Annotated in this window: 36 protein-coding genes; 17 read left to right on the forward strand and 19 right to left on the reverse strand. The window is 54.7% G+C overall.

The window, feature by feature from the left end; genetic code table 11:
* From KK078_RS24895 to KK078_RS24910, 4 genes are all read left to right on the forward strand, one after another.
* A partial coding sequence (locus KK078_RS24895) for a hybrid sensor histidine kinase/response regulator transcription factor (protein ID WP_254093045.1) occupies positions 1-2,324 on the forward strand: 2,324 nt, incomplete at its 5' end.
* Positions 2,325-2,464: 140 nt separating this feature from the next.
* Complete coding sequence (locus tag KK078_RS24900; RefSeq protein ID WP_254093046.1) at positions 2,465-5,653, forward strand: SusC/RagA family TonB-linked outer membrane protein; 3,189 nt, start codon at positions 2,465-2,467, stop codon at positions 5,651-5,653.
* A gap of 12 nt (positions 5,654-5,665) precedes the next feature.
* Complete coding sequence (locus tag KK078_RS24905; RefSeq protein WP_254093047.1) at positions 5,666-7,276, forward strand: SusD/RagB family nutrient-binding outer membrane lipoprotein; 1,611 nt, start codon at positions 5,666-5,668, stop codon at positions 7,274-7,276.
* Positions 7,277-7,353: 77 nt separating this feature from the next.
* Positions 7,354-8,676: an arylsulfotransferase family protein gene (locus KK078_RS24910; protein WP_254093048.1), complete on the forward strand. Its 1,323-nt coding sequence runs from the start codon at positions 7,354-7,356 to the stop codon at positions 8,674-8,676.
* 94 nt (positions 8,677-8,770) lie between these two features.
* Here the strand turns inward: KK078_RS24910 and KK078_RS24915 are convergent, their stop codons facing one another.
* Complete coding sequence (locus tag KK078_RS24915) at positions 8,771-11,107, reverse strand: ABC transporter permease (RefSeq protein ID WP_254093049.1); 2,337 nt, start codon at positions 11,105-11,107, stop codon at positions 8,771-8,773.
* Positions 11,108-11,526: 419 nt separating this feature from the next.
* On the opposite strand from KK078_RS24915, the gene KK078_RS24920 reads away from it, so the two are divergent.
* The 3 genes from KK078_RS24920 (at position 11,527) to KK078_RS24930 (ending at position 14,912) form a co-directional block, all read left to right on the forward strand.
* Positions 11,527-11,970 (forward strand): SRPBCC family protein, encoded by a 444-nt coding sequence (locus KK078_RS24920; RefSeq protein WP_254093050.1) that lies wholly within the window; start codon positions 11,527-11,529, stop codon positions 11,968-11,970.
* A 162-nt stretch (positions 11,971-12,132) separates the two neighbouring features.
* Entirely contained in the window at positions 12,133-12,516 is a 384-nt protein-coding gene (locus tag KK078_RS24925) for a hypothetical protein (RefSeq protein ID WP_254093051.1), read from the forward strand.
* A 110-nt stretch (positions 12,517-12,626) separates the two neighbouring features.
* Positions 12,627-14,912 (forward strand): preprotein translocase subunit SecA, encoded by a 2,286-nt coding sequence (locus tag KK078_RS24930; RefSeq protein WP_254093052.1) that lies wholly within the window; start codon positions 12,627-12,629, stop codon positions 14,910-14,912.
* Here the strand turns inward: KK078_RS24930 and KK078_RS24935 are convergent.
* The 6 genes from KK078_RS24935 to KK078_RS24960 form a co-directional block, all read right to left on the reverse strand.
* Positions 14,868-16,430 (reverse strand): hypothetical protein, encoded by a 1,563-nt coding sequence (locus KK078_RS24935; RefSeq protein ID WP_254093053.1) that lies wholly within the window; start codon positions 16,428-16,430, stop codon positions 14,868-14,870. The genes KK078_RS24930 and KK078_RS24935 overlap by 45 nt on opposite strands.
* Positions 16,431-16,464: 34 nt before the next feature.
* Positions 16,465-17,409: a signal peptidase I gene (gene lepB, locus KK078_RS24940; protein WP_254093054.1), complete on the reverse strand. Its 945-nt coding sequence runs from the start codon at positions 17,407-17,409 to the stop codon at positions 16,465-16,467.
* Positions 17,410-17,423: 14 nt separating this feature from the next.
* Entirely contained in the window at positions 17,424-19,268 is a 1,845-nt protein-coding gene (locus tag KK078_RS24945) for an O-antigen ligase family protein (protein WP_254093055.1), read from the reverse strand.
* Between the two features lie 26 nt (positions 19,269-19,294).
* On the reverse strand, positions 19,295-19,717 hold the full coding sequence (locus tag KK078_RS24950; protein WP_254093056.1) for a hypothetical protein: 423 nt from the start codon (positions 19,715-19,717) through the stop codon (positions 19,295-19,297).
* A gap of 47 nt (positions 19,718-19,764) precedes the next feature.
* Complete coding sequence (locus KK078_RS24955) at positions 19,765-20,934, reverse strand: DUF4221 family protein (protein WP_254093057.1); 1,170 nt, start codon at positions 20,932-20,934, stop codon at positions 19,765-19,767.
* Between the two features lie 229 nt (positions 20,935-21,163).
* Positions 21,164-21,430 (reverse strand): hypothetical protein, encoded by a 267-nt coding sequence (locus KK078_RS24960; RefSeq protein ID WP_254093058.1) that lies wholly within the window; start codon positions 21,428-21,430, stop codon positions 21,164-21,166.
* 256 nt (positions 21,431-21,686) lie between these two features.
* Here KK078_RS24960 and KK078_RS24965 point away from each other — a divergent pair, with 256 nt between their 5' ends.
* The 5 genes from KK078_RS24965 (at position 21,687) to KK078_RS24985 (ending at position 28,010) form a co-directional block, all read left to right on the forward strand.
* On the forward strand, positions 21,687-24,041 hold the full coding sequence (locus KK078_RS24965) for an ABC transporter permease (RefSeq protein ID WP_254093059.1): 2,355 nt from the start codon (positions 21,687-21,689) through the stop codon (positions 24,039-24,041).
* 39 nt (positions 24,042-24,080) lie between these two features.
* Entirely contained in the window at positions 24,081-26,045 is a 1,965-nt protein-coding gene (locus tag KK078_RS24970; RefSeq protein WP_254093060.1) for a transglutaminase-like domain-containing protein, read from the forward strand.
* Positions 26,046-26,248: 203 nt separating this feature from the next.
* Positions 26,249-26,869 carry a hypothetical protein gene (locus KK078_RS24975; RefSeq protein ID WP_254093061.1) on the forward strand — a complete coding sequence of 207 codons (621 nt, stop codon included), beginning with the start codon at positions 26,249-26,251 and terminating at the stop codon, positions 26,867-26,869.
* 54 nt (positions 26,870-26,923) lie between these two features.
* The gene (locus tag KK078_RS24980) at positions 26,924-27,085 is read left to right on the forward strand and encodes a hypothetical protein (protein WP_254093062.1); all 162 of its coding nucleotides are present in this window, start codon (positions 26,924-26,926) and stop codon (positions 27,083-27,085) included.
* A gap of 301 nt (positions 27,086-27,386) precedes the next feature.
* Positions 27,387-28,010, forward strand: a complete 624-nt coding sequence (locus tag KK078_RS24985) for an RNA polymerase sigma factor (RefSeq protein ID WP_254093063.1) — start codon at positions 27,387-27,389, stop codon at positions 28,008-28,010.
* An 85-nt stretch (positions 28,011-28,095) separates the two neighbouring features.
* On the opposite strand, the gene KK078_RS24990 is transcribed toward KK078_RS24985, so the two are convergent.
* The 6 genes from KK078_RS24990 to KK078_RS25015 form a co-directional block, all read right to left on the reverse strand.
* Positions 28,096-31,065, reverse strand: coding sequence for a PA14 domain-containing protein (locus KK078_RS24990; RefSeq protein WP_254093064.1), 2,970 nt, complete (start codon positions 31,063-31,065; stop codon positions 28,096-28,098).
* Between the two features lie 2 nt (positions 31,066-31,067).
* Positions 31,068-31,769, reverse strand: coding sequence for a DUF3823 domain-containing protein (locus KK078_RS24995; RefSeq protein WP_254093065.1), 702 nt, complete (start codon positions 31,767-31,769; stop codon positions 31,068-31,070).
* A 5-nt stretch (positions 31,770-31,774) separates the two neighbouring features.
* Positions 31,775-33,646, reverse strand: coding sequence for a RagB/SusD family nutrient uptake outer membrane protein (locus KK078_RS25000; protein WP_254093066.1), 1,872 nt, complete (start codon positions 33,644-33,646; stop codon positions 31,775-31,777).
* A 13-nt stretch (positions 33,647-33,659) separates the two neighbouring features.
* Positions 33,660-37,241 (reverse strand): TonB-dependent receptor, encoded by a 3,582-nt coding sequence (locus tag KK078_RS25005; RefSeq protein ID WP_254093067.1) that lies wholly within the window; start codon positions 37,239-37,241, stop codon positions 33,660-33,662.
* Between the two features lie 174 nt (positions 37,242-37,415).
* The gene (locus tag KK078_RS25010) at positions 37,416-38,471 is read right to left on the reverse strand and encodes a FecR family protein (protein WP_254093068.1); all 1,056 of its coding nucleotides are present in this window, start codon (positions 38,469-38,471) and stop codon (positions 37,416-37,418) included.
* Positions 38,472-38,635: 164 nt separating this feature from the next.
* Positions 38,636-39,643 (reverse strand): bestrophin family protein, encoded by a 1,008-nt coding sequence (locus tag KK078_RS25015; protein WP_254093069.1) that lies wholly within the window; start codon positions 39,641-39,643, stop codon positions 38,636-38,638.
* Between the two features lie 116 nt (positions 39,644-39,759).
* On the opposite strand from KK078_RS25015, the gene KK078_RS25020 reads away from it, so the two are divergent.
* On the forward strand, positions 39,760-40,989 hold the full coding sequence (locus tag KK078_RS25020) for a site-2 protease family protein (protein ID WP_254093070.1): 1,230 nt from the start codon (positions 39,760-39,762) through the stop codon (positions 40,987-40,989).
* Positions 40,990-41,045: 56 nt separating this feature from the next.
* Here KK078_RS25020 and KK078_RS25025 read toward each other — a convergent pair whose 3' ends face one another.
* The 4 genes from KK078_RS25025 to KK078_RS25040 all read right to left on the reverse strand — a co-directional run bounded on the left by KK078_RS25025 (position 41,046) and on the right by KK078_RS25040 (position 48,703).
* On the reverse strand, positions 41,046-42,746 hold the full coding sequence (locus tag KK078_RS25025; RefSeq protein WP_254093071.1) for an arylsulfatase: 1,701 nt from the start codon (positions 42,744-42,746) through the stop codon (positions 41,046-41,048).
* 210 nt (positions 42,747-42,956) lie between these two features.
* Positions 42,957-44,027, reverse strand: a complete 1,071-nt coding sequence (locus KK078_RS25030; RefSeq protein WP_254093072.1) for a cellulase family glycosylhydrolase — start codon at positions 44,025-44,027, stop codon at positions 42,957-42,959.
* A 74-nt stretch (positions 44,028-44,101) separates the two neighbouring features.
* Positions 44,102-45,586, reverse strand: a complete 1,485-nt coding sequence (locus KK078_RS25035) for a RagB/SusD family nutrient uptake outer membrane protein (RefSeq protein WP_254093073.1) — start codon at positions 45,584-45,586, stop codon at positions 44,102-44,104.
* A gap of 12 nt (positions 45,587-45,598) precedes the next feature.
* The gene (locus KK078_RS25040) at positions 45,599-48,703 is read right to left on the reverse strand and encodes a SusC/RagA family TonB-linked outer membrane protein (protein ID WP_254093074.1); all 3,105 of its coding nucleotides are present in this window, start codon (positions 48,701-48,703) and stop codon (positions 45,599-45,601) included.
* A gap of 211 nt (positions 48,704-48,914) precedes the next feature.
* Here KK078_RS25040 and KK078_RS25045 point away from each other — a divergent pair, with 211 nt between their 5' ends.
* Complete coding sequence (locus KK078_RS25045; RefSeq protein WP_254093075.1) at positions 48,915-52,895, forward strand: two-component regulator propeller domain-containing protein; 3,981 nt, start codon at positions 48,915-48,917, stop codon at positions 52,893-52,895.
* 217 nt (positions 52,896-53,112) lie between these two features.
* On the opposite strand, the gene KK078_RS25050 is transcribed toward KK078_RS25045, so the two are convergent.
* Positions 53,113-53,463: a hypothetical protein gene (locus KK078_RS25050; protein WP_254093076.1), complete on the reverse strand. Its 351-nt coding sequence runs from the start codon at positions 53,461-53,463 to the stop codon at positions 53,113-53,115.
* Between the two features lie 110 nt (positions 53,464-53,573).
* Between KK078_RS25050 and KK078_RS25055 the strand changes: the two genes are divergently transcribed.
* Complete coding sequence (locus tag KK078_RS25055; RefSeq protein ID WP_254093077.1) at positions 53,574-53,852, forward strand: hypothetical protein; 279 nt, start codon at positions 53,574-53,576, stop codon at positions 53,850-53,852.
* Between the two features lie 4 nt (positions 53,853-53,856).
* On the opposite strand, the gene KK078_RS25060 is transcribed toward KK078_RS25055, so the two are convergent.
* Positions 53,857-54,465 (reverse strand): hypothetical protein, encoded by a 609-nt coding sequence (locus KK078_RS25060; RefSeq protein ID WP_254093078.1) that lies wholly within the window; start codon positions 54,463-54,465, stop codon positions 53,857-53,859.
* A 220-nt stretch (positions 54,466-54,685) separates the two neighbouring features.
* Here KK078_RS25060 and KK078_RS25065 point away from each other — a divergent pair, with 220 nt between their 5' ends.
* A complete protein-coding gene (locus tag KK078_RS25065; RefSeq protein WP_254093079.1) occupies positions 54,686-55,798 on the forward strand; it encodes an SPFH domain-containing protein in 1,113 nt (370 codons plus the stop codon).
* Positions 55,799-55,848: 50 nt separating this feature from the next.
* Positions 55,849-56,946, forward strand: a complete 1,098-nt coding sequence (locus tag KK078_RS25070; RefSeq protein ID WP_254093080.1) for a zinc finger domain-containing protein — start codon at positions 55,849-55,851, stop codon at positions 56,944-56,946.
* The last annotated feature ends 199 nt before the right edge of the window (positions 56,947-57,145 follow it).

A 57,145-nucleotide genomic window follows, 5' to 3' on the forward strand; every position in this document is an offset into this window, starting at 1 on the left:
TGAGTACACCGAACGGACTGGCACGCGCCACCGTGACGGGCACCGCCATACCCGACCTGCGCGTACAGGTAGCGCGGTACGACGAGTCGGACGGACTGCAGGGTGCGCACTTCAACGAAAACGCCGGCGCCCGGCTACGCAGCGGCGAGCTGGTGTTCGGCGGCCTGAACGGGTTCAACATTTTTAACCCCGACAAGATCACGCCGAACGCCTATATCCCACCCGTGGTGATCAACGGCTTCGAGCTGTTCAACAAACGCATCGGCGTGGGCGAGCCGGTACACGACGGCGACCCCGTGCTGCCGCAGTCGATCACCGAAACCGCCACCATCACCCTACAACACCACCACGACTTTTTTGCGTTGCAGTTCGTGGCGCTGAACTACCTGCACCCGGAGAAGAATCAATATCAATACCGGCTGGAAGGATTCAACAAAGACTGGATCACGGCCGACCCGCACACGCGCAAAGCCACCTATACCAACCTCGACCCGGGCCGCTATACATTCCGCGTACGCGCCTCCAACAACGATGCCGCCTGGAACGATGTGGGCGCAGCGGTGGACATTGTGGTGGAGCCACCGTTCTGGAAAAGCGAGCTGGCCTTTGTGCTCTACGTCATCTTCCTGGCAGCAATCCTGCTTGCCGCGCGCAAACTCCTGCTGCTGCGCGAGCGGGCCAACGTGCGGCTGCAACAGGAGCGTGCCGAAGCACAGCGCATGCACGAGCTCGACCTGATGAAGATCCGCTTCTTCACCAACGTGAGCCATGAATTCCGCACGCCGCTGGCATTGATCCTGGCTCCCCTGGAGAAACTCACCCAGCAGGCGGACGACGGCCACGCGCGCCAGTTTCAGCTGATCCAGCGTAATGCACGCCGCCTGCTGAACCTGGTCAACCAGCTGCTCGACTTCCGCAAACTCGAAACACAGGGAATCCCCTATTACCCCGCCGCCGGCGACCTGGTGCAGTTTGTGCGCGAAACGACCTACAGCTTTTCCGATCTGTCGGAAAAGAAAGACATCCACCTGAGTTTCTATACCGCCCTCGAGCGGCTCGACACGTTGTTCGACCAGGATAAACTCGAAAAGATCTTATTCAACCTGCTGTCCAACGCCTTTAAGTTCACACCCGAGCACGGCCGCATCAGTGTGCGCCTCGATCACGCGCCGGGTGCAGACGATGCAACACCCGGTGTACGCATTTGTGTGGAAGACACCGGCATCGGCATTCCGGTGGAAAAGCAGGGCCGCATCTTCGAACGCTTTTTTCAGCACGACCTGCCCACAGGCATGATCAACCAGGGCAGCGGCATCGGGCTGGCCATCACGCGGGAGTTTGTGAAAGTACACGGCGGTACCATCAGCGTGGAAAGCGAACCCGAAAAAGGCAGCCGGTTTACCATTCTCCTGCCCCTGCAACCCATCCCCCAGGCAGGCACCGCCGCGCCGGTACCCGTTCCGTTGGCGGCCACGGCACCCGTCGCGATACCTATACCACAGCCGCCACGCGACGGCCGCAAACCCATACTCTTATTAGTAGAAGACAATCACGACTTCCGTTTTTACCTGCAGGACAACCTGCGCGAAGAATATACCGTGCTGGAAGCGTCTACCGGCACGGAAGGCTGGCATGTGGCCCTGGAAAGTATACCCGACCTGGTCGTGAGCGACGTGATGATGCCGGGCCTGAGCGGCACCGACCTGTGCCGCCGCCTCAAAAGCGACGAACGCACATCGCACATTCCCGTAGTGCTGTTAACGGCGCGCAGCTCGGAAGAGCAAAAGCGCGAAGGATACGCCACGGGCGCGAACGACTATGTGGTCAAACCCTTCAGCGTGGAAATATTGCAGTCGCGGTTGCGCAACATGGTGCGCCAGCAGGAAGCCACCCGGAAATCGTTTCAGCACTACCTGGCGGTGAAGGGCAGCGCGGTAAACATCACGCCGCTGGACGAAAAACTTGTGAGCAAGGCCGTGGCAATTGTGGAAGCCAACCTCGAAGACGCCGATTTTTCCGTCGAGGCCCTCAGCCACGAGCTGGGCATGAGCCGCATTCATCTCTACCGCAAGATCAGCAGCCTGACCGGCAAGACGCCCGTGGAGTTTATCCGGTCCGTGCGCCTGCAGCATGCTGCGCAGCTGCTGGAAAAGAGCCAGCTCACGATCGCTGAGATTGCCTACCGCGTGGGCTTCAATAACCCGAAGTATTTTACGCGGCAATTCAAAGACATGTACCACGTCGTGCCGTCCGAATATGCCATGCGCGGTGTTAAAAAAGACACACCCTTTTCCGGTGGCGGCTTCGCGCACGGCGTCTCCTGAAAATCTTCGATGTTACACGGTGTTTCCGGGCACATGTAACGACAGATCCCCTAAGATGTAACAATACGGTACCCCCTCCGCGCCGTGTGTGCCCTAGCTTTGGATACTCCGCACGAAGTATCCACCTTAACCTATATCCTATGAAGTATGTTTTACTAATCGTGTTCAGCATGGTGGCGGTCCTGCACGTCCGGGGCCAGTCCCAAACGGTCTCCGGCGTGGTCCGCGAAACCGAAGGCAACACGCCCCTGCCCGGCGTATCCATTCTATTAAAGGGCACCACCATCGGTACCTTTAGCGACGCAGAAGGCCGGTACGCCATCGATGTGCCGGCAAATGCCACCCTGGTTTTCTCTTTTATCGGCTACACCACGCAGGAAGTTGCGGTCGGTACACAAACGAGCCTCGACCTGTCGATGCAGCCTAACCTCGAGCTGTTATCGGAGGTGACGGTCACCGCCCTCGGCATCAAGCGCGAGAAAAAGACGCTGGGCTATGCCGTAGCCGACATCGGCAACGAAAACATCGCCGGCAACGGCGAGACGAACCCCCTGGCATCCATTGCCGGTAAAGTAGCGGGCGTCAACATCGCGCAGACAACCGCCGGCCCGACCGGCTCTACGCGTGTGGTCATCCGCGGCATCCGCGGGCTGAAGGACAACAGCCAGCCGCTGTACGTCATCGACGGCGTACCCGCGGTAAACTCCAACATCGGCAGCGCCAGTCAGTGGGGCGGCTTCGACCTGGGCGATGGTCTTTCCGACGTCAATCCCAACGACATCGAATCCATCAGCGTATTGAAAGGCTCTGCAGCCTCTGCCCTCTACGGCAGCCGCGCCCTCAACGGCGTGATCCTCATCACCACCAAAACAGGCAACCGTGGCAAGGGCATCGGCGTGGAATTCAACAGCGCCTTTACCCTCGACCAGATCTCCACCCGCCTCGACGAACGCCAAAAACGCTACGGCCAGGGCAACGACGGTGTATTTCCGACGGACCCGTTGCAGTCGCAAAACATCACGTCCAACTGGGGACCTTCGTTCGACGAAGAAACGGAGATCACCCAGATGGACGGCACCGTACGTCCCTACCGGTATCTCGACAACAACATCCAGGACTTCTTCCGCACCGGTAAAACCTGGATGAACACCGTCGCCGTGACCGGGGGCACCGAAAACACGAGCATGCGGTTGTCGTACTCCAGCATCACCAACGACGACATCATTCCCACCAGCGGTTTCGACAAAGACATCTTCGCGCTGCGGACCACCTCGAAGATCACCAAAAAGCTGACGGCCGATGCCAAGATCAGCTTCGCCGACGAGCGCGTAAAGAACCGGCCGGCCCTGACCGATGATGTCAACAACATCGGTAACGGCCTGCTGGGCCTGGCGGCTAACTTCGACCAGGAATGGCTGAAGAAATATCAGACGGAAGACGGCAAGTATATCAACTACACCGGCAATATATACCGAGCCAACCCGTACTGGACGATCAACAAAACGTTTAACGAAAGTCGGAAGCAACGCGTGGGCGGGCTCATCAACCTGAACTACGAGCTCAACGACATGTTCAGCATCAGCCTGCAGGGCGGCACCGACTTCTTTACATTCAAGCATGCCAATTTCTACGACAAGAACACACCGGCGATTGCCGGCGGCGCCCTGAATACGCTCGACCAGACAACCCAGGAAACCAACTTCCAGGGCATGCTGAACTTCAAAAAAGATCTGGGCACCAGTTTCAAAATCGGTGCCATGGCGGGCGCCAACCTGATGCAGCAGCGCAGCTATGGCGAAAACATCCAGGCGACGCAGATCATCCAACCCGGCACGGCCAACCTCATCAATTTCTCGGAGAAAAGGATTGTACCCTTTGATGCGCGCAAGGAAATTCAGTCCGTGTTCGGTTCGGTGAACCTGAGCTATAAGGAGTATCTCTTCCTGAACCTGCAGGGCCGCAACGATTGGGCCTCTACATTGCCGCGCGACAACTGGTCGTTCTTCTACCCCGCCGCCGACGTGAGTTATGTGCTGACCGACGCCTTCGACCTGCAGTCCAACGTGTTGTCGTTCGTAAAGATCCGCACCGCCTGGGGACAGGTAGGCCGCGAGCCCGATCCCTATAAAACCGGCTTTGCCTACGACCTGACGGGCCGGTCCATCAACGGTCAGCCCATGGGCAACATTCAGGGTGACATCATTCCCAACCCCAACCTGACGGCCGAGATCAAAACCTCCTTCGAGATCGGTGCCGACGTCCGGCTCTTCGGCGATAAGGTAGGCCTCGACTTCACGTACTACAACGAAGTGACAGACGACGTGCTGCTCGACCTCACGATTCCCCAAACCACCGGGTATAGCTTTGCCGCGCTCAATGCCGGTAAGCTCAGAAACCGCGGCGTGGAATTACTCATCAGCACCACGCCGGTCAACTTCAGCAATGGTTTCCGGTGGGACCTGAGCTTCAACTTCGCCCGCAACGTCAATGAAGTGATGGAACTGCACCCGCTGCTGGCCACGTTTACCGTGGCCGAAGCACGCTGGGCAGGTGCCACGGTGGTAGCCGAAAAAGGTAAACCCTTCGGCACGATCCTCGGCGCAGGCTTTTTGCGCGATGAAAACGGCAACCGCGTGTTCAACAGCAGCAACGGCGAGCCGATGCCTACCGCTACCCCCATTGCATTAGGCAACATCCTGCCCGACTGGACCGGCGGGATCATCAACACCATCTCCTACAAAGGCTTCCAGCTGAAGGCGGCATTTGATATCCGCGTGGGCGGCGACATCTTCTCGATGACCAACATGACCATGCACATGAACGGCTCACACGCCAACACCGAGGCGGGTCGCGAGTCGTGGAACGAATACCAGCAGGAACGTCGCGCCGCGCAACTGGAGGCTGAAGCCAACGGTGAAGTAGCGGAAGTGGACAACCCCGACAACGCGTACTATGTACCGCGCAACAACCGCGGCTACATCGGCGAAGGGGTGAACCAGGAAGGCACCCCGAACACCATTCCCATCAGTCCCGCCGCCTACTGGCAGAGCATCGGCAACAACATTCCCGAGCCGTTCATCTACGATGCCAGCTACGTCAAGCTCCGCGACCTGACCTTTACCTATACTTTACCGTCGTCCCTGCTGAAGGGTACGCCGTTCCGTTCGGTATCGCTCAGCGCCATTGGCCGTAACCTGTGGATCATCCACAAGAACACGCCCAACATCGACCCCGAGTCCACCTATAACATCAGCAACGGCCAGGGCCTGGAGTACGGCTCGCTGCCCACACGCCGCCGCTATGGTTTTAACCTGGTTGTAAAATTCTAACGCACCACCGACATGAAGAAACTATTGTATATACTGTTCATCGCCGTCGTCGCCCTGCAGGGGTGTACGGACGATTTCGAAAAACTCAACACCAACCCGGCCGGGTTCCCGGAGATTTTCCCGGGCATTCAACTCGCAAAAGTGCAGACGGACCTTTCGGGCCTGCGGGAAGACGTATGGCGCTATGACCTGGCCATCACATCGCCGCTGGTACAGCACCTGGCCGGATCGTGGTGGACGCAGCACGGCGGCCAGTACCGCGTGGTAGACAAAACACAGTGGTATACCTTGTGGGAAACCTCCTACCCGCGCGACCTGAAAAACATCCAGGACCTGGTAGACCGCACCGCGACCGACACCGCGCTGGTGAACATGCACGCCGCCGCTCGCATCATGCGTGTCTATATTTACGCGCGGATCACAGACCTGTACGGAGACATTCCGTATTCGGAAGCGATTAAAGGGTATACCGAAAAGATCTACCTCCCTGCCTACGACACACAGGAAAAGATCTATACCGACTTTTTTAAAGAACTCGAAGAAGCCGTGGGCGCGTTAGACGCGACGAAGGGCGCCATCGAAGGCGACCAGTTCCTGGGCGGCAACATCGACAACTGGAAACGCTTCGGCAACTCGCTGCGGATGCGCCTCGGCTTCCGCCTCACCAAGGTGGCGCCCGACGTGGCACGCACCCAGGTAGAGGCCGCCATTGCCGGCGGGGTGATGACCAGCAACAGCCACACCTGCCAGATGCGGCACGAAGCCATTGCCTACGTAGACGGCGAAAACCGTGGCAACGGCCGCTCGCAGGTATTCCAGTCGGAAGTAACGTCCGCGGGCTTCCGCCTCACCAACACCCTGGTGGATTATATGAAGGCAACCCGCGACCCGCGCCTGTATATCTACGGCGGCACCTATATGGCCAAACCCACCGAAGAAGAAGAGATCGACAACAGCGAAAACCTCGACCTGACGAAATACCTGCAGGAAGGCCTGGCGTATGGCGCCATGTCGTGGAACCTGTGGTTGCCGGTACAGGACATTACACAGGACGACGGCACCACGGTAGGCCTCGACGTAGGCCATCGCCGCATGCAGCCCAGCAAATACGTGGCCGCGCTGGACGCACCGTACTTTCACTTCACCTATGCCGAAGTAGAGTTCCTGCTGGCAGAAGCCGCCCTGCGCGGCTGGGGCGGCCAGACCGGCGTGCAAGAACACTTCGAAAAAGGCATCCAGGCAGCCTGTGAGCTGACATCCACATACCCCGATGCTCCGACCATTGTCCAGGATAGCATTGACGTACTGAAAGCACAATTCCTGCCCTTCCCGGCCGACGAAGACGAGCAGATGCGCGTGATCCACGAACAAATGTGGGTGAACTTCTTCCTCAACGGCCCCGAAGCATACGCCAACTACCGCCGCACCGGCTACCCGGAACTGGTGCCCTTCACATCGGTCGAGTGGTATACCAGCGGCACCAACGGCGTCATGCCCCGTCGCTTCTTCTATCCCGAATCAGAATCCGTGCAGAACCCCGAGCACTACCAGGATGCCGTCCGCCGCATCGGCGGCACCGACGACTGGCTGAAACGCGTATGGTGGGATTCCGAAAACGAATAGTACCAGGCCCTCTATAAAAATCGGGAAGCTCGTCGTTCCGCTGCGAACAGGGCTTCCCTTTTTATCTTACTATCCCTATGTATACCTTATACCGAACCTTGCCCCTCCTGCTTTTTGTGTTGCTGTTGACAGCCTGCCAGGATGACGACAACACGTCGGGTGTATCCGTCGCCCTGCACTCGGTCGCGACCGACGCAACGTCTGCCATGCAGGCGCGCGTACACGTAACGCTGACCATGCCGGGCGACGTGACGGTACATTACTGGCCGGCCGGAAACACCGGCGGTACCCGTACGGTGCAGTCCACCGCCAGGCGCGGCCATTCCATTCCGTTGCTCGGCCTGCAGGCAAACACCGCCTACGAATTCCGGATTATACCCGGCGGCACCGAGTCCGCTGCTGAAGAAGGCACTTTCACCACGCCATCGATTCCCCAACACGTAACCGACTTCTACAAAGAATCAGAAAACACGGTATCGCCGGCCGCCGGCGGCTGCTACCTCTTCGCCAGCATGACAAAGCCAGGCTGTCTGTACCTGGTGGACGGCAGCGGCAGGATCGTATGGTACCGCACCACACCCAACGTGATCAAAGCAGCGCGCATCGTGCAAAACAACACCATCATTACCCTCGAAGACAACACTGACAACGCCATGGGTGATGGCAACATCATTTTGCAGACGACGTTTGCCAACGACACGCTGTTCTACCAGGTAAGCGGCCGCAACGGCTTCGACCGCATCGCCCACCACGACGTGCAAGTGGCCGCCAACGGCGACGTGGTGATGATCACGAACGAAATGAAAGACGGGTACCCCGGCGACGGTCTGCTTGTGCTGGACTACCTGGGCAACAAAAAATGGAGCTGGTCCACCTTCGACGCCATGCCCCACATCAACCCCGAAAACTACCGGCAGCCCTGGGGCAACTCGCTCTTCATCGACACCGACGGCCACTACATCGTTTCCTTCCGCTCGCTTTGCCAGGTATGGAAGATCCACAACACCACCGGCGCCGTCCTCTGGACACTCGGCAAGAACGGCACGATCGCCTTGCCGGAAGGCGGCGAATTTTTGTACCAGCACTACGCCCACCGCAACGCCGACGGCGACATCATGCTCTTCGACAACGGCGACGCCAGCCGCCCGATGTCGCGCGTCCTCGCCTTCAGACTGAACGAGCTACAAACAGCAGCCACCCTTACACTGAACACACCACTCCCTACCGCGTTGTATACCAACATCATGGGCAGCGCCCTGCTCTTGCCGGATAAAAATATACTGGCCGCCAGCGCCGTGAACGGTCGGTTGGTGAGTTTGTCGCAGGCGGGCGACGTACAATGGCAGCTGAAAACGGCATCGCGGGTGTATCGGGTGGAGCATGTAGCGAAGCCGTGGTGACAGAAGCCCGGTATAAAAAAAAGCACACGTGATAGATCCACGTGTGCTTTTTTATGGAGCGTGACATCGAAAAGCAGAAGTTCCCGGTCTGTAACTATTCTGCGCGTAGCGCCTTCACCGGGTTCGTCCATGCTGCTTTGAGCGACTGGTACGCCATCGTTATCAACGCAATGCCTACTGATGTGACCCCGGCGATCGCGAATGTTGTCCAGTGGATATCAACATGGTACGCAAAACCCGACAACCATCGATTCATGGCATACAGGCTGACGGGTATTGTAATAATGTTTGCCATCAGGACGAGTTTAATAAAGTCTACTGAAATCAGCGTAACAACACTGCTAACCGATGCACCGAGAACTTTACGCACGCCGATCTCCTTTGTTCGTTGTTCCGTGGCAAACATGACAAGACCGAACAGGCCGAGACATGAAACGAAAATGGCAATACACGCGAAGTAGTTGAAGAGCCTGCCGGTACGTTGTTCGGCTGTATATAAATGATCAAAATCGTCGTCGAGAAAGGAATATTCGAACGGATGATCGGGAGCAAATTTGCTGAATGTGCGTTCAATCGCGGCGATGCTTTCCTGCGCATTGGGACCGTTGAGTCTTGCGTAAATTTTCCCGTAGCCTATATCGTTGAAGATCACCAGCGGCTCAATTTTTTCGTGGACGGATTTAAAATGAAAATCCTTGATTACGCCGATAATCTTGCCCTTCTCACCCCAGCGCTTGTTCACCGGATCTTCAATTCCCATTTGGCGGATGGCTTCTTCGTTCAGGATAACCGCAGAACCGTCGGACGCAATGTCACTGGAAAAATCGCGACCTTCCACCATCTTGATTTGAAACGTTTCCACAAAGTCAGGATCGACCGCCAGGGTATGGAGCAACACCTTTTTGTCAGACGTTTTGCCCTCCCACTCGAAGTCTGCTCCCGAACTCGCCACATACGTGAGGTTATTGCTGGAGATTGTCACCGCTGAAACGCCTCCTGTTGCGAGTAGCGCTTCTTTAAAGTCCTTAAATTTTTCGCGGTCAGGTAAGGGAGTGAAACCAACCACATTCTGCTTTTCAAATCCGAGCTTTTTGCTGCGGATGAAGTTGAGCTGATCGAAAACAACGATCGTGCCCGTAATGAGGAGGATCGAAATACAAAACTGCGCGGTCACTAAGATCTTTCTGAACATGACGGCACCCCTGCCTGTTTTGCTGGTTCCCTTCAACACGCTCACCGTGTTAAACCCGGAGAGAAAAAACGCAGGGTAGCTGCCTGCGATGATGCCGGTCATCAGTGTGACGGCAGGTAAGGTCAACAACACCACGCTGGAGGCAGGGTGGAATTCCAACTGTTTTCCTGATACCAGATTAAACGCAGGAAGAAGGGTTTCAACTAAAACAAGCGCGATACCCAACGCAATAAACGACAAGACAATGGATTCGAACAAGAACTGCCGGATCAATTGAGATCGTTGTGCGCCGATTGCTTTTCGCATTCCGACTTCTTTCGATCGCTGCGCGGATTTTGCGGTCGAAAGATTCATAAAATTGATACACGCGATCAGCAGGATAAATATTCCGGCAAAGGAAAAAATATAGACATATTGAATGTCGCCGTGCCCACTGACATCGGCAGTAAAGTTGGAATGCAGGTGGATGCTGGTCAGTGGTTGCAGGAAAAGGTCGACTTTGTACGTAACATTCTGTTTTTGCAACACGCCGCGTATTTTACCTGTCATCGCTTCGTGATCTGTTTCCGGGCGCAGCATCACATAGGTATAACCGTTGTTCGAATTCCAATTTTGTGGAAATGTCCATCCGAATCTTTTGTACGCGTCATAGTGAACCAGGTAGTCAAACTTCAGGTGTGACATTTCAGGAACGTCGTGCAACACGGCCGAAACAGTGAAGTCATTGTTATGGATCCGAAATACTTTGCCTATTGGATCTTCATTTCCAAAATACTTCTTAGCGAGTGATTCTGTTATGACCAGGTCCTCCACCTTCGAAAGCGCTTTTTTGGCACTTCCTTTCGCGAATGTGTAGGAGAACATATCCAGGAAAACCGGATGAACCATCATCCCCGAATGATAGAAAGCCAGTTCATTGCTTTGAAGCATGAAGGTAATCGGCATGAGGTGCGTTGCACTGACAACGTCCGGAAACGTTTCCTTTAAATGCGGGCCGAGTGGGCCCGGTGTTACCGCCACGGGAAATACTTCATTGTTGGCATAGTATTGATTTTCAACAACGCGGTAGAGCTGATGAGCCCGATCATTAAAGCGGTCATAGCTAAGCTCGCTCTTGACCCAGAGAAATATGAGTATGAAAGCCGTAAGGCCTATTGCCAGGCCCGCTATGTTAAGCGACGAATATACTGCATCTTTGCGAATGGCCCTGAGCCCTATAGTGATGTAATGACTGATCATATATCCTCGGTTAGTTTCCCCTGGCGATCAAATAGTCTGCCAGAAACATGTCCGGAGCGTTTAATACACCGATTGGCCCGGGATCACCGATGTAAGCGTTCGATTGCAATACACTCATCGTTCGATTATGGGATTTGTCCGGATGCCGACAATCCTGGCCATTACACATGCGCCTCGCCTTCCGGTTTATTCTTCATCTCGGTGCATCCTGCCCATAGAAGAACACACATCACATGTGCCAACGGAATTCGTATCATTCGCATGTTATCGGGATCTACTGGTTAAAGTTGAAAATTGTCATTTCGCAGGATAATTGCAAATGCCTGAGCAGCGTCCAAATCACCCCCTAACGTTGTCTGTATCCCCCATCTCAGGAGTCCGGTTCAGAAAATACCTTTGATCAAAAAAACATCAAACCCATGGCAGACATCTTACACCGGGTCGGAATCCGTGCGTCGGCAGACGCGGTTTACCGTGCCCTTACCACACAGCAAGGCCTGGCCGGCTGGTGGACCTCCCAAACAAAAGGCGACGGCGACCAGGTCGGCAAGATCATAGAGTTCCGCTTCGGCGCAGGCGGTTTTGATATGCGCGTAGTCACGCTTACACCACCCATGTTCATTCGTTGGGAAGTTGCCACCGGCCCGGAAGAGTGGCTGGGTACCACCATCGAATTTGAGTTAAAACAAGACGGAGAATATACTATCGTGCTGTTCAAACACCTGGATTGGAAAGAACCGGTGGAGTTTATGCACCACTGCAGCACGAAATGGGCGATCTTTTTGATGAGTCTGAAATCGCTTGTCGAGTCGGGTAAGGGAAATCCCGATCCGCACGACGTGAAGATCGATAACTGGAACTAACAGTACCGGGTCGCGATGTTGTACCCGGCGCCGGCTGAGCCTCCCGTAAAACCGCTCCATTTTGTCAGGGCACGCCTGCCAGTGGTAAGATGCCGGCTGTCATTTTGCCCCGATTTCCGCCGCTATAAAACGTGGTAAGATCCTTGAAGGCTGATCCCTGCCATGGATCTACTGACACGTCCACATGCCACGACTGCTTCCATCGCCCGCAGGTTGATCCTGCTGGTGCTGGTAGCCGGCGTGATCGATCCCAGCCCGGGTTATGGCCGCCCGGTGTTCCATCGCATAGAAGCTCTTTTCCAGGCGGCGCATCGGCATACGGCATCGTGCGCCGTCGCTATACCGTCGGCGCTCGCCGGCAATAACGTCTTTAATGACCATTCGCCATCTACTGGCGTAGAGCGGTACAGCATTCCATGCACGAAGCTAAACACCGGCCGGATCAATACCCGGGCCTTATCTTCTCCTTGTATTACCACCACGTCGTTTAATATTCCCCATCAAAATGCAGACGACGATGAACCGTGCGTCACTACCTTGATGTAGCGCCCGTCCTTTCTTTTTCGCCGTCCTATATAAAGATCTTTGGCCGCTGCATCTGCCGTCGCACGCGCGACGCCTGAAACGGACAATTTATACCATTCACTGTATGCAACATGAAAGTGACCCAAACGATCAAAACCTTTTTCCATAAATTCAAACAGACCACCGTTACCGATGACCTCGGACCCTACGAACGCACACTGCAGCAAACGCTGGAGCATGCCGACGGAATACTCTATAAAACCGATGCCGAACTGCGACAGCTCACCGACGACATCAAAGCCAGGATCCAGGCAGGCGAAGCGCCGGACGCGCATATGCCGCGGCTGTATGCCCTGGTAATAGAAGCCTTCAAGCGCACCCTACACATGACACCCTATCGCGTGCAGGTGATGGCGGCCATCGCCCTGCATGAACGGAATGTGGTCGAGATGCAAACCGGCGAGGGCAAAACGCTGGTAGCCGTGATGACAGCCTGCCTGAACGCACTGGCCGGCAAAGGTGTGCACATCCTGACGTTTAACGATTACCTCGCCAAACGCGACGCACACTGGATGCGCCCGGTATATACATTCCTCGGGTTGTCCGTGGGGTATATCCAGGAGAATATGCCCGTGGCGGAGAAACGCCGCGCCTATCGCAGCGATGTAACGTATGCCACCGCCAAGGAAGTAGGCTTCGACTACCTGCGCTCCTGCATGGCGTATACACCGGACGAAGTGATCTTGCGCGATTTTCACTATGCAATCGTCGACGAAGCCGACGCGATCCTGATCGACGAAGCCCGCAACCCGCTCGTCTTTGCCGGGACGATGGCGGGGCTGCCCGTCGATCACCTGCAAATTGCGCGTTACGTGTCGGGCCTCACGCCCTACCGTGATTTTATGCTGGATGAATATGCGCGCAACGTCTTCCTGACCGACCACGGGATCGGGAAGACGGAAGCATTTTTTGCTATACCGAATCTCTACGACGACGACCATCACCACCTGCTCATCGCCGTGAACCTCGCGCTGCAGGCCAGGACCATGCTGCGCAAAGATGTTGACTATATCCTGGAAGACGGACGAATAAAATTAGTCGATGAATTTACCGGCCGGGTGGTAGAAGATCGAAAATGGCAGAACGGACTACAGGCGGCCGTAGAAGCGAAGGAAGGATTGGCGGTGGCGTCGGAAGGAAGTATCCTCAACGCAATCTCGCTGCAGCACCTGATGCAGTGCTACCCCAAGGTCTCGGGCATGACGGGCACCGCGCAGCACGCGGCCGAAGAGTTTGCCGGTTTCTATGGCCTGGGGGTTAGTATCATTCCCCCGCACAAGCCCCGCCGGCGCATCGACTATCCCGACAAGATCTTTACGCACAAAGCGGCAAAGGTCAGGGCCATCATAGACGAAGTGCAACGGGTCCATCAAACGGGCCGCCCGATCCTCATCGGTACATTGACGGTAAAAGAATCGGAAGAGCTGCAGGCGGAAATGCAGCGACACGGCATTGCCAGCACGGTGCTCAACGCCCGGAACAACGAGTCGGAAGCAGCGATCATCGCGCAGGCCGGTCTGCCGGGCGCGGTGACGATCTCCACTAACATGGCCGGGCGCGGCACGGACATTTTGCTGGGTGGCACGGACCAGCACGCAAAAGATACAGTCGTAGCGTTGGGCGGCTTACACATCATCGGCACCAACCGGCACGAAAGCGTGCGCATCGACCAGCAGCTGAAGGGTCGCGCCGGGCGACAAGGCGACCCGGGTTCGTCACAATTCATCATCAGCATGGAAGATGACCTGATGGTAAAGTACGGTCTGAAGAGCTTGTTGCCGGAGCCGCTCCGGAACCTCCGTCAGGACGGACCGATAGGCCATGCGACCATCGCCCGAAGCATCGCCCAGGCGCAGCGGATCATCGAAGGGCAGTTGTATGAGATCCGTCTCAACCTGCACCAGTATGCGCACTTTACCGAACGGCAACGCACGATATTGTTCAACCGGCGGCAGGATATATTTGTTTCAGCCGAAAGTCCCACGCGGGAGTATAAACTGCTGCAACACGACCTGCTTTGGTCCTACTATATGAACGATATAGCAGCGCTACGCGAAGGAATTCACTGGCAGCGCATGGCAGGAAAAAATCCGCTGCACGAATTTCACAAGAGCTCGGATGCGATGTTCCGCCAGTTGATGACAGACCTGGAAGACAAGCTCGACAACGCACACACCCTCGATGTATCGGAGCTTCAGCGCAAGCGCCCATCGTCCACGTGGACATACCTGGTCAACGACAATCCCTTTAAAAGTCCGTTCGTGCAACTACTGGGGAACATCGGGTACCAGGTCGACCTTTTAGCAGGGCCGCTATTGATGATTCTGCGGATGTTGGGATGGGGCAGGCGGAAGTAGGCCGTTGCCGAGCGGGCGCATTTCAAAACCACTGCCCACCTGGAGGTAATCGTAGTTAAGCTCCATGGCATTGTGATAGTGCCGGATGGAAGGATCCGCGTGCCGATAGAACTGAAATACGTTGCCGATAAAAAAATCGTCGCGTGTTTGGATCGCGCCGATCGTGTGTCGATGGATAAAATCGAGCACAGGAGAAAAATTCAAAAAGTGGGCAGAATTCTCTCTATACCGGTCGTTGAGCATAAAATAGCCGGCCGTTACCTGCCTGCCGGACATACCATTGACCCGCCACAAAATACCCTGGACGATGACCAGGTTTACGATCAACACGCCTGCTACACCATACCGCACGTAGGCGCGCTCGGAAACAAGGTGCAGGCTGATGTATAAAAACAACAGGACACCGGCTATCAACAGATATCGCATGGAAGGTATTGCGGTGTAGACATTCAGCAGACCCAGGTATACAATCAACACATAGGTCGCCGGAGAATTTTTGTAGAGAATGTCTTTTACGAGCAAATAGTATAATAACCCGACGAGAAGGCAACCGGTTACCAGCAGGTACACGCCCCACGCGAGGGGAATCTGGTACGATAAAATATGAAACAGGACGATCTTCTGACTATAGATCTTGACCAAAAGAGCGCCATGAAATTTTGAAAAACTTAAAAAGCATACCACCAACAGCGCAATCTTAAACGCTTCGTGCACCGACGTGGCGGCTATGCGGCGCAGGAGCCTACCAAAAGCACCGGCCAGTGTATGCAGCAGAAAACACTCCGCCACGATCAGAAGAAACGGCAGCAAAAAAAACATGCGCCCGAGCCGGTGCCAGACAAGGTCGGCGCGCAAACAAAGATAGAGCAGGCCACTATTGAGCACGGCCAGAAAGAGGGCTGCCACGGCGGCGGGCATGGTCTCTGAAGGGGACTCTTTACCAAAAAGGGTCCAGACGACGATCCCGACCCAGGCGGCGAGCGGGAGGCATGAAAAAATGATATGATTATACCCGCCCAGTAAGCAGACGGACAGAAACACAAAGCACCACGCGCGGCCGCCGGACGTGTACACCTGATATCCCGAAACCAGAAAAAGACTGGTAAATAAAAAATTAAAAGAACACACCTCCCAACTGATCTTGCCATACAAAAGATAGAATGCGGATTGCCCGAAAAACAGCAGAAAAAAAAGAGCGGTTGACGGAGCGTACCGTTTTCGAAGAAACCAGACCACGATAGCCAGCGCAAAAATATTGAACAGAATGCCGGGCATGCGCAATGCCACTACATCAATACTAAAAAGACGAAATGCGGCGGCATTGGCCAGCGATTGTAACAAGCCGGTATAGGTCACGATGCCATACGGCCGCGAAATACCTTGCTGAAGTATCTTGATGCCGTCCAATCCGCCCCACGCTTCGTCGCCATGCAAGCCGATGGTCTCCACGTAGGTCAACCAGTACAGCGCGATGGTGCCCAGCAGCAGCACACAGGCGGCGTCTATCCATCTTTTCATTTTAACATTCTCCATGCTCTATGATGCATCACACCTACTTTAACGGACAAAAAAAGCGATTCCAGCGAATATGGTTTGTTTGCCGATCTTTGGAGAACAACACGCGGGCAGCCTTGCCGATGACATTCTGCTCGGGAACGAACCCCCATTTTCTGGAATCTTCAGAATAACGACGATTATCGCCCAGCAAAAAATAATAGTCGTATTTGAACGTAAACACGGAGTCGGCCACGCCGTTTATGAGAATAGTATCGTTCACGACTTCAACAGAAGCGCCCTCGTACCGGTTGATGATATTTATATAGTACGGCAGCGCACGCTTGTAACGATGCAGGTTTATGCTCAAATCCCTGCTGGGCACCTGCATGGCCTTTACATCGTTGCTTTCATTTTGCAGGTAGGGACTCAGACGCAGATGCCTTTCGCCACCACGGCGGCGCAACAACCTGGCGGTATCGGGATGCAGGCTGTAGGGATATGCCTGATCGGCTGCTGTATCACAGCCCGGATAGTAGTATCCATACTGGTACCGGATGGTTTCCGGATCCTGGGCCGGCGCGCCGTTAATAAATAACTGGTCTGCCGATACCTCCACGATATCGCCCGGCAGGGCCCTGCAACGTTTTACGAGCACGGTCTCATCGTCCCACGGGCCCTCGAAGACCATGATGTCGTCTCTTGAAACTGATGCGTGCGACAGTCTGTTGTACCCCCAGTGAGTATCTCTGAACCAGGGAAAAACATGTTTGTCGAGCGCAAACAAATTAAACCAAGGAATCTCCAACGGGCTTCGCGGCATACGGGCGCCGTAGGAAAGCTTATTCACCAAAATGTAATCGCCCACGAGTATACACTGCTCCATGGATGCGGTGGGTACGTGGCGTAAATCCACGACAAAGAGTTTTATACCGACGGACAGAACAACAACCAGGAAACCCCAGAAAAGCCACCTTCTCCATTTTATAGTATATCTGTTCATTTGTTTCCCCTCTTTTATTGTTCGTTTATAGGTTGGTGCGCGTTCGTTTCAATGAGCCGGGCCATCTCCGCCTTGATCTCGTCGACGGCTTGGGAGGGAACTTTTACGGACATACTCATGATCTGCCGTGCGACGGTCAAGGCCCGTTGTTCCTCGCCCATTTCCAGGTATAGTTTTGCCAGCAAGTATCGCGGGTAGAACTTATGCGGTATGAGGTAGACGGCATTTTGATAGGACTGCTCGGCCTTGGCAAATTGTCCCGTCTCCTGATAACAAAGCCCCAGCGCGTTAAACAAATAAGGATCAGCGGTCAATGTTGCCGCATGCTGCAGCACGGCTATTCCCTCGGTGTAACGCCCCTGAAGCGCCAACGTCTGACCGTACTCAAACATAAACTGACCGTTGCCGTGCAAGGCCGGCTCGAGGGCCTGCATAAATTTCAGGGCGCGGGGGTAGTCTCGATACTCTTTCAAAAACGAAGCGGTCTTCCAGTCGCGCAGGGCCCGGTACTGAATGCACAATTTCCACGTGACCGCGACGATCAACGTAGCCATTGTCATCGCGAATAACGCTCTGGCCACAGCACCCGGCGCCCACCGAAATGAAACACCGGCACGGGCGTCATCTGTACACGAGAGTATACTCATAAAAATATACAGGTTCAAAAAAACGGGCGTAACCGAAAACGGGTAGGAGAAAAAAGAAAACGCCACAAGACCGGCCACCCCGCTCAGCGCCGTGGTGCGGAGGGGCGCGGCGGGATCACCACGATCGCAGTATTTGAAATGTTCGCGTATGGCGGAAACGAGGATACCGACAAAAAGCGTCAGACCGAAAAAACCTTTTTCGGCCGCTATAAAAAGAAACTCGTTAAACGCATATTCACCCTTGCCGGCGGTCATGACCTCATCGGCAGCGGCATGTGGGTTGTCGCGAAAATAGGCCCGTTGATAGTGGCCAAAGTGGGGTGTGTACTGATCCAACCCGACGCCAAAAACGGGATTATCGCGAATTACCTGCCACGTTATTTTCCAAATGAACATTCTTCCCACCGACGAATCGCGCTTCCATTGGAACAACGCTACGGATAAAAATACAATCACAGTGACCAAAATACACACCGCCACCCGGCCGGGCCGTAGCCTGGCATAACCTGCCAGGAACACGGCAGCGGCCACCACGAGTGCAATCCACGCCGCCCGGCTGAGCGTGGCAGGAAGAACGACTAGGATAGCCAACCCGGCAGCGACGGCCAGGTAGCGAAGCGCTGTGCACCGCATTGAAATATAATACGTGCCCAACGCCAGCGGAAAAACAGAAACCAGGTAGGCGGCGTAGGCCGCAGGGTTAAAAAAGGTGCCTGTTACCTGGAAATATGCGTGGTAACGATCCAAAAAACCATAGAGCTGGAGCAGACCGAACAGTGCTTGAAACAACGCTGTTGCCAGCAGAAAAAACAGTACCGCGCGATACTTCTGAAAGTCGCGCAGCAGCACCTTGTTTACATAGAAAATACCGGAGGCGAAGACGAGCTCCAGGAACCGAACATTATACCACGACGCCTGCGGCGTATATAGTAACCTGACGAATGTGTAGAGAACATAGGCCGCCACCAACCCATCCGTTGCCGACAGCGCGAGCACCACGGGTGACCGCCGGACGAGGAATGCCACGCAGCATACTACCATCATGCCCGCGGAAGTCCACAGAAAGCCGTAGCTTTTCCCTGTAATCGCCCCATCTTTGAGCACGGGCAGCACGAGCACCGAGGCGATGATCACCACACAAAACGAAGCCACGGTGAGATACCGGACAAGAACACCCGGCGCCATGCTCTTCTTATCGGACGTGCTGACCATCTATTTACTTCTTGCCGTACCTGAAACTACTTATGCAGCATGCCTAACTTCAGCAACGACTGATAATTATTCATATCGATGGTAATGACACCGTCTTCGGAGGGAATAAAGATCAAGGGATAGATCGTTCGCACGCCGGACCGGTACATCTCATTATTTTCATCGAGCAAGATCCTGTCATCCTCCATCTTTTTCGGGAACCCCATTTGCAAGCGAAAGATCTTCATGGACGAGATCTCGGTAAAGACGAACCTGGTGCGGCTATCCTTGCGCTTGATATCCTCAAAAAAGAACTTGGTAGCCTCGCTGATACATTTATCACATCCGGTGGTGGGGATGATCAGATAGATATTGTTTACATCGCCTACGTCCTCGCGCGCATTGATCTTCAGGATCGCAGCACGCAACTTTGCCGGCAGGTCATCACCCTTCTGACACGACGTGAACATACACACTAATAGCATGACGCAGAAAAAAGAAGCTTTGCGGCTATTTTTCATGGTTGCACATCCATCAGTTTAAACACGCCAAACACCAGCTTACTATCATCTGCTTTGGAAGCCTCCCACTTGGCGAGGTGCAGTCCGTCGGGAGCGACAAAAAACATTGTTTCGGTATAGGAGAACCGGGGCAACAGCGTCTCGCCGATCTTGGTGAAATTGTGATCGAGGATGATGATGGACGCATGCTTCACGCCACTCTTATCGGGGTCGTTAGACGCCAGGTCGTCGGCGGAGATGGGCTGCAGGGCGATTCGATAATACAAATTCTGATAGGGGTCGAAAATAACGCCCTGGTACGACGGCGTGCTCAAATAATATTTCAAGCGTGCATCGGCGTCGGTTTCGGTAGCACGCCAGGAGGGAATATCGCTAAAAAATTGACTGGCGGCATTATGCGGCGTGGGCGCCGCGCTGAAATCTGTTTCATAGAGCCGATGATCGGCCGCAAAGCTGAAAATAAACTTTTCGGTCGACGGGTTGAACGTATAATAGTATTGCGAAAGATAAGGGCCCCAGACACCGCCTTTATAGCTTTCGGGGTAGGACAGCGCAGCGCTGATCTTTTGGGTTGTGAGGTCGACGATAGACACCAGGTTGTCGGAGGCAAAATCGGTAAGCTCCGAAAACGGATCAATGCCCGGCACATCATGGCCGCCGGCGTAAAGCTTGTCGCGATGAATAAACAACGGCCTTGTGGTCAAGCCTTCCGAAAAAAACCTGAGGTTGTTGGAATTCATCACGTGACCGTCGCGGTTAAGCAATAGCAGGAAAAAATCCTTATCTGCCAAAACATATACCGAATCCAGGCTTTTAACCACAAATGACTGCACTTTGCCGGCCTTGGCCAATGCCTCTTTTTCCAACGCGAGCCGATGATGTACCTTACCGTCGGCGTACCCATAAAAATAGAGCGTGTTGGTATAGGAATTCAGTAAACACAGATACTGATCGCCGTTGGCATCTTTATAGAATTGCAAACAGCCCGTGTAGTACGGGGTTATGCTATCGAGCTCGAACGATTTTATGCCTACCTCGACAAGTGTTTTTGAAAATGCCGGACCACCGGCGCCGGCAGTACGGGATTGGTCCTTCTCCGGCTGGCAGCAGCTTAAACCGAAGACGACTGTTAAAAGAAAAGACACCTTTGTTATTGCGTTCTTCATAGTTATTAAAACAATAGTTTTTCAGCCTACCCGGACTGCACACTATAAACATGCAGGGGTTAGCGATTGCAAGCGCTACGATTGGGCTACGATTGGTTTGGACAAAATCATTCCACGCACCTTAGACACGGGCGCGGTATGCCTTTCATAAAACAAGTGATTTAACTCAAGTGTATTGCAATGGCACGGGAAGTACCATTACAATACAACAACTCTGCAAAATGTCGCGTTACTTAGGACAGTCCGTATTGGACGACGACGCGGTCTTACATTCGCAGGTCTGATTTCCGTTTACCGTAATTCTCCAGCATTGCCCGCCTTTGCCGGATTCGCAGTTGCAATTTTCGCCCAGCGCCTCAGAGGAAGCGAGCAAACTGAGGGTTACACTGTTGTCTTTTGGAGTTGCTTTTGCGCTGATGTTGCCATTGAACGCGATAACCATGGCGAGGGAGAGAATGCCGAGGGCTACGAGAATTTGTTTACTAACTTTTTTCATAACGATTTTGGTTTTGTTATGCCTAAAATATAGAAAGTAAATATATGCACCAAATTATCTGTCGCGGCCACACTTTTCCGGAGTAAATTTTTATACTCACAACGACCGGAATGCATGCTTTTTGAGCCATGTGTGCAATGTTTCCCCAAAACTACAATTTACCCGTCGTCGTATTTTTTTCAAAAACGAGCGTATAGCGGCGGAGAGGTAGTATTTTTCTATCTTTATAACCGGCTTTTTAACCCCCGTACGGACCATGGATATACTCCTTCATTTGATGAGGTTGACGCTCAGAAACTTTGTTAAAAACAAATTTTATTCCATTACGATCATTGCAGGCTTTAGCATTGCCATCGCCATTTGCTACCTGATCGTGGGGCTTCTCGTCCATGAAAACTCGATCGACGGATTTCACACCAGGAAGGACACGATCTATCGGGTACTGATGAAAGACCCGATCACCTACGGCACCAGCTACACCACGTACCACGAGCTCTATGAGAAACTTCAGACCGATTACCCGGAGGTAAAGCTCGTGTCGCATGTGACGTACCAGGGATGGCATACTATAAAAGCGGGAAAGAACAAATTCCAGGAAAAACGACTTCTGTACGCCGACACAAACTTTTTCAAGTTATTCGATTACGAAGTACTTCTGGGCAACCGGGCATCGGCGCTGTCGGATCCGCATGCGGTCGTTCTCACGCAAGCGACGGCCGGCAAATACTTCGGCACCCAGGACGCGGTGGGGCAAACGATTCAGGTAGACGACCAGCCCTATACCGTCACGGCGATCGCGGCCGATGTGGCGGGGACCTCGCATCTGCAGTTCGACATGCTGCTGCCGGCGGCCGTCCTGCCCGAAGCCGTCAACCCCCTGCAGGGAGCGGGCTTCACCTATATCGTGCTGACCAGCCCCGGTGACGCCAATGCGCTGACGGACAAACTGAACGCAAACGTGGAAAGCGTATTGTCGTGGAAATTTGCGACGCCGCAGACATCGGTATTCCAGCTCCAATCGCTGAAAGACTGCTACTTCAGCGACGTACAGTATGGCGAATCGTCGGTACTGCTCTCGCAGGACCGGACGTTTCTTAGCCGCTCGGGGCTGGCGATCCTGATCATCGTATTTATCACCACGTTCAACTTTGTCAACTTTTCGCAAGCCCGGGCTTTATTCCGGTCAAAAGAAATTGTCGTGCTGAGCATCTTTGGAACCGGCAGGGGTATTGTAATGCTGCAATTTGTGATCGAGGCCGCGCTGTTGTGTGCGATAGCCTTTGTCATAAGCCTGATCCTCATACTTTCGACGCTGTCGTTCTTCAACGACATTACGGGAATTGCCCTCGACCTCCAGTTCCTGTTCAGCCCGGCCCTGCTGGGGATGATCGGGGGAATGGTTCTGCTGATGAGCGTTGTATTAGGGTTTATCACCTACTTTCTCTTTGCACAGGTTCATGACGACAAGCTGCTGAAAAGTACGGTTACGCTGAAGCCGGCTTATCTCAAAGTCCTGAACGGGCTCATCATGATCCAGATTTGCACGTCTATAACGCTGATGCTGCTGAATACGGCGATCTGGAAACAAATGAACTTTATCAGCAAACAAACCGTAGGCTCCGTTACCGAAAGCATCCTCGAGATCAATTTGCTGGACCTTCCGCCAGGGGTAAATCCTACCGTCATTAAAACAGATCTTCAAAAAAATCCGGAGGTCATAGGCGCCTCTGTTTGCATGGGCATTCCGTTAGAGGGACGGGCGACGCATGGCATGGAGGCCGACGGAAAAAAAATGGACCTCAACCTGATCATCGGCGACCTGGACTATGTAAAAACGATGGGTTATGAGATCGCCAAAGGAAGGGATTTTATGACGCTGGCCGACACGAGCTATATGTTGTTAAACGAAACAGCGATGAAGATCTATGGCATGAACGACAACTTCGAGTCGGAAGACCAGTATGCCCCTAAGAATGTCATCGGCGTGGTGAAAGATTTTCATTTCGAATCACTGCGCGAGCAAATCGAGCCGGTGAATATTACCCTTGTGAACCCGCGGGAAGTATCGGCCTGGGGAGCATCCAAACTGCTTGTGCGGACGTATGGAGATTCGGACGACATACTCCGGAAGCTGCGAACGCAGTGGGCCGCGCTTTTTCCCGACGTGGCCTTCGACTATTCCATATTGAAGGAAAAATACCACGCCATTTACGCAAAAGACCAGGGGCATGCCACCTTGCTGATGGTGGGTAGTATAGCCAGTACGATCATTACGCTGGTGGGCCTGATCGGGGTATCGCTGTACACGACGCACCGGCGGTCGAAGGAGATTGCGATCCGCAAAGTGTATGGAGCCTCCAGCAACACGATCCTGCTATCGTTTATCAGACAAATAACGACCTGGACGCTTATCAGCGCCGTGGCGGCGGTGCCGGTGGCGATGTATTTCATCGAAGAATGGATGAGCGGTTTCGTGTACCGAACGACAGTAGCCTGGCAAGACTATCTGAAAGTGATCGCCGGTGCCGTGCTGTTGATAACCCTTGCCATACTGTATCAGGTCACGCTATCGTCTTACAAAAACCCGGCAAAAGTTTTGCGCAATGACTAACGATCGTTGCTGCTATCGTTACATTCAATCAACCATTATATGACCGTTACCAAGCACATTCAATCGGCGCTGACCATTTTGAGCCTGACATCGCTGCTATCGTGCAACGACACCCCCGAAAACGTACAGCTGGCATTGGCGCAAGCCGGCGAACACCGTACGGAGCTGGAACGGGTGATCGAACATTACAGCCACGATGCGGCCGACAGCCTGAAGTTGAAAGCCGCCTACTTCCTGATCGGGAACATGGAAGGGTATCATTATTACCAGGGCGAGACGCTGGACCGGTATCACGATTTTTTTGATACGGCCATAGCGTTGCACACAAAATGGCCCGGCATGGATATCAATCCCCTGGGCGATTCGCTTCGCGATGTCTATGGCCCGGCGACGACGGGCAACGTAAAAATCCTGCCGGACCTGCAAACGATACGCGGTGAATATCTGATCAATAACATTGACCATGCCTATAAGGCGTGGCAGGAGCAGCCCTGGTGTAAGCATGTAACATTCGACCAGTTCTGCGAATTTATATTACCGTACCGCATCGAGAACGAAGATCCTTATGCGTTTGATCGTAACACGATCTATGATCAATTTGATACATTGCTGAACCCGGTTCGCCGGAACGGGGGCGGCGCGATGGCCGCCTGCCTGACGATCAACCAGGAGCTGAAGAAGGGCATGTGGGTGTTTACGAATGCACTGGAAAGCCTGCCCCATTTTGGTGCGAAAACGATCCTGGAAAAACGGGTGGGCGTATGCCGTGAATATGCCGACCTGGCCTTATACACCATGCGGGCCACAGGCATACCGGTGGCGATCGACTTTACGCCGCAGTGGCCCTTTCGGAGCCTGGGACACAGCTGGAATGTGCTGTTGGCTGAAAATGGTAAAAAGATCATGTTCCTGGGCATCGAGTCTGACCCCGGGCAGCCGCACAAGGCCGATCACAAAAAAGCAAAAGTATATCGCAATACGTTCGCTATACAACCTCAAAGCCTGGCGAAAACAGCGGGTGATACCGACATACCACCGCTGTTCCGGAATGCGCGATTCATCGATGTATCGGATGAATATTTCGAGGGCAAGGATGTAGAGATCGAACTCGACAACGTGGAAGAACAGGACACCTATGCCTATATATGTGTGTTCGACAACCGGAACTGGGTGCCGATCCATTGGGGAAAAATCACGGATGGCAAGGTAGTCTTCACAAAAATGGGACGGGATATCGTCTACCTTCCGGCATATTACAGGAAAGGGAAGATCGTACCGGCCGCGTCTCCATTCCTACTCACGAACGAAGGAGAGGTGAAGACGCTGGACGTTTCACCCGGTGAACGACAACAGATGACGTTGTTGCGGAAATTTCCGATACTGACGATACGCGAACGCATGGTACGCGTGGCGGGGGGAAAATTCCAGGGCGCCAATCGCCCCGACTTTAAGGATTCGACAACGCTGTTTACCATATCACGGCCCGACATCTTCTACCAGACTGTCGACATTTCAACGGAAAAGAAATTCCGGTACCTGCGGTATCTCGCGCCGCGCAAGAGCAACGGCAATATTGCCGAAATAGAGTTCTACAGTGCAACCGACAGCCTGCATCCGTTAAAAGGAGAGATCATAGGAGATGCAGAAGTCTGTGGTCCTGCCAACGGGCGGGAGACCGCAATGGATGGAGATGTGCTGACGTTCTACGACGCGCGTAAGATAGACAACGCCTGGGTGGGAATCGATATAGGGGCTGCGCGAAGAATAAACAAGATCCGTTATCTCGCCACCAATGATGGGAACAACATCGTACCCGGCGACGACTACGAGCTGTTTTATTTTAAAGACAAAGGCTGGCGTTCAGCCGGCCGGCAAGTGGCAACCGACTACGCATTGATTTTCGATCGCGTGCCGTCGGGAGGGCTGTACCTTCTGCGCAACTATACGGAAGGCAAAGAGGAAAGAATCTTCACGTATAAAAACGGGCAGCAGGTTTGGTGGTAGGATCGTGAATTAAACATGGTGATTCTGGCAGATTTGTATCGCCACCGCATTTAACATTCCCCATCAACATGCGGACGAGGATGAGCCGTTCGTTATTATGCTGATGTAGCGCACGTCCTTTCATTTTTCTTCGTCCCACCCTGTATAATGATCTTTGGCCGCATCGACAAGGCGACCCGGGGTCATCACAATTCATCATCAGCATGGAAGATGACCTGATGGTAAAGTACGGTCTGAAGAGCTTATTGCCGGAGCCGCTCCGGAACCTCCGTCAGGACGGACCGGGCCATGCGACCATCGCCCGAAGCATCGCCCAGGCGCAGCGGATCATCGAGGGGCAACTATATGAGATCCGCCTCAACCTGCACCAGTATGCGCACTTTGCCGAACGGCAACGCACGATATTGTTCAACCGGCGGCAGGATATATTTGTTTCAGCCGAAAGTCCCACGTGGGAGTATAAACTGCTGCAACACGACCTGCTTTGGTCCTACTATATGAACGATATAGCAGCGCTACGCGAAGGAATTCACTGGCAGCGCATGGCAGGAAAAAATCCGCTGCACGAATTTCACAAGAGCTCGGATGCGATGTTCCGCCAGTTGATGACAGACCTGGAAGACAAGCTCGACAACGCGCACACCCTCGATGTATCGGAGCTTCAGCGCAAGCGCCCATCGTCCACGTGGACATACCTGGTCAATGACAATCCCTTTAAAAGTCCGTTCGTGCAGCTGCTGGGCAACATCGGGTACCAGGTCGACCTGTTCGCCGGTCCGCTGCTGCTGCTGATGCGGATCTTTGGATGGCGAAAGCGGAGATAACAGTGGTGGGTATGGCCCGAACTTTTAACCGATGCCGAGGTAATAAGCAACCATATGAAAACACTGAGCATCCTTAGCATCGCACTTCTCGTAGTATTGATGACGAGCTGCGAGATCGTAGGCGATATCTTCTCGGCGGGGTTTTATATCGGGGGTTTTGTCGTCGTTCTTGTCGTCGGCACGATCCTCGTCCTTGTTCTGCGCGCCCGGAAGTAACACATCATTTTTTCAATGGATGTGCAATAACCGCCCCATTTTACAGACGCCACAAGCATAATACCCCGCATCATCCACTTAGGACACAGGCCCTAGCCGTAGTCCGCCTCCTGATGGCTGTCGCGAATGTGCGTTCACAACGGTACCGGTGCTGGCAGAAAAAAACCACGGCCGCACGGCGCGCAACGATCGTTCGACAGGGTGCTGCAAATGTGAATTAAACATGATCATTACGATAAATTTGTCAATTAAAATCGTTTAATTAGTAAACGTTTGCACAAAGCAATTACGGCCTAAACCCATGAACCTCGTACCGCTTAAAGAAGACGGCATACCCGCTGAGAGCTTCCTGTTCAAGCATGGGACTACTGTAAGCGAGGGCGAGCAAGTTGTGTGGAATGCCTTGCGCGAAGGGAACCGTAAAGCGCTGGATTATATCTTTGAAAAGTATGTCAAGCTGCTGTACGCCTACGGCGGCAAGATCACCAAGGACCAGGGCATTGTGGAAGACGCCATCCAGGATCTGTTCGTCGAGCTCTGGCAAAAGCACGCCGTGCTGGGCGCCACCGACAACATCAAATTCTACCTGCTGAAATCACTGCGGCGAAGGATCACCCGGAGAATTGCGGTCGACCAACGCAAACTCGGCGACCATGCCTTACAAGAAGACTATTTCCGCGAAGTAGAATCTTCGAGGGAATCTACCATCATTCAGCAGCAGACGACCGTGGCCCAGCAGGAACAGCTGACCCGGGGCATTGCCGAGCTCAGCGACCGCCAGCGCGAAGCCATCTACCTGAAGTTCTACGAAAAAATGAGCTACGAGCAGCTGGCCGAAGTGCTCGACATCAGCCTCACCTCTACCTACAAACTTATCGGCAAAGCCGTAGACGCATTGCGCAAGTCTGTACGCATCATTTCATAAAAGCGTTGCGGCCATCCACCAAACACCAACCATCGCTGATCAGCGTTTGGTGGATCAGACCGCTAGGGTAGCTCTCGACAACGTGTTATTGTTTGATAAATCTGAACGCGTGATATGCCCCGCGCCAGAAGAACCGGATGCTATAGACGCCGGCGGGAAGCCGTTCGGTGTCGATCGATCGCGCATACGATGTCATGACCTTTTGCCCCACGGCGTTGTGAACCTGTATCGCCACCGGGCGGTCGATGCCGGCTATATGCAGCGCGCCGCGGGTGGGATTGGGATATACCCGGAGCGAAGACTTCTCTTCACCGCCCACGCCCGTGATCACCTCTTCTTCCAGGGGAAAAAGCTGTGACCGCGGCACGATCTGCCGGATCTGCGAGGGACTCGACCACTCGAAGTGACAATCCGCTCCGCCGCCATTTTCGAAATATTCGATCCGGATGTTATATTGCTCTCCCGCCACCAGGTCTATTTCGCCCGAGTAGGTAACGCCCCAATCGTCGAGCCACTGGTCGATCACCGGCTGATCGTTGATCCACAACCGGCGGCCGTTGTCGCTCGTGATGTAGAACGTATACCGCTCGGTGTACTGCGGCTGAATATACCCGCTCCAGCGAATGGAATACAGATCGTTGGAAACACCCGGCATGGGTGAGCCTTCACCCCAATAGAAGCTCACGATCGGATCAACCCGGGTGCCGACCGGCGTATTAAAATTCACGCCGTTGAAATATTCTCCGGTCAGTCCGGTACCGTTTCCCGCCACAACCGGGTTCAACCACGAGTAAAGTTGTGACGTCGGTACGATCTCCCGGGGTTGTAAGGCACTCGACCATTCGAGCTTGCAGTTGGCGCCGCCGTTCTCCTCAAAATATTCGATCTCGACACTATACTTCTCGCCGGCCTCCAGCGCGATCTCACCGGTATAGGTAATATCCCAGTCGTTGAGCCATTTGTCGATCACCAGCTGATCGTTGATCCACAGCCGGCGGCCGTTGTCGCTCGTGATATAAAATGTATAGTTACCGCTTACGCGGGGTTGGATATAGCCCGTCCAGCGAATGGAGTTCTGATCTTTATTCACACCCGGCATCGGCGATGCATCCCCCCAGTTGAAGTTGATGATCGGATCGATGCGCGTTCCGACCGGAGTTTCGAAATTCGTGCCGTTAAAATAATTCCCGACGAGGCCGTCGCCTTGCCCGGCGATGCCCCGCAGCTTTACCGACGAGATCCGGTTGTCCCAACCGGCGGGAACAAGACAATTTGTATCGGACTGTACGACGATCGCGCTGCCCGTAAAATTATCGCCGTCAAACAGCTCGGCTTCATACAGAGGGGAGAGCTGCAGCGCCGACACTGTATTGTCGGCAATCCCCCTCTCCTGCAGTTGCGCCGCGGTATAGTTCCCCACCGGCAACGCCGCTTCACTGCCTGCATAGGCGCAGTCGGTATACACCGTTGCCACCGCATCGCCCTGCGGATCTACCGTGAGCCCTTGTGATTCGCGCAGGAGCTGGAAGAGATGATCGGGCCGCACGACGATGTAATTGGAATTGAGGGAATTCATGACATTCTTAAAATTCGACGGCTTCACATCCGTCCACGGTTGTGCCTGGATGATCACAAACCGGGGTTCCGCGCCGTTCCAGCCGATGGACGCCGACACGATGTGATCTTTCATGGCTTGCTCGCCGGTACAGTAGTTACACGAGAGCGGTTTGCCGGGCAGGCTGTCGCGATAGATGCTCAGCGGACCGCCGGTGTTTTGCGCGGTCACGCCCAGCAGCGACGGTGCAAACCGGGCATAGGTCTCTCCTACCGACGGGTCGATGCCTCCATTGATGCCATTCCAAACGGTGATGACACGAAAACCAGCTTGCTGATTATACTCTTCGGTCTTCGCCACAAACTGGTTCAGCAGGTTTTGATCAGACCAGTCGTTGGGATAGGTATACCCGAACCCGGAAGGGCCTGAAATAAGGTTATCATTCGGCGTAGACGATTGATAGTAGAAATTCAATGCGCCGGGCATGGCATCCACCATGGCGGGCGACAACGTCCACCCGATGGGAACGGCGCCGCGATCCGGGTTATTCCACAGCTTCCGCATCAAATGTTCCACATACTGCAGGTTGTCGCCATCGCTGAGAATGAACGCCACATAAATTTTATTCTGAAGCCGGGGTTTCGGCGGGATGGGTTTTACCTGGATGGTGCGGGGCATGCCACTGTGCACCGTCAGGTTGGTGGAGAAATCGCTCGCTACCGTTGAAATGCCGTAGAGCGATGCCCGCGCTACGCCCGGACCCTCTTCGGGCCACCAGCCCATATAGCACGCGCCCGGGTCCATGGAAGAAAGAAAGCTGTTGAGCAGCACGCTCTCTTCAGCCACATCGGGGTTGAGCCATATCACTGCCGCCCCCAGCGCCGCTGCATACTCGCGCAGCGAACCTTGGTGTACTTCCGGATTTAATCCGATCAACACCCGGTGGTCGAGCGAGGGCCAGTAGTCGTCGAGCAGGGTTTGATATACATCTACCTTGCTTGTAAACAGACCGCGCAGGTCCTGCAGCACCGGCAGGTTGTACGGCGCCGAAGTCAACCGGTCCAGCAACGACGGCGAGGCGATGAGCGCTTTCTGATCCCGGGCCAGCATGGTGGCCAGGTTTACCGTATGGATCTGCGCCGGATCATATACGATCAGACCGGAGATCTCCGTGCGATACTTCGTGATCAGCTCCCACGGGTCCGCATATTCCACCCAATTCAATCCCAACGATTGCAACCACGTATGCGGCCCCTCGGCAAAGGCATCGCCGTCATAGGCAAAGATCCTCGGCTGCGTGAGGTTTACGATGCCTTTTAAGGAAGTGAAGAGGTAACGCTCCTCCGCGGGGTTGGTTTGCAGAAAGATCAGATCCTGCGTCGGCGCCGTGGCGGGAAAAGACGGTAACAACTGCCCGGCCGGCCACGTGAGCTGTGCCTGGACGCGACCGCCCAGGCACAGAGACAAAAGTAAACACAATACTAACGTTGGCTTCATCATAATTAAAAATCTATTTTTTGGATCGGTGAATAGATCAAATAATCCACGCCGGCCAGCTTAACGCCCACGCGCGCGTATACGTACGGCTGGGCCGGCGTCATCTCCGGAATTTGTGTCGTTAACGAGATCGCATTGGGATCGGCTATATCGCCGCCGTTGAGCGACGCTTCGCCGATCTTGGTATCGGCGCTTACCAGATTAACCTTGTTGATATACAGCGTAACCCGTTCAACATCCTTTTGATTGGCGTCGGTAATGATCTTTTCGATCCCAAACGTAGCATCGACCGTCTTGCCCGAATTGGTGATGGAGGCATTCCTGATCAGGTAATACGGCGTCACGTCGATATCCATTTTTTTATTACCACGCACCTCCACCAGGATCGTATCGGAGTTGGTCTGCTCATTGTGCGGGGCCATGAACGGAACGGAGTTCCGGCGAATGAACAGTTTGTAATTACCATTAAAAAGCACCGCCGAGAATCGGCCGTTCTGATCGACGTGGATATCGATCTTACTCTTCTTCGCCCAGCCGGGTTCCCACAATTCCATATACACGTTGCGGGGGTCCAGGTTCAGGGGGGTGCCCTGGTACACCAGGTTCCCCTCAAGTTTCGACTCCGGGGCGTCGTAGTTATCGTACGAGCACGCGCCGAGCATCCCCACTGTTGTTGCCAGTAAAATATATCTTCTTATCGTTTTCATCGTGACTACGGGTTTTGAACAAGTTTAGGATTACGACTTAAAATGTCACTGTTGATCTCGGAGTAATAGTTCCGCAACCGGAACCTGTCCACACCGGTAGCCTTGCCCGGCACTACCACTTTAAAGATCCACTTGCCGTCGTTGGCATTGCCCGGGTCATATACTTTATACGGCCACAAGCCATACGGCTTCGTGCTGGATGCATCGGCCTTGCCCGGGGTGGTCGTCAGCCCTACGTTCTGACCATCCCAAACTCTATGCGCCAGGCGCCAGCGTTTCATATCCCACAGCTGATGACCTTCAAAGGCCAGCTCTACTTTGCGTTCGTGTACGATCCGGTCGAACGTTATATCGCCCGGCGTTAAGTCGATCGTAAATCCGGCGCGGCGTCTGACTTCGTTCATATACCCGGCGGCCACGTCGGGCTGCCCCAGCTCGAACGCTGCTTCGGCGGCGTTCAGCAACACTTCCGCATAGCGATAACGGACCCACCACACGGCGCTGCCGATGCCGCGTTGACCCGACCCGATGGCCGGATCCAGGAACTTGCGGATATAGTACCCGGTTTGCGCGCTCTTCTCCACCTGGTCGATCGGTCCGTTCTTACCGACAACCTGTTCCGGAGCGCTTCGCCCGGGCAACGTAGCCTGGCCTCCCAGCGCGCCGGAGGTGATGATGGAGTTATCTTCCAGGATATAGCCGGCCCAGATGTCCACCACCCGTCCCTTAAACTGTGTGCCCGGAAGCATGACCGTACCCCACAGGCGGGCATCGCGGTCTTCATAGAGATCGGTTATATTGTCGTAGTAGACGTAATTGCCCGGCGTGCCGATCTCCAGCGGCGCGAAAGTGTTGTCCAGCTTTTCAAAAGATTGTACGAGGTTAAGCGTGGGGTTTAACCAACCGGAGTCGCCCGGCTCTTCCGTCTGGTCGATCGGTTGATTGTTGGTGGTAAAGCCATGCGCCTTATCTTTCAATTTAAAATCCTCGACAAAGATCACCTCCGGGTTGTTCGACTTGTCCAGAAAAAGGTCCGCAAAATTCTGACGCAGATCGCTGTTCTTTTGGTAGAGCGAATACCAGCCCTTGCCGATCAGCTCCTGCGCGGCGGCCAGTGCCGTTTCATAATACCCCTGTGCCATGCCGGCCGGAATGCCCACTTCGCCGCCCGCCGTTATGACGGAAGGCGTCGTGGCGTTGTAGCGCGCGATAGACGCGGCATATAACGCGGCCCGGGCTTTCATGGCCAATACAAGACCCTTGGTGGCGCGGGAGTATATCCGGCCACCACCCACATTCGGATCTACCAGCTTATCCTGCACATCGGTCAGCTCGCGGATGACAAAGTCATATACATCGGATTCTTTCGCCCGGGGAAATTGCAGGTAGGTCGGGTCGCCGGAATAATCATAGGTAAGCGGCTCGAGGATCAACGGCACGCCGCCCATGCGCTTGACCTCTTCAAAATATACCGCCGCACGCAGCACACGCGCCTCTGCCAAAAACGCCTGCCGGTCTTCTTCCAGCAGCGTGGTGGCTTCGCCGCAGCGTTTGATAAAACTGTTGAGCGCGCGGATATAGCTGTAATCCCAATACCCCCAATCGCCAAAACCCCAGTCGTTATTTTGATGCCGGCCGTAATCGCGGCTGGCAAAGGCTTCGTCAAAATTGGCAAACTCGCGCCACTCCTCGACCGTTTGATAGTCGGGGAAACGATTGTAGAGATCGCCGAGTGCCAGGATCACCAGGTCGCGGTTCTTCCACACCTGCTCGTCGTTCAACAGATCGTTGGGCTGCTTGCTCAGAAAAGCCTCATCGTCACACGACACACTCACCATCAATGACAGGATGAACGTTATTATCAATATCTTTTTCATACGTCCGATGCAATTAGAATGAAATGTTAACACCAATATTCACCAGCCGGTGCTGCGGGTACTGCAGGCCGTTCTCGTCGGCCACCTCGGGCTCCATGCCGTATTTTTTTACGTTGTCGATGGAGAACAGATTGAACGTATTGACATATACGCGCGCTTTCTTCAGTTTTACCTTGTCCAGCAGACTGGTCGGGATGGAATACCCCACCTCCATGGTCCGCAGACGCAGATACCGCACGTTGGTCACCCAGAAATCAGAGACGCGGTAATTACTGTGGTCGCTGTTGGCATATCGCATTGTGGGATATTTACCGGGGATCCAGGCGCTGTTCGGATCATACGGATCGGCGCGGTGCCAGTGGTCGTCATATAGCTCGCGCAACAGGTTGCCACCGTTCTGGAAAGGCACGGCCATTTCCCAACGCCGGACATTGGAGTACATAGCGCCACCGGAGAAGTCCGCCCGGAAATCAAAATTCTTCCAGCCCATCGTGATGAACAGCCCGTAGTTCACGGTAGGGTTATTGGTACGCGAATAGCCGATGGGGCGCTCGTCATACCCGTTGATCACGGCATCGCCGTTTATATCCTCGTAGATCAGGTCACCCGGCAACAAGGTTTTATTACCCTGCCCGTCGATATCGACCGGATATGCCGCGATCTGTTCCTGGGATTGAAACTGACCGACCGCATGAAGGCCCCACAGCGGATCGGCCCAGCGGTTGGTCGAGGCGCCGTTATTCCGGTAATGATCCCAGGAGTTACCCCAGCTTAGCTCTGGCTTGTAGCGGGTTAATTGTTTTAAGCGCGAGTAGGCTATATTGCCACCCACGGAAAAGGTCACGCCGCGGAAAAAACCGGAATACGCCAGCGATGCTTCGCCGCCGACGTAGGCGTCGCTCCGTAAGTTCTCTGGCGCCAGGTTATAGCCGAGCTCGCTCGGCATTAATACGTCTTCCTTCGTTTGGAACAAGCCGGTACGTTTTCGGTAGAAGTAATCCAACGTACCCGTCAGCTTGCCACTCAGAATACCATAGTCGATACCGATATCCGTCATCCGGCTTTCCAACCACGAAATGTTGGTGATCGGCCTGCCGTCGCCCTGCACGTCGTAAGCGGTTTTTATCGTCGTGTTGTTGATGACCTGACCACCGGTGCGGATCATGTCCAGGATGGCGGTGGATGCGGGATACCGATATCCGGTGAGGTAATCGAACGGACCGATGGCGATGTTGTCATCCCCCAGCAGGCCGTACGACGCCCGGATCTTTACATCGGTCAGTGTATTGGACAGTGCCGTGAAGTTTCGATAGAACGGCTCTTCGCTGACGCGCCACCCCGCGGAGACGGAAGGGAATACGCCCCAGCGCTTGCCGGGCGCAAACTTCCACGAAGCATCGCGCCGGCCGGCAACTTCAAAAAGATACTTGCCCTGGTAATCATACGACAGGCGGCCGACGTAACCGATGCGCGCTTCTTCATAGTCGGTGTCGTTGTAAGTATCGGTATCGTTAAACAATATGATCGGCAGCTCGTTCGTCTTGGGCACGGCGTGCACCCATACTTCTAAATTGCGTCGGTTGATGCGCTCCGCCACAAACGTGGCGGACAGGTTATGACGGCCGTTGAAGGTATGGCTATAATCCAATTGACCCTGCACTACCGTTTCGATGACTTTGCGCGTGCCCCGCTCGCGCCAGGGGTTCGTACTCCCGCCGGTCCGCACATAGGTGTCGGTGGGTTCGTCGTACGTATAGGTATCATAGGTATATTCGTGGCCGTTCATGAGTCGATCGGCCAGGTAGTAAGAATAGATCCCGCGTGCCTTTAACCCTTTGATGGGCGTGTCGTACTCGCCGGTGAAGTTGAGCTGCAATACACGCCAGTCTTCCGTCCAGTACCCGGCGTCTTTTTTATTCAGCCAGGCAAAGTTCGTTTCGTCGTTCTGAATGTGGTTGGGATAGTTGGGGTTATCGTTGGCAAAGGGACGTTCGAACGGCCGGTTCCGGAACAAGGCAAAACGCGGCAGCCAATAATCGTCGCCACCGGGTATACCCGGCTGATCGCGAGTCTCGATCCGCCCGTTGATCTGTGTGCTGATCTTAAACCGGTTCGTTACCTGGGCGCCGATATTGGTTTGAATGTTGGTACGCTCGAATGTATACTCCCGGCCCAGTACGGAAGATTGTTGTACGCGACCGAGTGAAAAGTAATAATTGATCTTCTCCGAGCCACCCGTGGCGCTGAGGGTAACCGAAGACTGCGGGGCATCGCCCTTGATAATAAATTTATACCAGTCGAAGCTGCGGTAGCCTTTCTCCGTGCCGGCCTGCCACTTGGCCAATTCCTCGATGGGCATGATGTCGCTGGCGGGCTTCCCGTCGTTTACGTCGGCTTCCACTTTGGCCGTATACCACTCGCCCGCGTTGACCGTCTTGGGAAAGCGCGTCCAGTTCTGCCAGCCGGTGTACGCATCGAGGCTGAACGTATTGCCGGTGCCCGTTTTTCCTTTCTTGGTGGTAACGATCACCACACCGTTGGCGGCACGCGACCCGTATACCGACGCGGAGGCATCTTTCAGGATCGAAATGCTCTCGATATCGTTGGGCGAAATATTATTGAATTGTCCTTCATCTTTTTGAATGCCGTCGATGACAAACAACGGACTGCCCATGTTGCGGATCTGAATGGAAGCGCTCGATCCGGGACGACCGTCGGCTTGCCGGAACGACAACCCGGGAAGTTTACCCGCCAGCATAGAGCTGGTCGTGACCGAGTGTACGCTCTCCAGGTCTTTACTGGTAACAGCCGACACCGAGCCGGTCACAGTCTCCCGCTTCTGCGTACCGTAACCGATTACCAGGATCTCTTCCAGCGACGAAACATCCGGCGTCATGGTCAGGTCGATCACCGTTTGATTGTTCACCGTCACCTCCTGGCGCGCATACCCGATAAAGGTAAAGACCAGAACTCCGTTGGATGCAAATTCTTCAGGGATCCGCAACGTGTAGCGGCCATCCTGGTCCGTTACCGTGCCCACGGTGGTGCCCTTTACCAGGACACTGACACCGGGAAGCGGGTCGCTATTCTCGGCTACCACTTTGCCCGACACGGTCAATTCATACTTCACAAAATCATCCGTCGCCTCGTCGCTCGCAGACGCCACGGCTTCTCCCGCTGCCACAAGCGCGAGGCTGGCAGTCGATGTATGCAATGTCAGCTCCGCTCGCTTTTTCTTGAGAATGATCTGATCTCCTTTGATCTTAAAATCTACTTCAACACCCTTCAGTAACGCAGAGACCGCGGTCCGGATGGGAACATTTACAAGCCTGGCGGTAACTTTTTTTGAATCGTCGATCAACCGGTGGTTGTAGAAAAAACGATAAGGTGTTTTATCCTCGAGCAATGTGATAGCATCTTTTAGCGTAGTCTGTTCAAAGGATACCGTAATACGTTCGCTTTTATGCACAGTATCGGCCTGTAGCTGGAAAACGCTGAGATACGCCATGAGAAACGCCACCATACCTGTAATTACTTGAGTGCCTGGGTATTGCCAATAGGGATCGGGACTTTCGTTCCGTAAAGTTTTTTTCATAACTTCGAAAGTTGATTAGTAAGAGTCCATTTTATTAATCTGGCGAGGCACCACCTGGTGGCGCCTCACGTAAGGTCGGAGGGTGCTCGAACACCTTCCGATTCTTTTTTTATAGGTATATCATTCTATGTCGTTATCGCATCCTATAGGGGTTTGGGGTTAGTATTTTTCGTATCAGTCACAGAGTTTTCCGAGTATAAGAACCTTCGCGCCGTCGATCCTGTAATCGATGCCCTCCGCGTCCTTAAACAGCTCCAGCACTTCTTCCAACGTCTTGTTGTCTACCTTGGCAGAAAAGTGACAGTGTAACGATGCGCGATCTTCCACCTCGATGGTGACATTGAACCACCGCTCCAACTCGTTCACGATGTCGGACAACGGTCGGTCGTCGAACAATAGCTGACCGTCCCGCCACGATGTGAAACCGACCGCCTCGTCCTTATCTTCCAGGAAGATCTTTTTAGTCTCTTTTTCAAATACCGCTTGCTGGTTCGGCAGCAGGGTAAGCTTAGTGGAATCGAGGGAAGATTCTATCGTTACCTTACCCTCGATGAGCGTGGTCTCGATCGTCCTGTCTTTTCCATACGACCTGACGTTGAACGATGTGCCCAGCACCTTGATGCGGATGTCGGAGGTGTGAACGATAAAAGGCTTTTGTTTATTCTCGGTAACGTCGAAATAGGCTTCGCCTTCCAGCTCGATCTCGCGTGTCGCTTTGCCTTTGAAGCTCCGGGGATAGGTTAACCGGCTCTCGGCATTCAGCCATACTTTTGTTTCGTCTTCCAGGATAATGAACGTGCGATCGCCCCGGGCCGTGACCTGGTTGACCGTCGGATTAAAAAAGTAGAGTGCCGTCGTGAGCAGCACCAGCGCCACCGCCGCGGCCGCATACCAATACATCCGCGATCCGCGCTTACGCGCGTCATCCGAGGGTGGAAGATCCAAGCTTCCCGCAAGGGGCGGATCCTGTACGGGATGCCCCTCCGTTTGGTCGATCTCGGCATCGATCCTCTTCTTCAGGCTGGAGATGCGCGATTGAAAAACATCGCTTTCGCGAAAATGAAACAACAGCAAGAACTGCCGTGCTTCCTGCACCTCGGCTTGCTTGTAAGGATACTGCCGCATGAAATCCTCCCAAAATCTACCAGTGGACTCATCCGGCGAAAACACCCATTGCTGGAAATATTCATCCTTTATAAAGTCGTCAGAAGAAAAATCGGAGTAGTTCATGTTAGCTAGCGTTCAATCGTTGTAACACCAGCAAAAGCGCGGTTTTCAATTATTACCCCTCCCTTTCGTAAAATTTATTTCAAAAGGCATCTGCCGCGAGATCTTAAATAAAAAAAGGCACTGATAATCAGTGCCTTTTTAGTGTAACGGTGCTGCTCAAAACGCTACAGCACAATATTATGCACCGGTGCCACGGGCGCCGGCAGCTGTGCATCGTCGAGCATTTCCTTCAGGTCTGTTTCGATCATCTTACTGATCTGGGTGATCGGCACATCGTTGGGGCTGCCTTCAAACGGATTGATGGAGCTATCGCCGACAGCATCCAGCGTCACGAACGCCCACCCCACGATCGTAGTGAAGGGAATGATAAAATGGATGGTATAGCCCTCCAGCAACGTGCCGTCGCCCAGGTGCGTGAACTCCTTCAGCAACCCGAACGGCAGCAGGATCACAAACAGATGCAGCAGGTAGGTAGTGATGGACGAGAAGTTGCGCGGGTAGGGAAAGTTCTTGATCCGCTCGGCATTGCCCTGCTGTTCGTATAACGCCGTGATGCTGGCTTGCAATTGCAGCTGCTGAAAATCATTGAGCACGCCCTGTTGATGCAGGGCGGCGATCGTCTCCGACTGCAACGCGAGCGTCTGCGACGCGCGGTTCTTCTTGCCCAGCAAATACCGCAGCTCTTCCGGACTCAAAAATTCTTGCACCGCCGCCTCCAACGGCTCGTTGCGTTCCGGAATAGCATACGCCCCGGCCATGTATTCTTTATAACGCACTTCGTCCATGATCTCCCACGGCCGCGGGTCGCGCAGCTGGTAGCGCAAGAACGTAAGCCAGGCAAAGTGGCGGTTGAACAGCAGCCGCACGGTAGCATTGTTTTTTCCGCCGGCAAAGTCGCGGGCCTTTACCGCAAACGCGCGGCTGTCGTTGATGATCGCGCCATAGATCTGTCGCGCCTCCCACAGCCGGTTATAGCTGGCGTTGTTCTTAAAGCCGACGATAAAAGCGACAGCCGTACCCAGCATGGCCACGGGCATCCAGGAAATGCCGATAAAGGTCCAGCCATAACAATAAAAAACCGTGGGGATGATCGCGATGATGAGGCATTTGTAGATATCGCGTCGACTCCACAGAACAAACTCTTTCAGACTATAGCGCTTGCCGATATGCATGGTGAATAAGGGGGTTAGTGCTCCAAAAATATGCAAAACACGCAAAAGCGACTACAATCTTACTTCCCGGCCGGGAACACCCCCAATTGCCGTACCTTTACCATAACCCTACCTGCATGAGCGCGCGATTATTCTTTACGCTCCTTCCTCCATACGCCCTGGCGTGTGTGGCCCTGGGATTGGCCACAGGCCCGCTCGTTCCCGACAATCCCGTCATACCGAATGCACTCGTATATTTCGGCCTGTACGTGCTGGCGCTCAAGCTCGCCGTCATCATACACGAAGCCGGCCACCTGGTGTTTGCGCGCCTCGCCGGCGGGAAGCCCATCCGCATGGTGCTGGGCATGGGAGTGCACGAATTATACCGCCGCCACGTGCGCGGCGTAGACATCATTATACACAAGAACTTCCGCGGCGGTTATGCGCAGGCATCGTTCACCACCGGCAGCCACCTCAAGCTGCGCTACGCCTGCTACATGGCCGGCGGCGCGCTGGGCAACCTGGTCGTGGCCGCTGTATTCCTGGCCCTGGGCGGCCCACCGCGCTGGCCGCACGAAACATCGTTCTATGTAGACCTCTCTTCCATTATCATCACCAGCAACGTACTGCTGGCCGTCGGGAGCCTGGTACCGTTCATGACCAACGTACAGGGACGCCGTGTTCCCACCGACGGCCTGTATCTGTTAAAGCTGCCCTTCATCGCCCGCAAGGATGTAAAGTTCAACGCCGATGCCGACGCCCTCTACGACATTCACCGACGCATAGAAGCCCGGGAATATACCGAGGCGCTTCCCTTGCTGCAGGCCTACCTCGAAAAGCATCCCACCGAGCACATCCAGCAGCTCACGCGCGCACTCCTCCTCCTCAAGACCGGGCAGTTCGACGCAAGCCTGAGCCTGACACTCCAGCTGCGCGAGCACCTGCACGAGAAAGCCTTTAAGCCGTTTACCGGCCTGTTCTACAACCTGCTCGCGTGGACCTACCTCGTACACGACAACATCGAACAAGCCGACATCCACTCTGCATTAGCCATACAAGCCGTACCCGGCGACATAAACTTTCGCAGCACCCGCGGCGCGGTGTTGATCGAAAAAGGCAAGATCGGCGAAGGCGTTCCCAGCCTGCTCCAGTCGATGGACTTTGAATACGTAAACAACGCCACGCTCTCCGCCGCCATCCACCTGCTGCTGGCGTGCCACCGCAAAGGCGACCTCATCACACGCGACAAATACCACGCATTCCTCGAAGCCAACTATACCCGCCTGGATGTGGACGAAAAACACCTGCTCGACCGCATCCTGTCGCGTACCGGGCTGACGCTGCGCGCTGCGACACACACTGTATAAAAAAAGGTGGACGTTCGTCACATCCACCTTCCCCTTACCTATCAAGTCTCTGCTACCTACTTAGGCTTTGGATATACTTGATGTGTTCGCGCCCACTGTTGCCACTGGGCAGCAAGTTCCTGCACCTTGGCCGGCTGTTGCGCCGCCAGGTCGTGCAACTCCGTCTGATCTTCCTTGATCTTATACAAATGCCAGGTCGTGTCACGCGCCGTCGACACCAGCTTCCATTCACCGCTGCGCACGTAACGCGCGTTGAAGTGCTCGTTATACAACGTGCGGTCGGTCTTCTCGGTACCCTGCGTCAGCGCAGCCAGTAAGCTGGTGCCTTGCATCGGCGTGATCGTACGGTTGTCGTACTGCGCCGGGTACTCCGCTTTTGCCAGCTGTAAAAATGTCGGCATAAAGTCCGTGAGGTGCGCCACCGTCTTGTTGAATTTACCTTTTTGCGTCGCGGCAATCCCCTTCGGCCAGAACGCGATCATCGGCGTGCGGATCCCCCCTTCGTAGGACTCGGCCTTGGCATATTGATACGGCGTATTCGCCACGTTGGCCCATACCGGACCGATCGAAGCAAAGGTCGTCTCCGGCCCCGGCAATACTTCCTTCTGCAGCGGATAGACAATGGTCTCGCCCGCACGCGTCTGTCCCGGGCGGTCAAACCCCGGACCATACCGCTCGCAGATCTCCGGGCTCGCCCCGTTGTCACTCAGGAACATAATGATGGTATTATCCAACTGGTTCGTTTCGCGCAGCGCCGTGAGGATGCGGCCGATGCCCTGGTCCATGCGATCCACCATCGCCGCGTGCACGGCCATGGCATGCGCGTCCCATTTCTTATGGGGGTTCGTTTCCCACGACTGTTTATCCTTACTCATGCGCGGCGACAGCGGCGCCGTCTTCGGATCGATCAGGCCCAGGTCCACCATGCGTTTATACCGCGCCTCGCGGATCGCATCCCACCCTGCCGTATAAGTATTCTCGTACTTGCGAATGTCTTCGGGCAGCGCGTGCAACGGCCAGTGCGGGGCCGTATGCGCCAGGTAGATAAAGAACGGATCTTTACCGTTGGCATACGACCGGATATAGCTCGCCACGGTGTCATTGAGCGCATCGGTGTGATAATAGTTCTTCGGTACGGACTCCACCGGCGTGGTACCATGCACCAGGCTGAACGGATCGAAGAAATCCACCACGCCAAAGATGTTTCCATAATATTTCTCAAAGCCGCGGTTCGTGGGGTACTGCCCGATCGGCGAGAACAGCGGGTGCTGCTCCTGGTGGTTCAGCCAGCGGTTCTGCGCTTCCTTGGTAGGCTGCTCGATCGTGTTCGACACATGCCACTTGCCCGACATCGCGGTACGATACCCACCGCGCTTCAGCGCCTCTGCCAGTGTAATGGTATTCTCGGTGATATACCCGCGGTAGCCGGCTTCATGCCGGTCCGTCGTCATTTCGCCGATGCCCGCCTGGTGATTGGAAATGCCGGTGAGCAACGCCGCCCGCGAGGGGCAGCAACGCGAGGTGTTATAGAACGAGGTAAAGCGCACGCCGTTCTGCGCGAGGTAATCGAGGTTGGGCGTTTGGATCTCGCCGCCATAACAGCCCAGATCCGAATACCCCAGGTCATCCGCGAGAATGAGAATGATGTTGGGACGGTCGTCGGGTTTGTTGGCGGCGGTGTTGGTAGTCTGTACGTTGGAGCAGCTGCTGAAGAGGGCGGCTGATAACAGCAGGCTGGTGAGTTTTTTATGCTTCATTCTTGGCTTATACTATGGTTGGTAAGAGAGGTGTGGGGTGTGGGAGGCGGTCGGAAGACTCGCGCCAGATGCCAGTTGCTGGCGCCGGTGTGTCACCGGTGCCCAGTATGGCAGCGGTCTCCTGACCGCCTTCCGGTCTTAAAAGACAAAAAGGTAAAAGCCCAGGGAACAGCCAGCACAGCAAACTCCCCAAGGGCATCTTAACCAAACCTATTTCTTCTTCCCCTTCCCATTCACGGCCTTAATCACCTGGATCTCCGACGGGCTATACGGCGTGCCGTCCTTCCGCAGAATATCATGGAACCACAGCTCCGGTTCAGCCCCGGAAGGGATCGGTGTATCCCACGCAAAGATCGTATTGGTCTTGCCCGAGATAAAACCCCAGTTGATCGCGCCGACATTCTTTTCTTTGAGCATCGGCATGATGACCTGGAACAAGCTGCCGTTGCGGCGTGCCATGTACTCCGTGCAGATCAGCGGCCGGCCGTGCTTCTTCAGGTCATCGATCAGAGCGGCATGTTTTTCGATATAGCCGTACTGGTGATAGGTGATCACGTCTGAGTTCTGTAGTTGAAACTCGTTCAGCTCTTTGAACTTCGGTCCCCAGTTCCACACGCCGGCCGACAGCGGCTGCGACGGGTTCACCTCGCGCGCCCATGCAAACACGCTCTTGAGCAACGGCAGGCTTTTCTCATGCTGCTGGTTGTTGCCGGGCTCGTTGTAAAGATCCCACAGCAATACACGGTTGTCTTTGGCGAACGTGGTCAGAATGTCTTTTACATATTTCTCCAGCACCACCAGCGTGTCGGGGTGGGTATAGATCATCGTGCCGGGGTCGCGTACCCAGCCGGAGTTGTGAACACCCGGCTTCGGGTCGGGTTGTTTGCCGGGCGCGTAGGTATCGTTCCAGCAGTCGTCGAAGAATACGAACATGGTTTTGATACCATGCTTGGACGAGATCGCCAGGTATTCGTTCAAACGGCTCTTGAAACCCTCTTTGTCGGTGGTCCACAGAATGTGATGCAGGAACACGCGCATGGTCGTGAAACCCAGCTCGGAGGCCCACTTCAGCTCGCGGTCGATGGCGGCTTTGTCGAAAGTTTCCTGCTGGAACATCTCAAGCTGGTTGATGGCCGAGTTCGGCTGGTAATTACAGCCGCTGATCCAGCCTTGCTTGGCGTACCAGTCGTTGGCTTTTTGCGCGGACCATTTTTTATCCTGGGCCATGGCGGCGACCACGGTGAACACCAGGGCTAGAACGAGAATTGTTTGTCTTTTCATGATGCTAAGGGTTGTTTAAAAAGAAACCGGTACCACCAATATAAAAATTATTCGTAGTACCGGCATCCAAAGGGTTATTGTATTGTTTCGTAGTCCGGGTTCTGACCGCTGATCTTGTTGGTATCGCGTTCGCGTTGTGGAAACGGGAACAGCTTATGCTTGTCGGCCGCGATTGCAATGCCGAGCGACTGGGCCGTTGAAATGAACCGGTCATGACGCAGCAGATCTTCCCGACGTTTACCTTCAGCGGCAAACTCCCAGGCGCGTTCCTGCAGGATCAGGTTGCGCAGCGTTTCCTTATCGGGAGCATCGGCAAGCGTGAGCTCGGCAATCCCGGCCCGCCCACGTACTTCGTTGATAAGGTCCAATGCCTCCTGCGTAGGACCATCTGCTTCGTTGAGCGCTTCAGCACGCGTCAGCAGGATGTCGGCATAGCGGATCACCGGCACATCATTACCACTGTGATTACCCGATGTTTCGTTGTCATAATACTTCATCGAGCGGGCGTTGTTGGCCTGGGTCATCAGATCTACCGTTACGCCCTTTTCGTTGACATATTCGGTCATGATCAGCTTCGCACGAACATCGGTGGCGCCATACGAATTAACGAACGCCGACCGCATGCGATAGTTGGTCGCAAAGCGCGACATACCGGCCTTGTATTGGAAATCCGGAAACTGTGCCGAAGAGGCAAAGTCCGGCGGCAGCGCGCCGGCCTGATACCAGTTGCCATACGGATCCTGGTTCAGACACGGGATCACCAGGATCATCTCCTTGTTGTCTTTGTTTTTATCACCTTCGTTTTTCACCAGGAACATCTCTTCGAAGTTATCGAACAGCCCATAGTAGCCAAGGTCGATCACATCCTGAGCAGCGTCGGCGGCCTTCTGCCACTGACGCGTGTTCAGGTAATACTTGGCCAGCACGGCCAGGGCTTGTCCTTTGTTGGCACGACCATACGCCGCTTCGGCGCCGGGATCCGGCAACGCGGGAACAACGGCCGTTAGCTCACTTTCGATAAAGCTTCTCATCTCGTCGTCGGAGGCACGGGCCAACTGTGCCGGCGACTCACTCGTCGTACGCAGCGGCACGCTGCCAAACAAATTATAGAGCATCGCATACGCATACCCACGCAACATGCGAGCCTCCGCTGTATACAGCGCACGGTTCTCTTCGCTCAGGGTAGCTTTCGGAGCAAGCTCCAGGATGATATTGGCATCGCGGATGGCGCGATACCAGGGCGCCCAGTGGTCGTCGTTAAATGTGCCCAGGGTGGCATCCCACGTGAAGTTGATAAGCTGCGTCATTTGCAGGTTTTCCTGACCACCGGTGTTGTAGCCGATATCCGTCGTGACTTCCGCCACGTTGATCTGCCAACGCGAAGGTGTCGATTGCTGCATATTGCGATAACATGAATTGAGCAGCGCCCGAATGCCATTGTCCGTCAGCATGGCGTCATCGCTCAGTTCGCTGTAAGGCTTTACTTCCAACATGTCCTCACATCCCCACTGGAGCAACGAACACGCGATCAACGCAAACAGTATAGTATATTTTTTCATGGTTCGTGATGATTAGAATTGAATGTTCATACCGAGCAAATACGTGCGGGTCATGGGGTACGAAGCATAGTCTACGCGTACAACATCCTCACCCAACGCGTTGGCGGCCGGGTCCATACCAGTATAATCGGTGATTGTAAAGAGGTTCTGACCGACCGCATAAAACTGAACATTTTTGATGGGACCTTTGGCGAGCGGCAGATTATACGACAGACGCACTGACTGCAGGCGCAGGTAAGAACCGTCTTCCAGCGTGCGTGAGTTGATCTGTTGCTGACCTTGTGACGCCGGGTTCACGAACGAAGGATATTCGTTTGTCGGATTTTCAGGTGTCCAACGGTTTAGGTATGGCTCCGCAAGCTTGTTGCGGCGGAACGCCACCGGGAAATAGCTATCAACCGCGGTGGCATTCAGGATCTTTCCGCCGTGTGCCCCTTCAAAGAACGCTGCCAACGAAATGTTCTTATACGTCCAGGTGCTGGTAAAGCCATAGGTATACTGGGGCAGCGACGAGCCCAGGAGCACGCGGTCGTCGGACGTGATCAATTTGTCGGAAGTCCGATCGTAAAATTTCAGATCGCCCGGCTTGATATTTGGCGACCAGCCTTCGTAATTGTCGTTCACCTGCCACACCCCGACTACGCCGTAGCCGTAATACGCGCCGATAGACTCGCCCTCGCGAACAATGGCCGGAGCCGGAAGATTTCCTGCTCCACCCCGCACAATCTCTACGACCGACCCGAGGTCGAGCACTTTATTTCGCACCGTAGAAATATTACCGCCCACATTCCAGGTGAATGATTCCTGCCGGATCACGTCACCCGACAGGCCGATATCAACACCCGTGTTGCGCATGCTGCCCACATTTTCGAACTTCGAGCCAAAACCTGTACTAGGTGGTTGCGGCACATCCAACAATAGGTCGGAAGTTTTCCGGTTGTAATATTCGATGGAACCTGACAAGCGACGGTCAAAGAACGAGAAGTCAACACCGATGTCTGCCTGCGTAGCCGATTCCCACTTGAGATCAGGATTGGCGATACGCGACGGATAGAACTGTGTCACAATGCTGTTGTTGAAAATCGGGCCGCGGCCGTCGGCAACATATGTCTTCAGGAACATATAGTTGGGAATGCCCTGGTTACCGATCGTACCGTAGCTACCACGCAACTTCAGTTCGTCGATAAAGTTTAGGCCCGACAGAAAAGACTCCTCTTGAATCTTCCAGGCGGCGGCTAACGAGGGAAAATAGCCGAAACGGTTGTTCGGTCCAAAGCGTGAGGAACCGTCGGCCCGGAACGATGCCGTCAACAGGTACCGGTTTTTGAAAGAATAATTCACACGGCCCAAGTACGATGCCAGAATAGCCGACTGCCGGCCACTGCCCACCTGATTCAGCTGCGCACTACCGGTGCCGATAGCATTGAAGGTCAGGTCGGGCGTAAAATACCCGCGACCGCTGCCACTGAACGAGTTTGAACCGAAGTGCTCGTACGTTACGCCCAATACGGCATTGAGCGAGTGGTCGTCGGTAAGCTGCTTGTTATAGTTCAGCGTACCTTCGGTCATGTAGTAGTTGGTTTCGCCCGTATTCACGGCCGCGATACCATTGTATTGAATACCCACCAGCGTGCTCGGGTCTACCCACATATTGCGACGCGAAGTATTGACATCACCCGATATTTTGACTTTCGCCGAAAGCTCCGGCAGAATATAGTATTCACCGTAGATCGTACCAAAGAAGCGGTACGAATCCGCCGCCGCATACTGGCCATTGGTCATCGTGATCGGGTGATCGATGTTCGTCAGGAACTGCGACTTAGTAGGAAGACCGTTTGCATCGTATACAGCCTGTGTCGGATCATAATAGATCGCCGAGTACAATGCACTCGCATTTTCATTGATACCCAACCCGATCGAGTTGAAATTGTCGTGGATATACGATCCGTTCAGGGTCATACCAAAGGCATACTTTTTATCAACGGAGTTCTCCAGGTTGATCTTAGCGGTGTATCGCTCAGTACCCGAGTTTTTGATCACGCCTTGCTGGTTGAAATAACCGATGGAGGCATAGAACTTTGTATTATCCTTGCCGCCTGAAAAACTCAGGTCATGGCTCTGGATCGGCGCACTGCGAAATAGGGCATCTTGCCAATCTGTGTCGGCGATATCACCCGTTACACGTTCGCTGGCTACGCCGCCACCCGCATCGATAATCGAGTTGAGCACGTCACGGTACTCCGGGCCACTGAGCATATCAAGCTTGTTGGCCACGCGCTGTGTACCCGCCTGAACATTGTAGTTGATCTTCAGCGCACCCGCCGAACCACGCTTGGTCGTGATCAGCACCACACCGTTCGCACCGCGCGAGCCATAGATGGCCGTAGCGGAGGCGTCTTTCAGGATTTCAATCGACTCGATATCGGCAGGGTTGATGCCATTCAACGGGCTCCGCGCGTTTTGGTTAGCCGCCGTACCCACAATGGAAGGGGAGCCAACCGGCTGCACCGTATTGACCGGCATGCCGTCGATAACATACAGCGGATCGTTACCCGCATTGATAGAGCTGATACCACGAATTTTCACGCTGATGGCGCTACCGGGCTCACCGCTCTTTTGGTACACTTGCACCCCGGGCGCGCGACCCTGCAGTACCTGGCCTACCGACATGTTGGCACCCGGCGTGAGATCGTCGCTTTTTAACGATACAACAGACCCGGTGAGGTCACTACGCTTTACCGTACCATACCCCACGACCACCATTTCTTGTAACGTAGTGATGTCAGGGCTCATCGGTACATTGATTTCCGTCTGGCTGCCGACCACGATCTCCTCTGGGAAATACCCCACGAACGAGAACACCAGCGTTGCATCCGACGGTACGGACAATACATACTCACCGTTCATGTCGGTAGTGGTACCGGTCGACGTTCCCTTGATCAACACGTTCACACCGGGCAGGCCGGTGCCGTCTACCAGCTCCGTCACTTTGCCTTTAATCGTTACTTCCTGCTGTGCCACGGCCGGTGTGACCAGCACAGCGAGCAGGATCAGGAGCAGAAGGCCGCCCGCGTTCCTGCGAATTTCATAAGAATAGACACGTAGTGTTTTCTCCATAGCTTTGCTTTTAGTTCAACATTTCAGGGTTGGTTAGCTGAGGCGTCAAAGCTAGGGGGCGCCAACGTTTGCGTCTGTATCGCCGTGGCTCAATAAAATATCAGTTTGTAACACAACCTTCAAATTGATCGAATTTGGCGGTTCCGTAAACGCAATCGTTAACAGCCCCGTTGCGGGGCAATTTTCTACTTGTATTTTTGACCTGCAGCAGATGAAGAAGTTCCTCCTATATGCCCTTTTTCTGACAGCGTTTACGCAAACGAACGCGCAATACTATTATTTCCGCCGCTATCAGGTCGAACAGGGCCTGTCCAATAATACCGTCTACGCCTGTCTGCAAGACAGCAAAGGCTTTATGTGGTTTGGCACCGTCGACGGCCTGAACCGCTTCGACGGTTATACCTTCAAGACCTTTCACCACGACGAGCGCGATCCGCACAGCCTCGGCGGCAACGCCGTGCGCTGCCTGCACGAAGACACCCACGGCAACCTCTGGGCCGGCACCGGCAGAGGACTCTACCGCTACGATGCCATGCTCGAACGCTTCTATCCCTTTCCTGCATGCCTCGGCGGCGACGTGCTGACCATCAACAGCGATGCCGAAGGCAACCTGTGGTATATCTGCACCCAGAACCTGTACCGCGTGTCGCAGCACGACGGGTCCGTCAGCTGCTTCGAACAGTTCCGCGCCACGTCCATCGCCATCACCACCGGCGGCGACGTGTGGGTATCAGACGCCACCAACATCCTCCGGAAATATATACCCGCCACCGACAGCTTCGAGGTCCATCCCCTCGGCGCGTTTCCCGGCCGCGCCGGCCAGGACGTGATGATCGAAAAGATCATGCCCCTCAACGACCACGAGTTTATGATCGGCAGCGCCAACCAGGGCCTGCTGCTTTTTAATACCCGCACACACCAGACCACCTCGTTGCAGCCGCTGCTGGGCAACGTGGTATTTGTACGCGACATCCTGCGCGTGTCCGAACGCGAGTATTGGGTGGCCACCGAAAACGGCATCTATATATACGACCACGCCTTACAGCACGTCACACACCTGCAGAAAGAATACAACGACCCCTACTCTCTTTCCGACAACGCCGTATACTCACTTTTTAAAGACCGCGAGAACGGCATCTGGGCCGGTACCTTCTTTGGCGGCGTCAGCTACGTGCCGGCGACCAGCGCGCGCTTCCGGAAATATTATACCCGTCCCGGCTCCAACGCCATCCAGGGCGACGCCATTCGCGAGCTGTGCCCCGATGGGCAAGGTCACCTGTGGATCGGCACCGAAGACGCCGGTCTCAACATGCTCGACACCGCCACCGGCGCGTTTACGCACTATGCTCCTACCCCCGGCGACACCACCACCATCGGCTATCACAACATCCACGGCCTGGCGCTGGAAGGCAACCACCTGTGGATCGGCACGTTCAAACACGGCCTCGATGTATTCGACCTCACCACACGCAAAGTAGTGCGGCGGTATTTTACGACCGCCGGTCCGGGCCGCGCCAACAGCGACTTTATATACTCCATGCTGCGCACGCGCAACGGCACCATCTACGCCGGCACCGGCTCGGGTCTTTACGTATTGCACCCGCCCTACACCGGAGACTTTACACCCACCGAGTGGTTTCCCTACGCCACGCTTATCAGCAACCTGTATGAAGACCGTGACGGCACCGTGTGGGTCAGCACCTTTCACCGCGGCGTGACGGGCTATGGCCCCACCGGCGATATACGCGTCATTCGCCATACCAATGCCGCCACCTCCCTTCCCACCAATCATAGTAACTGCGTCTTCGAAGACAGCGACGGCCGCTTCTGGATTGCCACCGACGCCGGCCTGGTACAGTACGACCGCACCGACGACCGCGTCGTGACCCGCTACGATGAACACGGCGGCATGCCGGGCAACATGGTCTTCCGCGTGCTGGAAGACAACAACGGCCGCCTGTGGGCCAGTACCTCCAAAGGCCTGGCGTGTGTCGCCCCGGTTACCGGCAAGGTCCAGGTTTTTACCCAGGCGGACGGTCTGCTCAGCAACCAGTTCAACCACAACTCCGCTTACCGCGATGATCGGGGCGTGCTCTACTTCGGCTCGGTACGCGGCCTGATCAGCTTCCGCCCCGAAGATTTTGTACAGAACACCTACGTGCCCCCGGTATACATCACTGGCATCCAGGTGAACAACACCGAGCTGCCGATCTGGAAAGCACGGTCGCCGCTCAAAAAGTCGATCACCTATACCGACGAGATCGTACTGAACCACACACAGTCGACCTTTAGCGTGGACTTCTCGGCCCTGTCGTACGAAGCGCCGCAGATGACGCGGTATGCCTATAAAATGGAAGGCCTCGACAGAGACTGGGTACACCTTACCAACAACCGCAAAGTATACTTTACCGACCTCTCGCCCGGCGAATATACCTTTCGCGTGCGGGCGCTCACCGACGGCATCCCGCCCGACAACGCCGCGGGCACCGCACTGCACATCGTCATCCAGCCGCCCGTGTGGGCCTCGCAAAGCGCCTATGTAGCGTATGTATTGCTCGGCGCCTCGGCGCTGGTCTTTCTCATCATCCGCTACCAGAAACGAACGGAGGAAAAGAACAAGGCCCGCCTGGACTTTTTCCAGAATGAAAAGGAAAAGGAATTATACAATGCCAAGATCGAGTTCTTCACCAACATTGCCCACGAGATCAAAACACCGTTAACGCTGATCAGCCTGCCGCTGGAGAAGATCCTCCAGCAACCCGGCCTCGACCACGAGACAAAAGCCAACCTGAAAATTATGGAAAAAAATACCAACCGTTTGATCAACCTCTCGAACCAGCTGTTCGACTTCAGGAAGACCGAAGGAAATGTATTCAGCCTTTCCTTTGTGAAGACCGATATCTGCGGGCTCCTCTCCGAGCTGCTGCAACAGTTCCGCCCCGCCGCCGAAGAGCGCAGGATGATCATGGACACGCAGCTGCCCAACATTCACTTTCAGGCCTACGTGGACCCGGAGGCGCTCAAAAAGATCCTCAGCAATCTGTTCAGCAACGCCATCAAATACGGCCGCGAAAAGATCGGCGTCAGCATATTGCCCTTCAGCAGCTACGACGAACATTTTACCATACAGGTGACCAACGACGGCCCGCTCATACCCGCGTCGCACAAGGAAAAGATCTTCGAGCCCTTCTTCCGCCTGCCCGGCACACAGGCCGAAGGTACAGGCATAGGCCTGGCGTTGGCGCAGTCGCTTACTCGCCTGCACAAAGGCCACCTGGAGGTAACCCTCGACAACGGCGTGAACGCCTTCCTGCTGCAACTGCCCATCCGCCAGGAAAAAGAGTTCCAGCTGTTCGACGAAGCGTTTGAAGAGGTCAGCCCCGCCGCCATCGAAAAACCCGCCGCCGCCGAAAAGAGCGGCCTGAGCACCATCATGCTGGTCGAGGACAACGTAGAGATCCGCGACTTCCTCGTAAAAGAGCTGAGCCCCGAGTACAACCTCGTCACCGCCGGCAACGGCGTGGAAGCCCTCGCCAGGCTCAACGACACAACGGTACAGCTGATTATCAGCGATGTGATGATGCCCGTGATGGACGGCTTTGAGTTGTGCCGCCAGATCAAGTCCAGCCTCGACCACTGCCACATTCCCATCGTCTTGCTCACCGCCAAAAACACGCTGCAATCCAAGATCGAAGGATTGGAAATGGGCGCCGACGCCTATATCGAAAAACCCTTCTCGCAGCAGCACCTGAACGCCCAGATCGTCAGCCTCCTCAAGAACCGCGACCACGTTAAATCATACTTCTCCGCATCGCCGCTGGTGAACATCAAAACCGTGGCCTACTCGCGCGCCGATGAAAACTTCCTGCTCCGCCTGACCGACATCATTACCCGCAACATGGGCGAAGCCGACATTAACGTAGAGGTGATCGCCGCCGAGGTGAACATGAGCCGGCAAACCCTCTACCGCAAAGTACGCGGCCTCACCAACCTCACCCCCCACGAGCTGATCATGGTAACAAAGCTCAAAAAAGCCGCCGAGCTCCTGGTCACCGGCGACTACAAGATCTACGAAGTAGCCGAGAAAGTGGGCTATAGTGTCGCCGCTAACTTCAGCCGGGACTTTACCAAACAGTTCGGCATCAGCCCTTCGGAGTATATAAACTCACGGCAAGCAGTGAAAGGAGTATAAAAAAGGCTGCGCATTGCCCGCCACCCACCTCAAATGCTTAATCAAAATGCCTCAGAACCCCAGTAGAATACAGCCAGAAATATTCACCCAACGGGATTACGCCAGTCAGCGACTGGCGTAATAACGACGATAACCAACAACAACAACGATCATTACAGTCAACAGCGATAACTCCCAACAAATCGAAGCTCCGACAACCACTACGTAGCAGGAGCCCTTAATTCTGTATCAAAACGCGTTCGATCTTCTCATTGATCTCCTGTATAAACGGCTCATCCCGCACAACGACGTAATCACTCTGCCGTACCTCCTCATAGATCATCGGCAGATCTGCCAGATTCACTTTTTTATCTTTTATGCCCTCCAGCGTCTCGCGGATCCAGAACACCTGGTTCGTCGTCGGGATGCGGTGAAAGGTCCATTCCACGTAATTCTCCAATGCAGCATATACCTGCAACACGAGTTTGTTCCGGTGCTCTGTCAGGATCGCTTCTGCGATCGCCGGCATCGCATCGCCCGCATGCGCAGGAATGCTCCGCAACCCCTGGTTTGTTACGAATCTTTTCATACATTACTCTTGTAAAGACTCCTCAATACTAATAAAATTAGTTTTAATAAACTAACATTATTAGAACATCCTTCTTTAGAAAGTTGTTAAAACCACTTAAACAGTCGAAAATGAGGGTTTTGCATGTTGACGATTTGCTCGAATTTAACGGGGAGGTGTACGCCAACTGGCGGCTGTCCGGTGCCATCGGGATCCAATACCTGAACTGTAACGGTATTATGATCATCCGACCCATGCTGCCGCAGGACGAAGAAGCAGACGACGACGTGCCCACGGCCGAAACCGCCGATGCCTGGATTATCTCCATCAACCCCGACGACGCCCTGAAGCTGACCGCCGCCAGCCAAGACATGGCCTTCTACGTCGAGAAGGACCGCATCGTGCTATAACCTGTTAATGCAGAAAGAAAGACGCCACGCCCGTAAGCACCAGGGTGATGCCCGTAATGATGCCCGCGTTGTGCTCGAGGGTGTGCCAGTTCATTTTGACCAGTCCCTGGTACGTAAGCCGTACCCACAACACCATGCCGCTGACCGTCACAACCGTATACAACACCGCCAGCACCGCCACCAACCACCAGCCCGTGGCGCCGGCCATGAGAAAATACGCTTCTATTTCCAGACAAGGCGAAAAGAACATGGCGATGACCAGGCTGATCACCACCTGGCGCGGCGAAATGACCGGCTTGCTGTGCAGGTGAAAATGTTTGTGGCGATGGTGCTGATAGATATAAAAGAGGCCCAGTGCGATCAGCACGGCCGGCGCAAAGAAATGGGTGAACGGTTCGACGCTGTCGCTCAGGGCACGGCCCGCCAGGGCAATGATGCCGCCCAGCAACACCGTGCTCAGGGCGTGGGCCAGGCCCGCCGCCAGCGTCACCGACGTCGTCTGGCGCAGCGACCATTGTTCACGACGGCCGATGGCCAGCACGGGAAGCCAGTGGTTGGGAATGAGCGCGTGCAGTACGCTTAAGACAAGGCTTCCGGCAATCAGTGCAATCATGTGAAGATGTAGGGCTTTCCGCATGCAGCGTGCCCGGTTGTAAAAACCGGTGCAAAGCTAATCGACTTTGGCAATACTGCAGCGTGGCCCTGAGAACACAAAACAGACGGCCGGTGTTCCACGGTCTCCAAAAATCTGTCACAACGATCTGCGCCGCGCTGCGTTAAACAGTCCTGATGCAAAATTGCTACCTTTAATCTTTCACCCTTAACCACGAACTATGTCTATCTGGGACAAACTCAAGGCGGAATTTGTTGACATCATCGAATGGACCGATGACAGCCGGAACACCATGATCTGGCGCTTTCCGCGCTATCAGCATGAGATCAAGTATGGCGCGCAGCTCACCGTGCGGGAGAGTCAGGTGGCGGTCTTTGTAAACGAAGGCCAGATCGCCGATGTATTCCAGCCCGGAAGGTATACGCTGGAGACGCAGAACATGCCCATCCTCACCACGCTGAAAGGATGGAAATATGGATTCGACAGCCCGTTCAAGGCAGAGGTATACTTTGTCAACACCCGGAACTTTGTCGACCAGAAGTGGGGCACGAAAAATCCCATCATGCTCCGCGACCAGGAGTTCGGCCCCATCCGCCTGCGCGCCTTTGGCACCTTCGCGCTGAAAGTCGACGACGCCGGCAAGTTCATCAAAGAGATCGCCGGCACCGACGGCCACTTCACCACGGAAGAGGTAGCCGAACAGCTCCGCAACCTCATCCTTACACGCTTTACCGACGCCATAGGCGAAAGCAAGCTGCCCGCGCTGGACCTCGCCGCGAACTACGACGAGCTCTCCCGCATCATCACCGACAAGATCGGTACCGAGTTCTCCGACTATGGCCTGGAGCTGACGAAGTTCCTGGTAGAAAATATATCGCTGCCGCCGGAAGTCGAGCAGGCACTGGACAAACGCAGCAGCATGGGCATCCTCGGCAACCTCCATGCCTATACCCAGTTCCAGGCAGCCAACGCCATGGAAAACGCCGCGAACAATCCCGGCGGTGCGGGCAGCGACATGATGGGCCTCGGCGTGGGACTTTCCATGGCGCAGCAAATGGCACAGACGCTGAACAACGCGCAACAGGCGCAGGCACCCAACCTCAACCAGGCGCCGCCGCCGATCCCCAACGCCAACGTTCAGTACTTTGTGGCCGTCAATGGCCAGCAGCAAGGCCCTTTCAACCTGCAAGCCATCGACCAGATGGTAAAGCAAGGCACATTGACACGCGACATGCTCGTGTGGAAACAGGGCATGCCCAACTGGACAAAAGCCGGCGATGTAGGCGACCTGACAGGCATCTTTGGCGCCACACCTCCGCCCTTGCCGCAATAATTGCAGCAAACATTACTGTATCGAACCATTCTTACAACGAAGCCTGCTTCATGAGCAACTTTCATGAACCTACCAAAAAGGTCAGCCAGGACCTTTCCTGCGAAAACTGCGGCGCCGGTTTGAGCTACGCCCCCGGCACCACGCACGTGGCGTGCGCCTATTGCGGTACAACGGTCAAGATCAACGCCGCCACGAGCGTCGTCGAAACAGACCTGGAAGAATACCTCGCCCGGGCCTGGGAAGACGATGAGACCATGACCGTGACCATCGTGAGCTGCAAGACCTGCGGCGGGTCGTCAACGCTGGCCCCCAACGTTGTATCAGACGCGTGTCCGTTCTGTGCCTCTCCCCTGGTAGTGACCGGCGGCACCACATCCTCCATACACAAGCCGCAGTATGTACTGCCGTTCTCGTTTGGAGCCCCGTCGGCCCAGGAGCGATTCCGCGGCTGGCTCAAAGGCCTGTGGTTTGCGCCTGGTGACCTGAAAAAGTATGCCGACCTCCAGGGCAAGCTCTCCGGCATGTACCTGCCCTACTGGACCTTCGACTGCACCACAGACTCCGTCTATTCGGGCGAACGCGGCGATTATTATTATACCTCGGAAGTATATACACATCACGAAAACGGCAAGTCCGAGCTGCGCACCCGCCAGGTACGGCATACGCGGTGGTCGTCGGCGAGCGGCCGGGTACACGGTACCTTTGACGACCTGCTGATCGAAGGCAGCCGCTCATTACCCAAAAACAAGCTGCGTCAGCTCGAGCCGTGGGACACCCAAAAGCTCGTGCCGTACGACGACCAGTACCTGGCAGGCTTCCGCGCAGAGGTCAACGTCGTAAACATCAAAAACGCCTACGCCGAAGCCAAAGGCCGGATGCAACCCCGCATCGAGGCGATGGTCCGCAACGATATCGGCGGCTCGGAGCAACGCATCCACTCCCTCGACACCCGGTACCTCGACCCGAGCTTCAAACACGTACTATTACCCGTGTGGATCAGCGCCTACCGCTATAAGAACAAAGTATACCAGTTCATCATCAACGCCCGCACCGGCGAAGTACAAGGCGAGCGCCCCTACAGCGTAGTCAAGATCGTATTACTCGTCCTGGGCATAATAGCCGTTATCTTGTTCCTGGCATCGCTATAGAAAAAAGAGTAAGTGAGAGAGCGGGGGTGGGCATAGGATGTGAAAGACGGTCAGGAGACCGCCACCATCCGCCAGCAGCGGACGCGGCGCGCGCAGCGCGCAAAAAAAACAACGACTGGTTCAAGTCTTCCGACCGAAGGGAGGGCGACTTGGACCCAGCATGGCGGGGGGGGGGGGCCCCCCCCCCCCCCCCCCCACC

The sequence above is a fragment of the Dawidia soli genome, assembly GCF_018598185.1.
Lineage (GTDB): Bacteria > Bacteroidota > Bacteroidia > Cytophagales > Cyclobacteriaceae > Ohtaekwangia > Ohtaekwangia soli.

What these genes read in the sequence shown, in the direction of transcription:
- KK078_RS24900 (WP_254093046.1), top strand. Translation starts at nt 2,465, where the DNA reads ATGAAGTATGTTTTACTAATCGTGTTCAGCATGGTGGCGGTCCTGCAC.
- KK078_RS24905 (WP_254093047.1), top strand. Translation starts at nt 5,666, where the DNA reads ATGAAGAAACTATTGTATATACTGTTCATCGCCGTCGTCGCCCTGCAG.
- KK078_RS24910 (WP_254093048.1), top strand. Translation starts at nt 7,354, where the DNA reads ATGTATACCTTATACCGAACCTTGCCCCTCCTGCTTTTTGTGTTGCTG.
- KK078_RS24915 (WP_254093049.1), bottom strand. Translation starts at nt 11,107, where the DNA reads ATGATCAGTCATTACATCACTATAGGGCTCAGGGCCATTCGCAAAGAT.
- KK078_RS24920 (WP_254093050.1), top strand. Translation starts at nt 11,527, where the DNA reads ATGGCAGACATCTTACACCGGGTCGGAATCCGTGCGTCGGCAGACGCG.
- KK078_RS24925 (WP_254093051.1), top strand. Translation starts at nt 12,133, where the DNA reads ATGGATCTACTGACACGTCCACATGCCACGACTGCTTCCATCGCCCGC.
- KK078_RS24930 (WP_254093052.1), top strand. Translation starts at nt 12,627, where the DNA reads ATGAAAGTGACCCAAACGATCAAAACCTTTTTCCATAAATTCAAACAG.
- KK078_RS24935 (WP_254093053.1), bottom strand. Translation starts at nt 16,430, where the DNA reads ATGAAAAGATGGATAGACGCCGCCTGTGTGCTGCTGCTGGGCACCATC.
- lepB (WP_254093054.1), bottom strand. Translation starts at nt 17,409, where the DNA reads ATGAACAGATATACTATAAAATGGAGAAGGTGGCTTTTCTGGGGTTTC.
- KK078_RS24945 (WP_254093055.1), bottom strand. Translation starts at nt 19,268, where the DNA reads ATGGTCAGCACGTCCGATAAGAAGAGCATGGCGCCGGGTGTTCTTGTC.
- KK078_RS24950 (WP_254093056.1), bottom strand. Translation starts at nt 19,717, where the DNA reads ATGTTCACGTCGTGTCAGAAGGGTGATGACCTGCCGGCAAAGTTGCGT.
- KK078_RS24955 (WP_254093057.1), bottom strand. Translation starts at nt 20,934, where the DNA reads ATGAAGAACGCAATAACAAAGGTGTCTTTTCTTTTAACAGTCGTCTTC.
- KK078_RS24960 (WP_254093058.1), bottom strand. Translation starts at nt 21,430, where the DNA reads ATGAAAAAAGTTAGTAAACAAATTCTCGTAGCCCTCGGCATTCTCTCC.
- KK078_RS24965 (WP_254093059.1), top strand. Translation starts at nt 21,687, where the DNA reads ATGGATATACTCCTTCATTTGATGAGGTTGACGCTCAGAAACTTTGTT.
- KK078_RS24970 (WP_254093060.1), top strand. Translation starts at nt 24,081, where the DNA reads ATGACCGTTACCAAGCACATTCAATCGGCGCTGACCATTTTGAGCCTG.
- KK078_RS24975 (WP_254093061.1), top strand. Translation starts at nt 26,249, where the DNA reads ATGGAAGATGACCTGATGGTAAAGTACGGTCTGAAGAGCTTATTGCCG.
- KK078_RS24980 (WP_254093062.1), top strand. Translation starts at nt 26,924, where the DNA reads ATGAAAACACTGAGCATCCTTAGCATCGCACTTCTCGTAGTATTGATG.
- KK078_RS24985 (WP_254093063.1), top strand. Translation starts at nt 27,387, where the DNA reads ATGAACCTCGTACCGCTTAAAGAAGACGGCATACCCGCTGAGAGCTTC.
- KK078_RS24990 (WP_254093064.1), bottom strand. Translation starts at nt 31,065, where the DNA reads ATGATGAAGCCAACGTTAGTATTGTGTTTACTTTTGTCTCTGTGCCTG.
- KK078_RS24995 (WP_254093065.1), bottom strand. Translation starts at nt 31,769, where the DNA reads ATGAAAACGATAAGAAGATATATTTTACTGGCAACAACAGTGGGGATG.
- KK078_RS25000 (WP_254093066.1), bottom strand. Translation starts at nt 33,646, where the DNA reads ATGAAAAAGATATTGATAATAACGTTCATCCTGTCATTGATGGTGAGT.
- KK078_RS25005 (WP_254093067.1), bottom strand. Translation starts at nt 37,241, where the DNA reads ATGAAAAAAACTTTACGGAACGAAAGTCCCGATCCCTATTGGCAATAC.
- KK078_RS25010 (WP_254093068.1), bottom strand. Translation starts at nt 38,471, where the DNA reads ATGAACTACTCCGATTTTTCTTCTGACGACTTTATAAAGGATGAATAT.
- KK078_RS25015 (WP_254093069.1), bottom strand. Translation starts at nt 39,643, where the DNA reads ATGCATATCGGCAAGCGCTATAGTCTGAAAGAGTTTGTTCTGTGGAGT.
- KK078_RS25020 (WP_254093070.1), top strand. Translation starts at nt 39,760, where the DNA reads ATGAGCGCGCGATTATTCTTTACGCTCCTTCCTCCATACGCCCTGGCG.
- KK078_RS25025 (WP_254093071.1), bottom strand. Translation starts at nt 42,746, where the DNA reads ATGAAGCATAAAAAACTCACCAGCCTGCTGTTATCAGCCGCCCTCTTC.
- KK078_RS25030 (WP_254093072.1), bottom strand. Translation starts at nt 44,027, where the DNA reads ATGAAAAGACAAACAATTCTCGTTCTAGCCCTGGTGTTCACCGTGGTC.
- KK078_RS25035 (WP_254093073.1), bottom strand. Translation starts at nt 45,586, where the DNA reads ATGAAAAAATATACTATACTGTTTGCGTTGATCGCGTGTTCGTTGCTC.
- KK078_RS25040 (WP_254093074.1), bottom strand. Translation starts at nt 48,703, where the DNA reads ATGGAGAAAACACTACGTGTCTATTCTTATGAAATTCGCAGGAACGCG.
- KK078_RS25045 (WP_254093075.1), top strand. Translation starts at nt 48,915, where the DNA reads ATGAAGAAGTTCCTCCTATATGCCCTTTTTCTGACAGCGTTTACGCAA.
- KK078_RS25050 (WP_254093076.1), bottom strand. Translation starts at nt 53,463, where the DNA reads ATGAAAAGATTCGTAACAAACCAGGGGTTGCGGAGCATTCCTGCGCAT.
- KK078_RS25055 (WP_254093077.1), top strand. Translation starts at nt 53,574, where the DNA reads ATGAGGGTTTTGCATGTTGACGATTTGCTCGAATTTAACGGGGAGGTG.
- KK078_RS25060 (WP_254093078.1), bottom strand. Translation starts at nt 54,465, where the DNA reads ATGATTGCACTGATTGCCGGAAGCCTTGTCTTAAGCGTACTGCACGCG.
- KK078_RS25065 (WP_254093079.1), top strand. Translation starts at nt 54,686, where the DNA reads ATGTCTATCTGGGACAAACTCAAGGCGGAATTTGTTGACATCATCGAA.
- KK078_RS25070 (WP_254093080.1), top strand. Translation starts at nt 55,849, where the DNA reads ATGAGCAACTTTCATGAACCTACCAAAAAGGTCAGCCAGGACCTTTCC.